The sequence below is a fragment of the Chroococcidiopsis sp. TS-821 genome (assembly GCF_002939305.1).
Taxonomy (GTDB): Bacteria; Cyanobacteriota; Cyanobacteriia; order Cyanobacteriales; family Chroococcidiopsidaceae; genus Chroogloeocystis.
The window spans coordinates 461,373-519,043 of the sequence record NZ_MVDI01000002.1 but is presented as its reverse complement, the minus strand read 5'-3'; the positions used below and the strand labels follow the sequence as shown (position 1 = coordinate 519,043).

Sequence of the window (57,671 nt, the reverse complement as noted above, 5' to 3'; positions counted from 1 at the left end):
GTTAGGTAATACCCAAACGATCGCACCATGTAAATACTCATCTTGTTTCCCTATGGCAGCTTTGGGACGATTAAACGCGATGCGATAAGCGCTGATACCCAAAACGGCGAGAAATTGCGGTTGATATTGCTTTACTTTAGCAATTAACTGTTGTTGACCTTGAATGAGTTCTTCTGGGTGTAATTGATCGGCTCTTGCGGTGGCGCGATCGACAATATTTGTTAAACCATAGCCAAATTGCAGCAAATCGCGATCTTCAAAAGGCGAGAGTAATCGGTTTGTAAAACCTGCGCTGTGTAGCGATCGCCAAAAGCGATTTCCTGGACGCGCAAAGTGATGCCCCACAGCGGCACTATAAACGCTAGGATTAATACCACAGAACAAAACGCGCAAATTTGGGGCAATAATATCTGGAACCGTCTTCCCCGTTGCGGCAATAATTTCTTCTGGAGTAGGTTTACGCTGCACAACTTGTCTACCCAATAGAGTTTTCTCGCGCTCAATCGCAGTGATACTATAAAGTCAATTGCCCTCTACTGACAATGCATCGTATCTTCATCCCTGGCATTGCCCCACCTGTACCCAATTCTGAACCCGCTTGGTGGTTTGCTTTTGTCGGCAATCGGTTGCTAGTTCGCCAGGAAGAAACAATTAGCCATATCCCTTATCTCGTTAGCTTAGAAGAAATTAACTTAACACCTGTACGCACGCAATTTCTGGGAACATTAGACAATCAACCGTGCTATTCAGCTGAATTACCTAAAGATGTACTCCTACCCGATGGCATGTCTTTGTGTGGACTGCGTGAATTGTATGGCACATTAGACGAAGACTTATTTATGCTCAGCGGTCGTGCGATTCAAATCGTTGAGTGGGATCGCACTCATTTGTATTGCGGACACTGCGCGACGCCGATGACACAACTACCGCACGAACGTGCTAAGCGTTGTCCTAGCTGTGGATTAGTCAATTATCCGCGTCTTTCACCTGCAATTATTGTCCTTGTCTCGCGTGGTGAAGAGTTATTGCTAGCCCGCGCGCATCGATTTCCTCCTGGGATGTACAGCATACTCGCTGGCTTTGTGGAACCAGGAGAATCTTTAGAAGAAACTGTAGTGCGGGAAGTGCGCGAAGAAGTTGGTATAGATATTACAGATATTCGCTATTTTGGATCGCAACCGTGGCCTTTTCCTAATTCATTAATGATTGGATTTACTGCGACTTATGCTCGTGGTGATATTACTATTGAACCGCAAGAGTTAGTCGATGCTGGTTGGTTTCACAAACACAATCTGCCAAAGCTTCCACCACCGTTAAGTATTGCTCGAAAACTGATCGACTGGTTTGTCGCAACACACTGAGGTACTTTAGAATGTGAGACTTCTCGATTAAGAAGTCGTTGGTACTTGACAATTAGTTGATTTTGTGAATAGACCGGTGATTTCATCCTTCACACTTTGGGAATATGTTATGGAAGCCGACTATTCACAGGAGGAACTTCTCCCTCCGTGAGTTTGAAGAGCGTTTGTTGCAACCAGATATACGAAATTCACCTAGGTATCGCAAGGATGCCCCCACCATAACGAAGTTTGGTGGTGGGAGGAATTGCAACCAATATATCAATTAAAAGTAGTGTAAAGCCTTGCACTACTTTTATCATTGTAGTGATATACTGAGTGCATGGAAACAATACTGACTATAAGTTGCAAGTTAATAGCCCAGGGTGACCAGGTTGCCAAACTAGATGCGACGCTGGTTAATTTCGCTGCTGCTTGCAACTGGATAAATCAGTCAGTAGACCCCAAGCTAACCAACAACGTCCGCATTCAATCCCTAGTCTACGAGCAGGTAAGGCAACAGTTCGACCTATCTGCAAACCTAGCCATTCGAGCCATTAATCGAGTAGCAGGAAATCGTAAGACGGCTAAACAAAAGGGCAAGTCTGTTAAAGACTTTAAACCGACTAGTGTTGATTACGATGCTCGAATATTTGCCTATAACGAGAAGAATCAAACAGTAAGTTTAAAGTTGGTAGGTGGTAGAGAGAAGTTTAAATTATCTTTAGGTAGCTATCAAATCGGTAAGCTTAAAGGGAAAAAGCCTACCTCTGCTACGTTGGTTAAAACAAAAAAGGGGGAATACTTCATCAACATTCAAGTTAAAGATGAAGCGCCCCAACCAATTGAATCGAAAGACGTTTTGGGTGTCGATTTAGGACGGACTGAGATATGTGTAACAACAAATGGGTTTAGAGCAAGTGGAAAACAAATAACTAAAATTAGAAACCATCATTCAAGACTGAGAGCGTCGTTGCAACAAAAAGCGTCTAAAGGCACAAGGAGTAGTCGGCGTAGATGTCGGCAACTCCTGAAACGGTTATCGGGCAAGGAACGACGCTTCCAAAAATATACTAATCATGTTGTCAGTAAAACTTTAGTCCAACAAGCTCTTGCCTCTAATTCTGTAATCGCATTAGAGAATTTAGAAGGCATTAGAGAAAGAACAAATCAGCTACCTCGCAGCAAGAAAGAACGAAGATTGTCTAACTCTTGGTCATTTTTTGAACTGAGACAATTTATAACTTATAAAAGCTTGGCTGCGGGAGTGGAGGTAGTATTAATTGATCCGCGATACACATCAAAAACCTGCCATTGTTGCAATGTAATTGGAGAACGTAACGGCAAGTCTTTTAAGTGTATTAATGTTGTTTGCAATTGGACTGGTGATGCTGACTACAATGGTGCAACTAATATTAAAAAACTTGGGGCTGTATTAGTAAACCAGCCTAGAGGTTCAGAACTATATTGTTCCTTGGAACAAGCGGAAACCCCCGTGCGCGGGTTCCCCGCGTTGAGGGGAGTTTCCAAGAGAGTGGTTCTAGGGCTACACAAAGCCCCCACTATAGTAACGAGCGGGTTCATCGTTGCTTAGTGGCGGGTAGTTTACCGCCAGATGTTGCAAACTTACTGGCTGATGAGTTCATTGAATTTGGAAGTTCAGGGCGCGTCTTTAATAAACAGCAAACTATTGCAAGTTTGCAACATAAATCTTTTGCTCGAATCTCTATTACCGAGTTCAATACGTCAGTTTTAGCAGTAGGTGTTATTATTGTTGACTTATTACGTAGCCAAGTACGATACTTCTACTGGACAATCAGTTAACTCGCTGCGAAGCTCTGTATGAAAGTTAACTAACGATCCGCTGGAAAATCGTCTTTCATCAAGGTACGCTAACAAGCGAACCATAGACGTAGTATCACAAATTAAATGTACTGGGAACATCCCCACCCGCCTGCGTTTTGAGCTATAAACCAAGCTCATAGAAAATTGATGCATTTTTTAACATGATTACTGATGACGCTACAATTCAAACCTCAGTACGCTAGATTTGAGAACTTGTAAAAATAATTAGGCTAAAGTCGCTATGCCAATGCGCAGAGCGGATCGTCGAACACCAAGTGATGACAACGCCCGCAACAATCCTGTCTCTAGAAGGGAGGAGCCTATTTCTTATCATGAGCTAAAACAGCAATTGATGACTGCTCGTTCCCAAAGAGATGAATTAAGAAAAGAAAACGAAAAAGCTATAACACAATTGAGTGTTATTGAGCAAAACCTCAAAACTTTTCAGTTGAAAGCTAATGAGTGGGAACAGCGTGCAACTCAAACGCATCAACTCTATGTAGCAGAGCAACAGAAGCATCAACAAACGCTTTGTCTTTATAATGCTGAAACTGCCAAAGTAACAGAATGGCTGACGAAGTATGAAGAGGCAAACGCTCAAAAGCAACAGTACCTGACTTTGTACAACGATGAGCAACAAAAGCATCAACAAACGCTCTGCCTTTATAACGAAGAAAAAGCACGAGCAACAGAATGGTTTACGAAGTATGAAGAGGCAAATGCTCAGAAACAGCAGTATCTAACTTTGTATAACGAGGTTAAAGAGCAACTTAAGTACGAACGCCGTTCAAAAGCAAGTATTAAAGGATGGGAAACGCGTCGTAAGCACGAAAATGAACGTTTAAAGCGAGAAATAGGTGAAATGAGCGTTTTATTACGCGAATCCCTTGTGAGAAAAGATGAAGCAGTGAACAACCTTTATATTCTTGCCGAGCGGATGGATCGAATTCAACAACTCGTTGATTCTGTTGAAGTTGAAGAAGCTACAAATACTCCGCTGAGTTTGCTACAGAAGCTCAAGCGCGTTTGGGTTGCTATCCAAGAAATTCTTGGTGAATAGAGAACTCATGAGTCAAGAACGACGACTATCCCCACAAACACGACGAAAACCAAAGCTGGGAGATCGAGTGCGTAGCATTGCCGATCAACTTAAGCAGGAAACTGAACTACAAATTAAAGCAACCTCGCGTATCCTTGGTGCAGCAGCGCAGATTGCCGAAAATCACGATCAACTCATTGATGAAGTTGTCAATATGGTTGAGGAGGATATCGAACAAAATCAAGCAAAATCAACTATTTATACAATTAATTCACTCAAGCAACAATTTAATACACTACGCGACGCTAAAGCTCACTTTGGACTGAAAGCCCATAGTTGGGTAGAGCTTGTCAATAAACTTAATAACTCATCTCCTTCAAGCTTAGTTTCTGGTAATTCGTTTAACTCTATTTCAGAACGTTTCGATGCTATTGAAAGCGAACTTAGAATGATGCGTGTTGAGATCGCTCAGATTTTGTCACTTTTAAAGCAGCTTGTGCATGAGCAAGAGTGATGCATCGATACTCCTTGACTCCAACGTTAGACTGGTTACTAGTGGATAAGCTGTGACCAATGACTATTTTTACGCTGCGATCGCTCAAAAAAGACTTTGGTATCAAAGAACTTTTTAAAGACGCCAGTTTTAGCCTTGAAGAGGGCGATAAAGTCGGGCTAATTGGAACTAATGGTTCTGGCAAATCAACGCTACTCAAAATAATTGCTGGCTTAGAACCAATCGACAGCGGCGAAATTTGGGTTAATTCAGGAGCTAAAATTGTCTATTTACCCCAACAGCCAGAGTTAGATGAAAGTCGCACCGTTTTAGAACAAGTCTTTGCTGATAGTGGCGAACGAATGGCATTGGTGCGAGAGTATGAGGAACTATCCGAACAACTCGCGCATCAGCAAGGCGACACCGAAAAGCTAATAGCGCGTCTTTCTAGCGTGTCGCAACAAATGGAAGCAGCAGGAGCGTGGGATCTCGAAACAAATGCCAAAATTATTCTGACAAAGCTGGGTATTCAAGATTTTGATGCCAAAATTGGCAATTTATCCGGTGGTTATCGCAAACGAATCGCGCTAGCGGCGGCGCTATTGTCAGAACCTGATGTATTACTGATGGATGAGCCGACAAACCACTTGGATGCATTATCTGTGGAGTGGTTACAAAGCTATTTAAATCGCTATCGCGGCGCGTTGCTACTCATTACGCACGATCGCTACTTTTTAGATCGCGTCACCAATCGCATCCTCGAAATTGATCGCGGCGATCTTTACGCTTATGCGGGTAATTACGCCTACTACTTAGAGAAAAAAGCTGAAGCCGAAGAAACCGCAGCGAGTAGCCAGCGCAAACACGCAGGAGTGTTGCGGCGCGAACTCGAATGGCTCAAACGAGGACCAAAAGCGCGTAGTACCAAGCAAAAAGCCCGCATCGATCGCATTCGAGAAATGCAAGCGCAGGAATTTAAACAAGCGCAAGGTAAAGTGGAGATTTCTACCGCAAGCCGTCGAATTGGTAAGAAAGTTATTGAGCTAGCAAATATCAGTAAATCCTACAACGGACGCACGATTATTAATAACTTTACTTACACTTTTAATCCTGAAGATCGCATTGGAATTATTGGTAGTAACGGAGCCGGAAAATCTACGCTGATGGATATTATCACCGGACGCGTGCAACCTGACGCGGGAACGGTAGATATTGGCTCGACAATCCACATTGGTTATTTCGATCAACACTCGGAAGATGTCTCTCTCAACGAGAATCAACGAGTCATTGAATACCTCAAAAGCGTTGCAGAGCTTGTCAAAACATCTGATGGTAGTGTTATCACTGCATCGCAAATGTTGGAACGATTTTTGTTTCCACCCAATCAGCAATATGCACCGATTCACAAACTTTCTGGTGGCGAAAAGCGGCGGTTATTTCTCTTACGCGTGCTGATGAGTGCGCCGAATGTCCTGATTTTGGATGAACCAACGAACGATCTCGACGTACAAACGCTGGCGGTTTTAGAAGAATATCTTGAAGATTTTAATGGTTGCGCGATCGTTGTCTCGCACGATCGCTATTTTCTCGATCGCACGGTTGATACGATTTTTGCCTTTGAGCCTGGCGGTAACTTACGCCAATATCCTGGTAACTATTCCGTTTATTTAGACTACAAAGCAGCAGAAGAGCAAAAAAGCAAGGAAGCCGAGGTAGCAGAGGAAGCACAAAAGCAGAGGAAGCACAAAAATAGAAAAGCAGAGGAAGCACAAAAGCCACGCAAGCTTTCGTTTAAAGAAAAGCGCGAGTATGAAGTGCTAGAAACTCAAATTCCGCAGATGGAAGCAGAAAAGGAAGAACTGGAGAAAATTCTCTACAACAATCCTCCGAGTAGCTTCACCGAAATGCAAGAACTGTCACAACGCTTAGCACAACTTATTCAAAAAATTGATACTGCAACCGAACGTTGGTTAGAACTTGCGGAACGCGAAAATTAGGTAGCCTAGCGAATAAATTCGCAGTTTAGAAATCTATTTCCCCACCATTCAAATTCTCAGGGAATTTTATCAAGAGCCTAGCGAATAAATTCGCGGCTAGATACACAAAGTCCACGTAGGTGGACTTTATAAAAATTGCCGCTATACTTCTATTGCTCTATCATGAACCGGCGCTATCTTGAAATCCTTTAACAATGCGTGACAACTCCGCTTTTTCATCAGTACTAACACGTGTCGGAGAACCACTGATGATCCGTTCGTAATTGCGAAAGGAGTCACTAATTTCAGGCCCATCAGCGCTAATATTATACTCGCGAATTCCTTTGTCGTGCCAAGAACCGCGCATTTTAAATACGTTGATTGCGCGTGACATTTCGCCGCGAATTTCTACATATTGCAGCATAATAATTGTGTCTGTAATTGTCGAAATATGCGAATCAGTAATTGAATGCGAACCCATAAATTGATCGGTGGTGTTCGTAAAGAATCCGGTAATTTCTTCTTGCTTGGCATATCCGGTGACCCCGATAACAAACTGACGAAACGCGTTATTGCTGACTCCCCGCGCTAGTGCTGAAAGCGAGTCAATCGCAATGCGCGATGGCTTGAATTGTGCAATTTCAGATTTGATATTTTGTAAGTGATCTTCTAAGCCGGCGGATTCAGGATAAGCACAAATTATTTTGAGTAATCCTTGACGTTCTAAATCTTCAAAATCAATTCCCCACGAGTAAGCATTCCGCGATAGCTGCGCGCGGGATTCTTCATAAGCAAATAAAATCGCGCGATCGCCATTCAGACACGCATTTTGTAAAAACTTACTGACTAACAAAGTCTTGCCAGTTCCTGTTGCACCGGTTGCCAAAATAATCGAATCTTTAAAGAAACCGCCGCCACACATTTCATCGAGGGTTTTGACTCCAGACGAAACCCGCGTATTCGACGAGCGTTGTGTTAAACGCATTGCGCCTAATGGGAAAATACTAATTCCGCTAGTGGTGATAGTAAAAGGATATTCGCCTTTCATGTGCGATGAACCGCGCATTTTTAAGATTTCAATTGTGCGTCGCCGCCTTTCTCCTTCTAAAACATTGCGGACAATGACTACATTATCAGAAACAAATTCTTCAACGCCAAAGCGGGCGATCGCGCCATATTCTTCGGTGCGCTCGGCTGTAATAATATTTGTAATACCAATTTGTTTCATGCGCGCGATCAGTCGAAAAATCTCGCGACGAACGACAGAAGCTGCTTCGTATTGCTGAAAGAGTGCCGTAATCGAATCGATGGAAACTCGTTTGGCTCGATATTTATTAATCGCGTATTGCAAGCGCTCAATTAAAGCCGAAAGATCGAAATTTCCAACAACTTCCTGCCCTTCTGGATCGGGTGTTGCATCTAAAATGAACAGTTTTCCTTGATCGATTAACTGCTGTAAATTCCAACCAAAACTACTTGCATTTTTGATAATATCAACGGGATCTTCTTCAAAAGTAACAAAAACCCCTGGTTCGTCAAAATAAACAATACCATTATAGAGAAAGTGCATTGATAGTAAAGTTTTCCCTGTTCCAGAAGTGCCACTCACTAGCGTCGTTCTCGCTAAAGGAAGTCCGCCGTGACTAATATCATCAAATCCTTCGATCATCGTGCGGATTTTTTGCACGCTTTCTGTAACTTTGGGACTTTTTGAAGTAACTTGATTATTAGTATCATCCATTTTTTACTGCTGTAATGCTTACGCAAACCAGGTTCTAAATGACTAATTTCTATTGATAACAGTACTTATTCAATAGTTTCTTCGCCTTCTTTTAACTCTTCGTATAGTAAGTCTAATCCAATGAGGACTTTTTCTCGATCAGATAGATCGCCAATAATTTTACGCACAGGTAATGGTAGTATTTTAGCTAAGGTTGGTGTCGCGAGAATTTTATCTTCTTCGGCTAACTGCGGATTTTTCAGTACATCAATGACTTTCAGCGCATAAATACCTTGAAACTCTTCTTCTAAAATCTTTTTGAGAGTTTTAATCGCTTGAACCGATCGATATGTATTTCCAGTTACATACAGTTTCAGCACATAAGTCTTTTTGAGTACGTTCATAACAGCAAGGTTCGAGTTATGTAAGATAATTAAGCACCACCGGCGTTACGACAGTCTAGCGAGTGCGCGAACAACGATACATTTCGCATAGATGTGCCAAAATATCGATGAGTGTCAAACGGTAGTCGAGTAAAATGTCATCACTCCGTCCTTCAACTTTTAGCTGCTTGGATAATTCATCAATCAACTCCATATGAATTTCTATAATTTGTGGTACAGGAAGGTTGTATTCAAACACTTTATTAATAAATTTATCAATTCTATCCCTAGATGCTTCATTACTGACAAAGTAATTTATGATAATTTGGCGGTAGTCTAACTTGAGTTGTTGTAATAGATCTTGTTCTAAAGACATTTGCCGATCGACTGGTGCTGCGGTATGGCGGTCATCCATAACTCCATAACAGATGTTTTACGATTCTGTAGATTTAAGCATGGCAAAGTAGTATGACTAAATTTAAATAAGTTATGTGATGCTCAGATAAAAAATTGCTTAAATATAAGCTCGGTAAAAATAGTTAAGCGTTACTATCTCAAAGTAAGGCTTTGCGTTATAAAAATAAAGCGCCCTTTCATCGAAGTGGTATCCGCAGTCATGCGCTCAGGGCTGTTGACGAACCTACTTCGTAAATATAAATTGAGGTGTGTCTGTTAGATAAATTAAGAAATTTGAACTAAGTTAAATCATTATCGCATTGTAATTCATTATAATTCCCCAAGGCTCAGATTCTCGATCTTGGCAGTCATAATAGTGGCAATTGCATTGCGGTACGAATCTGCAAGACGAAAAAAGCATCCTCAACAAAGATCGTCGAAAAACGGTTCACTGTGTCGTCAAGATAACCAGAATACCCCACTGCATAGAGTCAATGCCAAATCCAGAGCTATATGATTTCATTGCTAATATACCTAGCTGTCAGCAGACAACACAGCTAAAAACAGTGCTGGAAATTTTGCAACAGACGCAGGGCGATCGCGTGGTAGTCGTGAATGACGAGCAAATTCCTGTAGGCGTTTTATCCGCAGCACAACTTTTATTTTATTTATCTCACCAATTCCAGGCAGAGCGATATCAAGCAACGATACAGCAAGTTTTCAAAAACGTTGGGAGAAAACTAATCGAACCGATCGCAGTTTTACCTGCAAGTTTAAGTATTGCAGAACTGAGCGTACATTTGCAATCTTTACCCAACTGCCAAAATGCGCGTTGCGAATGGGTATTAGTTGATACCGAAGGGAAATTTTGCGGAGTCGTCGATCGCGTGCAGCTAACGGAATTTTTTTGCTTGAACTTAGCGCAAGTGAGTAGTGAAACGGTTAAACAGGTAAGCGATCGTCAAAATCAGTTAGCTTTAGATGTCCTCGTACAACTACTCGAAAAATTACCATGTCCGTTGATTCTGCAAAAAAGCACAGGCGAAGTAGTGATGCAAAATTCCGCCTGGAGTCGGCATTTTGGCGGACTCAGCGATCCCGAAGAAGTCCGACGTAAAGTTGAGTCGATTTTAGATTCAGCGACCCTAGCAACTCAAGTACAGTCAAGCGCTCGGACATCAAATTCTGAGGTACTGGCGACGTCAGCTTATCAACACCATAGTTTGGTAAGCAGCACCTTGCACGCGCAGCACGAGTATGATGCTGTGAGCGTCAGCGATCGCTCTGAAGAATTTGAGCCAGTGGAATTTATCGCAACCGCGAATCGCTGTCAGTTAGGTACACAAGCTAATACTTGTATTTGTATTTGGACGCTACCCAATGGTCAAGAGCGCGTGTGGGAATTCATCAAAATTCCTTTACAGGAAGATCGCCAGCAAACAAACGATCCCAAAATTTCTGAAGCACAAAGCGACGGCGCGCATCTATGGTTATTACTCGCAACAGATGTCACCGAACAACAGCAGCTAGCCCTCGAATTAGCGGCGAAGAACGCCGATTTGATTCAACTGAATCGATTAAAAGATGAATTTTTATCGTGTATTAGCCACGAACTGAAAACACCGTTAACCGCCGTTCTCGGTTTATCGACGCTCCTCAAAGATCAAGCATTAGGAGAACTCAACGAGCGACAAAGCCGTTATGCAAAATTGATTCATCAAAGCGGTCGTCATTTGATGAGTGTCGTCAATGACATTTTAGATTTAACGCGGATGGAAACGGGACAACTCAAGCTAAATTTTGAGCAAGTAAAGATTAGAAATGTTTGCGATCGCGCCCTCGAGCAAGTGCGAACGATGCAAGCGCAAGAGAATCAAGTTACAACAGAAGCGATCGCCCAAAACGAGCCAGAACATCACTTTAGCTTAGAGATTGAACCAGGCTTAGATACGATAATTGCTGATGAATTGCGACTGCGACAAATGCTCGTTCATCTTCTTGCCAACGCGTTTAAGTTTACCGAAACTGGTGGAGAAATTGGATTGCGCGTCAGTCGCTGGGCTGGTTGGATTGCCTTTACTGTTTGGGATACAGGAATTGGAATTCCTGAACAACAACAACACCTAATTTTTCAAAAATTCCAACAACTGGAAAATCCATTAACGCGTCGCTTCAAAGGCACCGGACTAGGTTTAGTCTTAACCCGAACATTAGCACGCTTGCACGCTGGCGATGTAAGTTTTTTGTCTAAAGAAGGTAAAGGCAGTGCTTTCACGCTGCTACTACCACCGCATCCACCGACAGATTTTCGGCTCGCAATTGCCGATCGCGAATTGCCAAGCACGAGTCCTAACTCACAAACGCTACACCACAACCCGAACTCGACGCAAAAGCCAAAATTAAGTCACCGCTTGGCGCTACTTGTCGAAGCGGCGCCGCGATACATCGCCGCTTTAACCGAACAACTCAGTAGTTTAGGTTATCGAGTTGTCAATGCACGTTCTGGAACCGAAGCGTTAGAAAAAGCACGCCGACTGCAACCGGAAATCATCTTTTTAAATCCTTTACTACCGTTGCTTTCTGGTTGGGACGTATTGACTCTGTTAAAGTCTGACCCTGCAACGCGTCAAATTCCAGTGATTGTAACTGCGACAAGAGCCGAAAAAGAGCAAGCGCTGGCAAATCGAGCCGATGAATTTATTAATTTGCCCGTGTCGTCAGAAATCTTACCACAAATTTTGGCGCGTTTTTGTCACGAGCCTGTTGCTTATCCGCAAGCACAAACCGAGATAGAAACGACAAAGGATCGCATGACGATTCTCCGGTTAGTACATGGTGATGCTACACCATTTGTTCCACAACCGTTACAGATTCACTACCGAATTTTAGAAGCTGATGACTTAGAACAAGCAGAAATTCTGGCAAGTATTTGGCAACCTGATGTTGTCTTACTCGATGGCGACATCGCTGAACCTGTGACTTATCTCGAAAGTCTCAGTCTGTGTTCTAAGTTAGCCGCACTGCCGATTGTCACCTTAGACGCGGCAACGACGCAAGCCGCCAATCAATTCGAAGGACTAGCAGTTTTTCCTTGCTTGCTTCCCCGCGAACAACGCGATCCAGAGACCTTGCTATCAGTGTTGCAATTTGCCGCAGGAAAGCAATGGAAACCGAAGATTTTAGTGGTTGATGTGGCGATGTTACCTGATTTGCAGACGAATAGTCCACTTTGTCAAGCAAGTCATTCTGCCGCGCGCGGTACTGAATGGTTTCAGGCGTTAATTCCCTATCTCGAAACTGCAGGTTTCAATGGCGCGATCAGCCACTCGTGGGCAGAAACATTAAACCAGATCCGCCAAGCGAGCGTTGATTTAATTTTAATTTGCCTAGCAGATGTCCAGCTAAACGCGGATGTTCTGCAAGCCTTGCAAAATTTAGAAAATGAGAACTTACCGCCAATTTTGGTACTGAATGGACAGTTACATCCACAACTTGATACACATCCAGCAAACTCGAACCGTAGCTTGGATTTACAAAGTCAACTCGATCGGGTTTTACAAGCGATCGCCACAGAAATCCTCCCGCCTTTATCCATCCAAGAATTATTAGACAAGATTGTTAAGACATTGGCACTCAGCGCCGCACGTTAACACGCCTTCTTATCCCTGCGTTGGATTTTTGATAATGCGCACGAGTTGATACGCACCAGCTTCCCCAAGGATGTGATACTGCGGTAACTGCGACTGGAGTTGTTGCAGTCTTGATGGATAAGACAACAGCATGACCGAAAAAGGCTCTAAGGCGTTAGCTTGGAGTTCTTGAAGATAAGCAACTGCCTTTTCAATTTCTCGAACGTAAGTGACTGGGCGCTGGCTGTAAAAGACAACACTCGGCTTTTTGAAACCGATCATAATTAATTCTTCGTTGGGTTCGACTTGACGGACAATTGCCGATAGTTGGCGTAGTGGTAGTTGTCGTGCTTGATCCACCCAAAAATAAGCAGGTGTGACAGCAAAGACAAGAAATACGACAAATCCGAGTAAGTTTACGGCTAATAAACCTCGCCAGCGTCGTCGCAGGATGAAGAATATGCCAGCGATCGCCGCGACTAACCAAATTATTCCCGCGAGTACTGGTAAGCCAGATTGTCGAATCGACTCTTGTAAGTTTGGAATTGCGGGATCGTAACCAACAAGGTGAGGAAGCGCAAATAATCCAGCCGACAAACTTAATAAAAACGCAATGTTTAGCCAATGACTCCACAGCAGAAAGCGCGAAGTTGGTTGAATGTTACCGACGCGACGATTGAGGCGATCGCTCCATACAAGTGCGACTAATATAGCTGCCGCAGGCATCAAAGGTAAAACGTAACTTGGTAGTTTCGTGACGGCGATAGTGAAAAAGCCAAAAATACTTGCAAACCAAAATAATGCAAATAAACCTAAGTGGGTCGAGCGATGAGTAGAACGCCAGTAGGAACGTTTCCAAAATCGAGTTTGGGCGATCGCCACTGGTAAATAAATCGACCAAGGGGCAAAACCAAGGAGGACAACCACAAAGTAAAAATACCAAGGTGCTGAGTGGTTATTCACAACACCTGTGAAGCGTTCGATATTGTGATAGCCGAAAAACGAGTTGATATAATCCCAGCCATTCGCACCGATTACGAGAATGTACCAAGGAACTGCGATCGCCAAAATCAACAAACTGCCCCAGATAATTCGCATTTCGCGCAGCACTTCGCGAAATTTACCAACGTAAAGAAGAAATAAGCCAATGATAATTGCTGGTAAAACAATGCCGACAGGTCCTTTAGCTAAAATTGCTAATCCTACAAGTACATACAACGCAAGATACCACCGTGTTTGAACTTGGGGTTTTGATGGTTGCGCGTATCCCACAAAGAAACACAACAAGGCACAACACATACACCCTGTCAACAACATATCCGAAACGCCAATTCTTGCCCAAGCAATTGTTTCAGGATTCAGGGCGATCAGTGCTGCACCCAAACCAGCACAAAAGAACGAGCGCGGAGTTAACGAGGAGGAACGCGTGTAAGAGTCGGAAGTACTGATACCGAAAAATAAGAGTGTATAGAAGCCCAAGCAAACTAACACGAAAGCACTTATTGCTGAAGGTAGGCGTACCGCCCATTCATTCACGCCAATTGTTGAGTAAGCGATCGCCATCAGCCAGTAAACTAAAGGCGGCTTATCAAAACGCGTTTCCTCGTTAAAGTACGGCGTGATGTAGTCTCCTGTAACCGTCATTTGCCGCGCCGCTTCCGCAAACAGTGGTTCTGTCTCATCCACCAAGCCAGTATTGCCCAAATTCCAGAAGAAGGCTAGCCAACCGATAACTAATAACCACAAAATTGACACAACCCAAACCCAAATTGGGCGGTCTACGGTGTTTCCCCAAGAATCTAAAGCACGGTCGAACCTAAGTTTCATGCAGCTAACTGTATATACTGGTGGGCAATTGCAAATTGTAATCTAAAGATAAATTAGATGACTTGCTTAAAGTTTGGCAGTTCCAGAAGAGGGCAGAGAGAGAGGAGCCAGTGCGGTGCAAAGCCAGTCGCATGCGGTGGTGTCCCCCGTTGAGCGAACTGGCGTGAGTTTTCCTCCGTTGTAGCAGCTGGCGCGAGCAGAGGAAGAATAGTGTTTTTTATATAACTCACCACTCATTACTCATCCCTAATTCAACGTGAGTTGCCATTCTTGGGTTTGACTGTTCCAAACTGGAGTAGGCGTTTCACCGACAACGTAGGGACCCCAATAACGCCCAGAACCATCTTGCGCGAAGGCGACGATAATATCTCCTTTAGTTAATGTGAGATTACCCTCTGGTAGAGATAAAATTAACCCTCCGCTACTGCCTTCATAAGGAGCAAAATCCCAATGCGCGGGTGCTTCGCGGTAGGCGTTGGGCGATCGCTTCGCAAGTAGTGCTACGCGCACGGGCTGATCGGTTTGGTTACTCATGCGCAAAGCCCCTGGACTCGTTTCGGTCAAATTCGGGGTGGGTGCAGTAGCTTGTTCTTCGGTTGAAGTTGTGGGAGTCGGAGTAGGCGATCGCGTTGCGGGAATTGTTCCAACGGGTGACGGTTCCGGTTCAATCTCAATTGTGACGCTAAACTGTAGCAAGAACCACACTAACCCCAAAATTCCCAATACTGAAGCAACAATAACCGCAGGATGCACCAACGATTTCATATTCATAATTTTTAAGGCTGAAAAGATTGACAGGCTGTATTCTGTATCTATACGCGGTAGATAATCCTCCTCCTATTACCATTGAAACAGGCTTAAAGCCCGCTAGCAGCTTATTTTGAGCATTTACTGAAGATGCAAAATACTCGTCTTAACGATCTGTTTAATTCTATTGCCGGACAACTAGGAAGATGGTTTTTCAATCCTTGGCGAAAGCTATCTCTACTAATTATTAGTTTATTGTTTGGCTTTTTTCTTGGCTCGGCAATTTCAACGATTGCAGGACAAGCAGCTGATTGGGACATTATTGGTGCAGGCGTTATAGTTGCGTGGAGTGAAATTGTTGACCGAATTTATTACAGTCGTACTTGGCGCAAACAGCGCGCACTGTGGCTAGAAGCACTCAATGCTGGCAAAATCGGTCTAACTTATAGTCTGTTCTTAGAAGCGTTTAAACTTGGTTCTTAAATAGGGCTGGTAATTGGTCATAAAAACGAAATTCACTTATCACCCATTACCTATTGCCCAACAAAAAATCGTTAAGTTATGCAAACAACGTGGTTAAGTCAAATTGTCGCGGGAGCATTACCCGACGAACGTTTAGTACTCGCAACGCTTGCCGATCCTTTACGCGCTCAAGCTTTTGATATTACTCCAGCGAACGTTGAGCAAGTTGTACAAAAGCGATCGCAATTACTCCGTGCGGTTTACCCAGCGTTTAGTGAATTTTGTCAAACGCGGTTGCATCTCGCACCAAATCAGCTACTCGACACGCTGTGGGATTTTTGGCTACCGTTAGCGATGCAGCTAGCATCATCTCGCCAACAATTACAAAGAACGCTGATTCAAGGCATTTTGGGCGGGCAAGGTACAGGAAAAACGACTCTAGGCGCAATGCTGACGCTCATTCTCGGACACTTGGGATACCGTACTATCAGCTTATCGTTGGATGACTTGTACAAAACTTATCACGAACGCCTAGCGTTAAAACAGCAAGATCCGCGCTTGATTTGGCGTGGTCCGCCAGGAACGCATGATGTTGATTTAGGTTTAACAGTACTGGAGACGCTACGTCAACCTGTTGGGCAACCGATCGCTATTCCTCGCTTTGATAAGTCTGCATATAATGGCGCTGGCGATCGCGCGCAACCCGAACTTGTCGATTCTGTCGATATTGTCCTATTTGAAGGCTGGTTTGTGGGCGTGCGACCAATTGACCCTATAAAGTTTGACACGGCTCCACCACCGATTGAAACTCATGACGATCGCAAATTTGCGCGCGATATGAATGCTCGACTGCACGAGTATCTGCCTTTGTGGGAACAACTCGACGCGTTAATCTTGCTTTATCCTGATGATTACCGCCGCAGCTTAGCATGGCGTAAAGACGCCGAACACAATATGATTGCTGTTGGTCAATCGGGAATGGAAGATGCAGAAATTGAGGAGTTTGTCAAGTATTTTTGGCGCTCGCTTCACCCAGAATTATTTATTAAGCCTTTATTAACTCCTCCTACCTGGGTCGATCTCGTAGTAGAAATTAGTCCAGACCATTCTCCTGGCAGAGTTTATCGTCCAAGAGATCTTGCTACCCACGGTAAAGGTCAGCGGTCAGAGCCATGATTCTGAACTTCTATAATGTCTGAACGATATCTACCATTGCTATAGAATTCAGTATAAATCGGTTCGCTACTTTGACGCGATGCTGAGTGTTATCTAGAAAACGCAAATAGTAGGAATTAACGATCGTGGCGCAGGTTGTTCTGGAAAACGTATATAAAAGCTTTCCCACTCGACATAACGAACGAGTTGCTCCGGTAGTCGCGCAGTCATCTCCCCTCGCGCCAATCGATGCGCCAACCTTAGTGGAAAAAGAGACTCAAGAACATAAGCAAACTGTGAGTGTACTGCGCAATATTAACTTGAGCATAGCTGATGGCGAGTTTATGGTCTTAGTAGGGCCTTCTGGTTGTGGTAAAAGTACGCTGCTGCGCTTAATTGCTGGGTTAGAGAAAATTTCTGGCGGAAATATTTGGGTAGGCGATCGCTTGGTGAACGAATTACCTCCCAAAGCTAGAGATATCGCGATGGTGTTTCAAAACTACGCGCTTTATCCTCACATGACCGTTTACGATAACCTCGCATTTGGACTGCGGCGGACAATGATGGGTCAGGGTAAGAGTGGTTCTAACTTGTTAGAAAATATGCTAGTTGGAGTGACGCGGGGATTGCCAAAGAATTTACGTTATACTACAGCACGCGAACGCGCAGTTGACGAACGAGTGCGCAATGTAGCCCAATTACTGCAAATCGAAGCACTGCTCAATCGACTACCAAAACAACTTTCTGGCGGACAAAAGCAACGCGTAGCCTTAGGACGCGCGATTGCCCGCAACCCGCAAGTTTTTTTGATGGATGAACCTCTTTCCAACCTCGATGCCAAACTCCGCGCCGAAACGCGGGCGCAAATTGTCAAGCTACAACGTCAACTGGGGACAACAACCATTTACGTTACCCACGACCAAACCGAAGCAATGACAATGGGCGATCGTATCGCGGTGATGAATCAAGGACAAATTCAGCAAGTTGCGCCCCCCCTGGAACTTTACAATCGTCCTGCAACGCGCTTTGTCGCCGAATTTATTGGTTCACCCCCAATGAATTTTCTTCCAGTCCAATTTCACGCGCCACTGTCAATTACGCACCCGCAGTTTCGCTGCACGCTCCCAGAACGCTGGGCAAATGTCTTGCAAAAATACGACCAGCAAACACTCATTCTCGGTATGCGACCCGAACACTTCCACCTTAGTACGCCTGCACCAGAAAATCTTTTAGTTCAAGTAGATTTAGTTGAGGCGTTGGGTAACGATACGTATCTCGCCGTCAGCTTTGTTAAACAAGGAATACAACCATCTGCGATCGCGACTACTGCGACAAATACTCTACAAGTACGAATTCCACCCGACCAAAAGGTCTCAATTGGCGAGCAACTGTGGCTATCGCTGTCACGAGACAAACTGCATTTCTTTGAATATGAAAGCGGTAAAGCAATTTGGGCTGAGTAGAGAGAAGACTGAAGGATAATATCTATAAGTAAATTGAGGGGATTTAATCAGGACGGACGCTGTATTTATCGGGTAGTCTGTCTCAAAAGACCTTTTTGGCTTTGTTCATCACTAAACTAAGAGACTTGCCAACTTGTTACATAAGAAGGAATTTTTTCTTAGACCTTATACATAAATGTCCTTTGTTTTCTACCTTCTGCCTTTCTTCGAGCAATTTAAGAAGGGGTTATGGAAAGAGGTTCACAGCCTGACTTCCTGAAAAAGACTTTCATACCTTAGAGAGAGATATTCTCAATTTTCTCGCGTTACATTTATTTACAGATTAAGCTACATTACTTAATAAATAATCTTTCTGGAGCCAAAACCATGCAAGACACAACAAAAATTACACCTCCTATCGTGGACGATCGCAACGCTTGGCGCTATGGCTTCACTCCCCAAGCAGAACTTTGGAATGGTCGTTTGGCAATGATTGGTTTCTTAGCCGCAATTTTAATTGAACTATTCTCTGGTCAAGGATTTCTTCACTACTGGGGCATCATGTAGTTTCTACCTTCTCTGTATAAGCACAAGCGCTCTCAAGGTTCTGCATGTACTTTCAGGGCGCTTTTTCATATGAGTTTGACCAAACGCTTGCTAAGAAATATAGTTCTGCCGCTCACTTTTGACTTTAGAAACTTCTTTGTTGCTTTTTCGTAAATCTTTGTTATATTAATTTACAGAGCGAAACAAACCGTTACTGAACTTGATTCTGGAGTACCAACTATGCAGAACACGACAAAGGTTACGACCCCCGTTATGGAAGACCGCAATGCTTGGCGTTGGGGATTTACTCCACAAGCAGAAATTTGGAATGGTCGTCTAGCAATGATTGGTTTCTTAGCCGCAGTCCTAATTGAACTATTCTCTGGTCAAGGCGTACTACACTTCTGGGGTCTTCTGTAAGCAGCACGTAGCAGATTATTTGACGTACAAAACTTTTAGTGGTGTGAGTTTTACTGTAGAGAAATTCTCTATGTTTTGACTGATAACAAGATAGATCAATTTAAATAGCCCAAGCAAAGCAGATCAATAGAGCAAATACCAAAAAACGCCACAGTTGCATGTGGCGTTTTTCATTGATGTACCAAGCTTTAGCTGAAGAATTAGTATAGCAATGTCAATATGGTTAGGACATGATTTAGCGCTCTGACCCTTGACCTCTGCTATATCTAGCGGATATACTCCTTCAGCACGCTATTCCGGTTAGGATGGAGCAGCTTGCGCAGTGCTTTCGCTTCGATTTGACGGATGCGTTCGCGAGTGACATTGAAAATTTGTCCAATTTCTTCTAACGTTTTCATCCGTCCATCATCTAATCCGTAGCGCAGTCTTAAAACATCTCTTTCGCGAGCGCTAAGACTATCTAAAACTTTTTCGAGATCTTCGCGTAGAAGGCTTTTGGAAACTTGATCTTCAGGCGTTTCACCGTCAGACTCAATAAAATCGCCCAATCGGGAATCTTCTTCTTTACCGATGGGCGTTTCTAAGGAAATGGGTAGCTGAGCCGATTTAGCGATAAAGCGTAGCTTCTCAATCGTCATTTCCATGCGGGTAGCAATTTCTTCTTCAGTAGGCTTGCGACCCATTTCTTGCGAAAGTAACTTAGTAGTTTTCTTAATGCGCGAGATTGTCTCGTAAAGGTGAACGGGCAAGCGAATTGTCCGCGACTGATCGGCGATCGCGCGTGTAATTGCCTGACGAATCCACCATGTTGCATACGTCGAGAATTTGTAACCTTTCTCGTGGTCAAACTTCTCAGCTGCGCGAATTAGCCCTAAACTTCCTTCCTGAATCAAGTCTTGGAAAGATAGACCCCGATTCATGTATTTCTTAGCGATGGAAACCACCAAACGCAAGTTTGACTGTACCATTTTGTCTTTTGCTCGCCGTCCTACATGGAGGCGATAGCGGAAAGTTGGTAAAGACAACTGCACAGCTTCTGCCCATTCGCTATCTTGTGGCTCGCGATCCAACTGCTCTAACAGTCGTTCGCGGACTCTTTCCATTTCCAACAACTCAGCGATTTTCCGCGCAAGCTCAATTTCTTCATCTGCCCGTAGTAGCCGAATCCGTCCAATCTCTTGTAAATAAAGGCGAATAGAATCTTCTGTGTAGTGCTTCTTCTTGGTTTGCGCCCGCCGACGAGATTTAGCGGCTTTACCAGACTTAGCGTCGTCCTCATCAGGCTGAGTTTCTAGAAAATCATCTGTGTCCTCCGAGTCAAGGATGACTAAATCCTCGTCATCTTCGAGTATGAGATCTAAATCGCCTTCGGGTTGATTGGTTGTTTCTTCGAGTTCAGGCTGATGAATGGTTTCGAGTACGTTGTTAGCCGGGTTCATGCCGCGTTCCTCATGCTCCTTAATGTCAACAATCAATTACTCATGATTTTGGTGTGTGTCTTTGTCAATAAGCTGCTGCTTACTGGAAAGCGCATTTGCTTAAAAAGGTTTTTGGCGATCGCAAGCATCAAGCAGTAAATAATATTCCTCACAACAAGTTGTTGACGGATTGGTTTCCTACGGGAAACTACTTGCTTGTATAGCTTAACGTCCAACTGATTGAGCTATGCCCGATACAACTCTTTAAAAGAGTCATAAAGATCGTTTTGATTGTAGCCTGTTTCACAAAAATTGCACGGATTTTGTGTGTTGAATCATCTAAATTTTTGCGGGAATAGTCTCATTTTTCATAAAATCACGTTACGCAAGATTGTTTTTTTATATTGTGACTCGTCTGAATCGCTCTAAAAATTAAACAATCTAGGCATGGTCTTCAACACACTTAACAAGTGTTTTGCTGAATCGCGATGTCTTTACTTTTCTTCATGTATCCTCGCTGAAAATTGACTTTGGCGAAATTAAGCGATGTTGCTGACTAAAACAATGGAGCTAGCTTTGATCGGCGCTCTTAATTTCAACACGCTGTCTTTACCTCAACTTAACCGAGGTGTTATGCAAATTTCAACCTAAATAACCTTGACAAATAAGTAAACATTTCCCTGATATTGTAGTGAATTCTGTATCCGAGTGACAGCCCACCCGCCAGAATTTTATTTAATCAAAGTCAGGACACAAAAGAGAAAAATCTCTAGGAATGTCTCCGAGTAAAGGCTTGGGCTTGTTGCCATAAAGTATCTACTGTTACAAATTGATAGCCTTGGTGCAGTAATTGGGGTACTAACTGTGCCGTCGTTGCGGCAACATCTTGCCCACCACAAACGCCATCATGTAAGACAATCATCGAGCCATTACTCACTTGCTGAAGTACGCGTTGTACAACGGTTGCAACTCCTGGACGTACCCAATCTTCTGGCACAACACTCCACATAACAGTGCGATATTGCCATTGATTTAAGGAATTTAAGATTTGTGGAGTAAATAATCCGTTAGGTGGTCTGACATCGCGAACCAAATTAGGATCGATGCGGCAAGCTTTGGCGATCGCATCTTGTGTAGCGCGTAAACTTTGCTTGAGTTCAACGGTAGTGAGGACTGGAAACGACCGATGATCGTAGCCGTGAAGTCCAATCCAGTGTCCGCGATTGTAAACTTGCTTGGCGGTAAAAGGAGCGCGATTGACGCACGCGCCTAACCAAAAAAAACTTGCTGGGATAGCATAATGATCCAACACTTCGAGCAATTCGGGGGTGTACGTTGGGTGCGGACCATCATCAAACGTCAGCGCGATGGTTTTTAAGTTGGGGTTGCCAGCCCAAAGGCAGTGCGGAAAGGTGGGTTGTAAAATTCGATAGAGGATTGGAAAAAAAGGAGCCAACTGCATTGCGATCGTTTGGGATTCTGTAGTGAGTGTGAGTAGGTTGACGGTGTGAAGAAAATTTTGGGAGTTGTGGTTGGAATGATAAGCGCGATCGCGCTTACGAGCTGCGCCACCCTGACGGTTAATCAGTATGAGGCAACAGCAGAAACGACATATACTTGGCAAGTGAGGTATTCTACGAGTCCGAACGATAAGCTACCACGCTTTGAAACGTTTGCTACCACTTCTTTACTCAATCGCAATGGTCAACAGCCCTCTGCCGCAGTGACAGGTCCTGATGACCAAGGTTTGTGGTGGCCTGCATTACCACCTCGACCAACGGTCGATCAAATTGAACAAAGACAAAGACCGCAAGAAAAACCGAGCACGCCTGAATTATTAAAATCTGTAAATTATCAGATCGCGTATTTCGAGGGTAGCAAACAAAGAACTCTACCAACTAACTATCAGGTCTATCGTCAGGTCGTAAAAGCCTACCCATCACAACGACCTTTACGGTTAACCTTGGGCGTTAACAATGCTTCAGTGGAAAAAGCTGAACCGCTGTAGAAATCGTACTGTGGTGTATGCGCGACGACCCGGTGGCTCAGGTTTGAGGCTTCTCGCTCTCTAAATTCTCCACGTATGGGGAACTTATCCCCGTTGTAGCACCGCGTGGCATCAAACTTGGCATGGGTTGTGGTGGGTAAATCCAGAATTTTGAAGTGGATACAACAACTATATATATAGAGTTGATATAAATGGCAGAGGATGTACAAAGATCTGCCCGCGTGACGAACAACGCTAGAAACACGCATCATAGAAGAAAGAGTCAACTGCGGGAGATAAAGTTATGTTTCTGCCACTCGGTTTTGAGCAGCGATCGGTGCTGACTTCACTTGGCAGAATGGTTTACTACACTGCAAGTGATACGCCTTGGCGTCAAACAGCTGAAGACGACAATCGAGAACGACTAGTGTTTTTGCATGGTTTTGGTGGAGGTTCTTCTGCCTATGAATGGTCCAAGGTTTATCCGGCATTTGCAGCAGAATATCAGGCGATCGCGCCCGATTTGATTGGTTGGGGTCGATCAGAGCATCCCCCGCGCAATTATACAATCGATGACTATCTGACAACGATTGCGGAATTTCTCGAAAAAACTTGCGATCGTCCAGTAACAGTAATTGCGTCTTCGTTAACTGCCGCTTTTACGATACGAGTGGCGATCGCGCGTCCAGAATTATTCAAATCATTGATTTTGACAACTCCTGCGGGGTTATCTGACTTTGGCGAAAACTACTCGCGGAGTTTCTTTGCGCAGTTAGTCAGCACCCCGATTTTAGATCGCTTGCTTTATAGTGCTGGAATTGCAACGAGTAATGGCATTCGTAGCTTTCTTGAGCAACGTCAATTTGCTCGTGCTAACCGGATCTACGAAGAGATTGTCGAGGCTTATTTAGAGTCTGCAAAGCAGCCGAATGCTGAGTACGCAGCGCTTTCGTTTGTTCGTGGCGATTTGTGCTTCGACTTATCGCTTTACGTGCCACAGTTGCGCGTTCCTACCGCAATTATCTGGGGGCAAAGGTCGCAATTTACAGGACCGGACATTGGACGTCGATTCGCGGCGATGAATCCCCAAGCAATTCGCGTGTTTCAACAGCTTGATGATGTCGGGCTGACACCACAATTAGAACTTCCAGCCGTGACCATTGGTCTGATTCGACGTTTTTTATCGATCCTCACGCAGGAGGAACCACAGGAGATAGAAGCTAGCGGTTAAGCTACTCTAATTTCCCCTCCCATAGCTCCTTTATCATGTCCGAACATCAATCACAGTAGCGTTGAAGTTGTAGTTAAAGCCTTCGAGTTCGACGGGCATCCCTATTTTCAGCTTACTGTTGCCTAGCACGGGTCCTGTACTGGTAATTTGCGCTCTACCTGCGAGCGTTAACAGCATATCGGTGCTAAATTGATTTGCTCTGGGGTCGGTCATCTCTCGAATTGAACCGTCAGGTTGTGGTACGAGGAGGGTTCTAGGTAATTGTTTAACTGACTTAACTTCAATCTGACCGTAAGGCTGGTTGCGAATAATAATGTTGGTTTTACCTCCTTCTTTCAATCCTTCATTGAATAGTTGTTGCGGATCGCGGACATTTAAGCCCCGAACAACTAAGTCAACTTCGATCGGTTTTGTTGTCACGCCAACTTGAGCAACCGAACCAGAAGTTCCTGGAAAGAAAAAGATGCCAACGATCACTAGGAGGATTACTAAAGCTGCCCCTAAGTCGAGAATACTAAGCTTGCCAAACAAGCGTCCTTTAGAATCCAAAATAGCCATGATTCTGAAAAGTTAACCACCGTCGCCCAGCTTATCACGTCTGTCGTCGAATGTCGGGTGTAGTTGCAAATTATGTTACTGGATAAAGTCGTTAATAGGTCATCAGTAAGACTCATGACTATTTTGTTTGATTTGCAACATATAGATTGATAAGAACGTCTGATAATTTAGTACTTTTTTTCAGCAGCGTTGTCCACTCAAAAAATCTTGACGCTGTTTACCTCGTTTTAGCTTCAGCAACGGAGTATGTTGAATTTTTCTTTTATCTTGCATCGTTTTCGACGTCGTTTAATTTATCCGCTATTGTCGCTGTTTATCGTGTTGGCGCTGTCGTTGGGCACGCCAGCCATATCGCAAGCCTTTTCAATTTTTGATTTGCTCATCCGTGGAGTTCAAATTATTCAGTTATCGAATATCTCTGATAGTCAGGAAGTTCAGCTCGGAAGACAAATTAACCAACAGCTGGTCAGTCGCGAAGTTCGTCTTTACCGCAATTCTGATATTAATCGCTATATCAATCAAATTGGTCAGCGGTTAGTTCCGGCGAGCGATCGCAGTGGTATTCCTTATACGTTCCAAGTCGTTGATGATAGGGGCATTAATGCTTTTGCGACAATGGGCGGTTTTGTTTATGTCAATACAGGCTTAATTCGACTGGCTGATAATGAAGCTCAACTCGCGAGCGTACTTGCGCACGAAATCGGTCACATTGCGAGTCGTCACGCGATTCAGCAGATGCGTCAAACGGCGATCGCCAGTGGCGTTGCTTCGGTTGCGGGCTTAGATCGTAACCGCGCGGTACAAATAGGTGTAGATTTGGCACTACGGCGTCCGAATAGTCGCGAAGATGAGTTTGAAGCCGATCGACGCGGGTTAGCAAACTCGATCCGGGCTGGTTATGCACCCTCGGCGACGATTGCTTTTATGGAAAAGCTGCTGCAACAAAACGGGCGATCAATTCCAACTTTCTTAAGCACTCACCCCGCAACGGGCGAGCGGATTACGCGGCTACGCAATGCGATTGACTCTCAAACGGCTAATGTCGGAGATGGCTTGGATACTGCGGCTTATCGCGCGCGGATTCGACCTTTGTTATAGCTTGACTGAAGAACGATTGGCGACGTCTATCGGATCGACTGCGGTGACAATTTCGGCTAATGGCAATGTCCGTAGAACGTTACGAAAGACGTTCACCTGATAGACTAGGTTATTCGTAATGTCTAATCCCGTCAACCACCCACTTTTACGATGATAAGCACCGGTGTCAATGTCTAACCAACCTCTACCTTGGGCGATTTCACCAGAATTTACTCCTGGTAAAGTAAAGGTGATGGTATGTCCAGTGATAATGAGTTTGTCAGGAAAGTAAGGCTCAAGCATACTGTGAAACTCATCGCGTACCCAGCAGAACTGTTCGGCGTTTTGTTTCTCTAGCGGAATTTTGGGATTTATCCCTGCGTGAACTAACCAAATGTCTCCCAAATCTAGGTAAGTTGGTAGACTTTGCATCCATTCTGTATGACTTTGAGGGATTGTAAAGTCTTTGTAGCTATTTAACGTCGCATTGCCGCCACTATACAGCCAAGCTTGCTTCATATGGTACGAAGCGCGATCGCTCAGGACGTTGAGCAACATTTGTTCGTGATTACCTAATAAGCAAGGATAAGAACTTTGCTGTACAAAGTCTACAACCAAGGCGCTTTGCGGTCCTCGGTCGATTAAATCCCCTAAAAAGTATACTTGGTCGCTGGTTCCAGGGGCGATCGCTTCTAATAGTTTAATTAAACCATCATAGTGACCGTGAATGTCGCCTATGACAATGCGACGGTGGCTTGTCTCGCTCATGCGATAACCCCGTAAAAAAGCTAACTTAAGTGTTTAAATATAATTGGCATAATGGGTGCTGCCTCGACTGAACAAATCGATGGGAAGCCGTTATGCACAAATATGCTTTCATTCTAGTAGTTCCTTGGAGTATAAATTTAAAGATTTGTCAGTATTTTATTAAAGTGTACGTATATTTTTTTACAGCTTTCTTGATAAGAACGTCCCTATTATCCGTTAATATAACTACAGATTAAATGAGGATAAACACTGAAATTTTCAGGTTTTATTGACCTGTCTACCTAAATCTACGGTTATCGCAGGGCAAAACCCAGAACAATTTTCTTGCGATCGCTGTTGCTTCCACCTCAAAGCCGTAGTGAGACGACTAGTAACAAAAACTGAACACTGCACCCAATCTAAAGAAAGATTAAATCAAGCTAAAGTTTGTTCTAAGAGTGCGGCTTCTTTCGGTTGCTAGCAAAGTGCAAAATTTGTTAAAAATTTTGAGATTTTAGAAATCTGGTGAAAAATTGCAGTACATTCGTTTTCAATCGTGACTCGATTTTCTTAGGATTAAATATGTTTTCAGCTTCTTTTCTTCCCTCGATTTTAGTTCCATTAACTGGCTTAGTATTTCCAGCTATCGCTATGGCATTGTTGCTCATTTACGTTGAGCGCGAAGATCCTTCTGGAATCTAGATACGCGTTAATAGCTAATCGTTAATTACTAGCAACAACAATTTAAAAAACCGCCTATCTTACTCGGATAAGCGGTTTTTCTTGTAAGATTGCCAAGTTTATTGGCAATTATTCGTTTACTTTATAAAGAAGAGCCTAGGTGAGTGTAAGAACCATAGAAGAAAGTTCCTACGATGGTGATGACACCCAAACCGGCAATAGTTGCAACGATCCACAAAGGAATTCGTCCACTTCCAGACACAGCTTAATTCTCCTTCAGCAATAACAACTTAAATTGACAAGGACACGGCATGCGTCTCAACTAGTTAAAGAAATAACTAGAAAACAAGATGCCGAGAACGAAAACTAGCAGTAAACCGAGGTAAAGTGAAGTGCGGTTTAGTTCAACAGGTTGGTTGTTAGGATTCGGTGTTCTTTGCGGGGGCATAAGTTCCTCCTAGCGTTGAATAAACTGCATAGCGGCGATCGCACCCAAAAAGAAGATTGTTGGTACAGCTAGGGTGTGAACTGCCAGCCATCTTACCGTAAAAATTGGATACTGAATCGGTTGATTGACGTTGCTTCTAGTATTACTTGTCATAACTTTGAATTAATCGTTAGTATTGATAAATTGTTTAATCTCTTGTTTGGCTTGATAGCGATCGCTAATGATCGGCAATTCTTGTCGCTCTTGAGGGTAGTACTCATTAGGTCGAGGTGTACCAAACACATCATACGCTAGACCTGTACTAACAAACAGCCAACCAGCAATAAACAAAGCTGGGATAGTAATACTGTGAATCACCCAGTAACGGACACTGGTAATAATATCCGAAAACGGACGTTCTCCTGTTGAGCCTGACATTGTGATTTCCTCCCTCTACGAACTCGTATGATTCAATTATCCTATGAAACCTTAAGAAAAAGTAACTAACGCCTTGTCTTTTCTCTTATTATGTACCAACGCTTATAGCATTGATAGTTCGCCGAAAACCGACACGAAAGATCGCCTTTATATGACTTAATCCTGCTGCATTCCTCTTTTTTGACTATCATCTAATTGACATGATGGCAAACTCTTTTATGCAGTTGCACTAGAGTCTTGATATTTAAGTAAAATTCCGCGTTGACCGATAATAAACCCTTTTTCTGGTGTCAGAAAAACTATTTTATAAAGGTTAGAGGGAACTCCTTCTACATCGCGGTCTTTTTGCCAAGTTTTACCGCCATCAAAGCTGCACAATAAATTACCACTGCCTCCTGCTATCCAGATTTCATCTGGAGTCCGATACGCTAAATCAAGCAACCCCCAACTTGTAGAAAATTCAGGATACTGAGCTTCTTCCCATTCGTCAGGGTTATCGGCTTTAGTAAATTGTACTTGACCGCCGCGCGCTAGCATCCACAAACGCCCATCAGGAGCAAAACCCATATTTTGTACGCGGCGCGAACTATTGCGGTTATGTCCTTCCCAAGCGTCTTTACCTGGTTCCCAAGTCGAATAAAAGTTGCCTTTGGCAGAAACCGCTAAATACCTACCATCTGGAGCGCGGGCAATATTACGGACGACGCCAACAGCTTCTTGCACCATTGCTTTCCAAGTTTTACCGCTGTCGGTTGTGCGATAGATTGCACCTACGTCCGTCGTCATTTCAGCTGCGTGCGATCCCAGAGCAACAATTGTATTGGGATTTCCAGGAAGTTTTTCACTTAAAGGAATTTGTTCCCAGGATTTTCCACCATCAGTAGTGTGTAATAAAAGAGATGGTTCTCCTACGATCCACCCTTCTTGTCCTGCAAAACTGATTGAAGAAAAAAGATAATTCTGCTCACCTAAATCCAAGGTTCTAGGCTGCCAAGTTTCCCCACCGTCAGTTGTTTCTAAGATTGTTGCCTTACTACCTACAAGCCAGCCATGATTGTCGTCACTGAAAGCAATATCTTGCAGGTTAGATTCTGTTGGTACAGTAATGACCTTCCACGGGTTATTGCTGATAGAAGGCGTGTTACTGCACCCAACACATAACAAAACAACTGCTAATAAAACAACAACTTGTTGCCAAACTTTGAATAATGAACGCATTAGTATCTGTTTATCTTGTAACAAAAAGAAACGATTAAGGGTCGGGGTTTAGCCGTCAAAGCAAGAGAGATATTTCTAGTTGTCGGTTTCAAGCTTACGTAGAACGAGCAAAATTTGGTTCAAGATAACAATACGTCCTACGCTCTGAACCCTGAACCTTATGATTCAAGAAGCGGACTTATTTTAGCCCATAAAGACTCATAAACAGCAAAAAACAAAGAGCCAGACCGCCAAAAATTAAAATATTTTTTTGGGCTGGGGTTAGCTTGTTGACGCCGATACCATAGCCCAGGTTTGATTCAAAGCCAGAGGCTTTTCCAGCTGGACCTATATTTTCAAATTGAGAAGTCCTCGCGCCACAAACAGGACACCGCCAAGAAGATGCTAGTTCTGTAAAAGGTGTGCCAGCAGGAACTTCTTCTTTGCTATCTCCCTTTGTCGGTTCATAAACGTAGCCACAGACGCGACACTCGTAGCGATCTAGTGCTTGGCTTTCTACAACTGATTCGCTCATAGCAAAAGACAAAGTGGATAATGTGAGGGCAATTCTTAAATATACGTTAAAAATTATGACACAATTTCACTTTGTTATTACCTGGAGCTATCAAGTTGAAAACTCAGTTTAATCAGTTGGTGTTAAGTTTTGCCAGGCTCTGTAACCATTAGGGATATATAATGTAAAAGTAAGTAACAAAATTATTTACATCAACAATCGTGTTTGTTCTTAGTGGTTACGAGTACCTTTTAGGCTTCCTGTTAGTCTGTAGTCTAGTGCCTGCACTTGCGCTTTCTGCATCTAAGCTATTACGACCTAGTGGTGGTGGTCCCGAACGACGCACTACCTACGAATCAGGCGTAGAACCTATCGGTGGAGCTTGGATACAATTCAATATTCGCTACTATATGTTTGCCCTCGTCTTTGTGATCTTTGATGTGGAAACAGTCTTTTTGTATCCCTGGGCGGTTGCTTTCCATCGACTAGGGCTTTTGGCGTTTATTGAAGCTCTCATTTTTATTGCAATTCTAGTTGTTGCCCTTGTCTATGCCTGGCGCAAAGGAGCCTTAGAATGGTCATGAATCCAACTAATATCACGAACCAAGCAAATGATGGATGGGATCCACGAAAAGAGAAGATCCTCAATCCGATCGAGCGCCCTACAGTGACACAAGATCTGTCAGAAAACGTTATTCTGACAACAGTTGATGACCTCTACAACTGGGCAAAGCTATCGAGCTTATATCCATTATTGTTTGGTACTGCTTGCTGCTTTATTGAGTTTGCGGCACTCATCGGCTCAAGATTTGATTTTGACCGTTTTGGCTTAGTTCCTCGTTCGAGTCCGCGACAAGCCGACTTGATTATCACCGCGGGAACGATCACGATGAAAATGGCACCTCAGCTTGTTCGTCTTTACGAGCAGATGCCCGATCCGAAGTATGTAATCGCGATGGGTGCTTGTACGATTACAGGAGGTATGTTTAGTGTTGATTCGCCAACGGCAGTGCGGGGCGTTGATAAACTAATTCCTGTAGACGTTTATCTTCCTGGTTGTCCACCTCGTCCAGAGGCAATTATGGACGCAATTATTAAGTTACGTAAAAAAATCGCCAACGAATCAATTCAAGAGCGGGGTCAAGTCAAGCAAACGCATCGCTACTACAGTACAACGCATAGCATGAAGAGTGTCGCCCCAGTGCTTACAGGTAAGTACTTACTTTCAGAGACTCGCACCGCAGCACCGAAAGAATTAACTGAAGCGATAGGAATGCCTGTACCACCTGCACTTCAAGCAGTAGAAAAGGAGGAAGCAAACCGTGGCTGAAGAACCCGAAAAACCAGAGGCAGTTGAAAGCAGTGAAGCATCGCAAATAGTCGAAGCGGGTAAGATTTCACGATGGTTGACTGACAACGGCTTCGAGCATGAAGTGATGGAGCCCGATCATTTAGGCGTAGAAATTATTAAGGTAGAAAGCGATTATCTTTTACCAATTGCTACGGCATTGTATGCTTACGGGTTTAATTATTTGCAGTGCCAGTGCGCCTATGATTTGGGACCTGGACAAGATTTGGTGAGTGTTTATCACTTAATTAAGGTGAGTGACAATGCTGACCGCCCCGAAGAAGTACGGCTGAAAGTCTTCTTACCAAGAGAAAATCCGAAAGTACCGTCGGTGTACTGGATATGGAAAACTGCTGACTGGCAAGAGCGGGAGTCTTACGATATGTTCGGGATCGTTTACGAAGGACATCCAAATTTAAAGCGTATCCTCATGCCAGAAGACTGGGTAGGTTGGCCGTTAAGAAAAGACTATATTTCACCCGAATTCTACGAACTGCAGGATGCTTACTAGTCGTTAGGGTTTCTAAGCAACTGTTTGACATAAATGCGATCGCAGCGTGGAGTTTCTACTCCGCTAGCAGGTTGGTAACCGTAACTTTCATAGAGCTTGACCGCTGTAGTTAAAACGCTTGCCGTTTCAACCCAGATCTGTTTAAAACCACGTGCCGCGATCGCTTTCTCTAACTGTTGCAACAAGTACTTACCTAATCCTAAGCCTCGCACGTGAGGCAACAAATACATTTTGCGAATTTCTACTGCTTTTTCACCACGCTTCACAGGGTAGTATCCGCCCGTACCAACTAATTGATTGTCTTGTTGAATTACCCAAAACTCGCCGCCAGTTGCAAGATAATAGTTTTCAACATCGACAACATCGCAATCTGCGCCACGAGGCTCAAAATCAAGATGATATTCAGCAAGGACCGAGCGAATAATTTGAGTAACAGGAGTGCGATCGCTTGGTTGCCAATCGCGAATCAAAAAGTTTTGATATTCAGCTTCCACTCACACTCCCTCAACGACAAATTTTCACGCGTAAAGAATTAGCTGCAAGCCTATTGCTCCTAGACTGCGATCGTCAGACATCTCGCGATTATATTCTAATACTAGAATCTGAGCGCTCCTAAGTTAACTGGGCTACCAGCAGCAACACCAATCGCACTGGCGATATCTGCAGGCAGTGGCTCGCCGCGCCCCAGGGCTGGACTTCCTGATTTCAGTCGAAAGTCATCGGCTGCAGCATTGACAAAAAAGGGATCGCTCGTACTAACAATATCAAGACTGTTTGCTTCTAATCCTGTTGCTGAACGGAAGCTTGCCAAGGAACTAAAACTTTGAGAGCATTGATTGCCATTGAGTCCCCAAATGAAATTAATAGGTCGGCTAGCAGAAGTACGGTAGTGCGCATTATTGTTTGTTATTGGAACCATTAAATTTGATGGTTCTTTAACTGCACAGCCAGGAGCAAAAAACATCGTACCAGTTGAGTTCCAAAAGATGTTATTTTTGACAACGGTGTTGCGCGTAATCCAAGTTATTCCTTTGGCGATTTCGTTCGATTTTGTATTATTGCGCGAGGTTTCTTGAACTAAAAGATTAGCTTGGTTGCGGGCAAGCGTGTTGTTGTAGATGCGCGCGCTCGAGGAGTTGAGGATGATAATGCCTGCGGGCGCGTTGCCTGTCACCACATTGGACGCAATGATTGCTTTGTGCGATATCTCCATCGAAATACCATTGCTGCTGTTGTTGCGCACCGTGTTGTTCACAACCGTCGAGTTGGTGGAGGATTCATCAATCCACAGACCAATCGATCTGTTATTGTGAACGGTGTTGCCGCGCATCACTGCCCCATCAGTCCAAATTACTTTTGCTCCACCCGCACTCCACGATTGCGAGAAGTTTTCTGTGTTGTTGTGACTAATTGTGTTGTTCTCCAATAACAACCGATGTGCGCGGATGCCACTCACGCCCATGCGACCGTTGTAGCTGATGACGTTGCCTTGTAGCTTCGCGCCACCAGACATCACAGATATGCCATTGAGACCATTCCACGCCAAGGTATTGTTTTCCACAGTGACATTCGCCGCGCCAATCTTGATGCCTTCATTGGCATAATGTGCTAACCCTAGCCCGCGAATGACTGAACCTGCGCTCGCGCTATTCCAAACGACAATTCCTTCTTCTTGTGTCGTTGCTTCCACCGTTTTGCCACTGGGGTTGCTGCCGATGTACAGTTTCTTGTTGCGTGCATCTACATAGAACGTTCCAGGCGCAACTCGGGCTTTGCTACCTACTTGCTTGAGGGCAACGCCATTGATGTAAACCATGTCGCGATGACCGGCCATCGGAAACTTTGGGTCAATTGCTCGCGGTTGTTGATTGGGTGGAAACGAGTGATTCCAACCGTCTTTGCGCCAGATGTTGCCTTCTTGCACCCAACCCTCGACGACGATGCTGCCTTTGAGCCAGGGTTGCTCGTTCGGGTAAGCTTGCAGTGTCAGGCGCTTGTTTAATGGCAGTCTTAAATTGCGATACGTGCCGCCACGGAAGACAATCGTTGCACCATTTGGTGCTGCTGAAAGTGCTTTGGCAACTGGCCACGGCGAATTTGCTGACCTTCCTGTATTACTCTCACTGCCTGTAGGTGATACAAAGAAAGATCCACTAGGAATGGAGTAGCTAGTGCTTTTAATATTCAGCGTAGCAGATGTTGCTATACGCGGTACTGAAGCTATAGCTAATGATACTGTCACTAGGTTTACTAGGAATACAAAAGAAGTGTGCTTGTGTTTATTACTTTGATTGCTCATCATTGCTCTCCATAGTGTCAGGTAGTAAAAAATGGCTGTTGTTCTTAACCTTTGTGTTAAGTCAGTTTCTTTGCTGAAAATTGCTCTTATGTTGGTTGTGATGACTAATCAAAACGTGATTGGAGCTTACCAGAATATTCACAATCTACTTTTGATTTAGGCATAAAAATACTTACTTTCTATAACTAATAGCCATTGCACAGAATGCTAAAGTGTAGAAAGATTTTTCAGTATTATTTGCAAATTGTTACCTTAGCCAAGGCACTTTTTAGAGATGACGATTCTCATAAAATTTTTAGAAATAATAACTTTATGTTTTAGTTTGAACTTAAACCTCCAAACGGCAAATGGCTTATGTTTGAAAGCTTGCACGTTGAAAAACAACCTCCTCACCTAACAACAGGATTGATGGTAAAGCATCGCTTTACAAAAAGATATAGTCGGAAAAAGAATACACTTTTTTGTGTCAAAATTCAAGTGGATTTTTTTGAAAAGTTGAATATATGAAAGTTATGCTTTTGCGAGCTTTAAAAAATCTCTTAAAATTGAATTGCTGCCTCAAAAAATATGCTGTATGTTACAGAATAAATGGAAATGTTATGCGATTGAGATGCAACAGTTTTATTGCATAAGATTTACTCGAACAGTTGGTAAAAGTAAATTTAGTTTATGACTATTCTCAATTCACTAATGTGAATAACTCAGACGAAAATAAAGGCGATCGCTCCTCATTAAGTAAAAAAATAACTACTGAGTGCAGAAGTAAAAATTGTAGCTCCTCACATGCGATCGCCTATAAGTCTCAAAAATATTAGTTTTTGAGAATACTCGTTATCGCAACGCACCAAGGTTAACCCTTCTCCCCGCAGCAACACCAATCGCACTGGCGATATCTGCAGGCAGTGGCTCGCCGCGCCCCAGGGCTGGACTTCCTGATTTGAGTCGAAAGTCATTGGCTGCGGCATTGACAAAAAATGGGTCGCTGGAATTGACTATATCTAAACTATTTGCTTCTAATCCTGTTGCTGAGCGGAAGCTGGCTAGCGAGGTAAATGGTCGCGAACATTGACTGCCATTTAGTCCCCACACCAGATTTGCTGGTCGGTTAGCATTCGTTCGATAGTAAGCATTGTTATTTGTTGTTGGAACCATCAACCTTGATGCTTGTTTAACTGCACAACCAGGAGCATGAAACATCGTACCAGTTGAGTTCCAAAAGATGTTATTTTTGACAACGGTGTTGCGCGTAATCCAAGTTATTCCTTTGGCGATTTCATGACCTTTAGTGTTTCTACGTGAAGTATCTTGAACTAAAAGATTAGCTTGGTTGCGGGCAAGCGTGTTGTTGTAGATGCGCGCGCTCGAGGAGTTGAGGATGATAATGCCTGCGGGCGCGTTGCCTGTCACCACATTGGACGCAATGATTGCTTTGTGCGATATCTCCATCGAAATACCATTGCTGCTGTTGTTGCGCACCGTGTTGTTCACAACCGTCGAGTTGGTGGAGGATTCATCAATCCACAGACCAATTGACCTGTTATTGTGAACGGTGTTGCCGCGCATCACTGCCCCATCAGTCCAAATTATTTTTGCTCCACCCGCACTCCACGATTGCGAGAAGTTTTCTGTGTTGTTGTGACTAATTGTGTTATTTGCTAGCAATAAGCGATGTGCGCGGATGCCACTCACGCCCATGCGACCGTTGTAGCTGATGACGTTGCCTTGTAGCTTCGCGCCACCAGACATCACAGATATGCCATTGAGACCATTCCACGCCAAGGTATTGTTTTCCACAGTGACATTCGCCGCGCCAATCTTGATGCCTTCATTGGCATAATGTGCTAACCCTAGCCCGCGAATGACTGAACCTGCGCTCGCGCTATTCCAAACGACAATTCCTTCTTCTTGTGTCGTTGCTTCCACCGTTTTGCCACTGGGGTTGCTGCCGATGTACAGTTTCTTGTTGCGTGCATCTACATAGAACGTTCCAGGCGCAACTCGGGCTTTGCTACCTACTTGCTTGAGGGCAACGCCATTGATGTAAACCATGTCGCGATGACCGGCCATCGGAAACTTTGGGTCAATTGCTCGCGGTTGTTGATTGGGTGGAAACGAGTGATTCCAACCGTCTTTGCGCCAGATGTTGCCTTCTCGCACCCAACCCTCGACGACGATGCTGCCTTTGAGCCAGGGTTGCTCGTTCGGGTAAGCTTGCAGTGTCAGGCGCTTGTTTAATGGCAGTCTTAAATTGCGATACGTGCCGCCACGGAAGACAATCGTTGCACCATTTGGTGCTGCTGAAAGTGCTTTGGCAACTGGCCACGGCGAATTTGCTGACCTTCCTGTATTTCCGGCCTTACCAGTAGGTGACACAAAAAACGCCCCATTGGGAATACCATAATTTGTCCTTTTGATGCTGAGTGTAGCGGCTATTGCTATCTGAGATGGTGTTAATGGAATTGAAACTAGAAATCCCAAAGAAAGTTTAGCTAGCAACAGCCAAGTAAAATATTTGTTGTATGGACTATGCATTTTTATTCTCCATATCGTCAGGTGTTGTCAGTGTTCTAAGTGGTGCGTGAATTGTTGGTTTTGCTTTTCTAAATTGCTGGTGATTTTAATGAAGAGAAGAGATATGATGAAGCTACACCAGCAAAAAATCCTTAGCTATTGCTGCACGAACATGACAGTTTAAGTTTGCAACACCCTTACAAAGAGCTATAGCTAGAGCTTTTTGGGGAGTGATTTTGATTTGCTCTTTTCTAAAGGTGCGAAAAGTTATGTGTTCGTTAGTTCAATAGCTGCCAAGTATAAAGATACAAACTAGAATGAGGTTTTTGGCAATGTTACCCAGCATTGCAGATTGCTGGTATTGGTTCAGAGACTTACGCCCTCAAAAAACTTTCTATCCATGCAAGATTTTGCCGTATGTTCCAATGTGACTTGCAGTGCTAGTTTGCTCAGCGCTTCAAGATGTAAGCAGTAAATAGTAGCTTTTCCTCCTTCCAAAATGACACTTCAAAATTTTGAGATATAACAGAATTACACATCGAACTAACGAGAAAAAAGATTACGCTTCTTTAAGGTGCAGGTTCAAGCGTAATATTACTGAAAATTTATAGGTAAAATTAAGAATAAAATAAAATAAATTTAAGTAAAAATACTGAAATTGCTTCTATTTGATATGTTTAATAATTGCTTAATTTTCCTCATAAAGACATAAGAAAAATGTTGACCAGTATAATTGCAATAGTCAAAAAAAATACAAAAAGAAATTTTTACTTGAGTTGAGAACTTAAATTTTATGAGAATCTAATGTTCTTTACTTACTAAGTAGGTAAAAGTCACGCAAATCCTCTTGAGAAAGTTGTAGCAAGTTTATAATTATTTCGTTAATCACGAATATCGCAAGCGATTAGTCGCCTGCGATGAATCTGAGTGTTCTGTATTGTTATTCTGTATAGGTGGTCAATCAATTAACCTAGTCTAATTACCTAACTACTGAGCGAGTCGCAGATACCTGAGACTGTAGTGCACCAAGATCCACTGGTCGATTAGAGACTGCTCCAATAGCTTCAGCAATATCTGCAGGTAGCGCCTCTCCGCGCCCAATTGCAGGGCTCCCTACTTTTAGACGAAAATCGTCAAGTTGTGCATTTACGAAAAATGGATCGTTAGTACTAACAATTTCTAATCCATTAGACTCCAAGCCTGTGGCTGACACAAAGGCACCAAGGGTTCTGAAAGGATTGGAGCATTGATTGCCACCTAATCCCCAGACAAAAACATTTCGTGGTTGATTTGCCAGCGAGCGGTAATAAGCGTTGTAGTCAGTCACAGGAATCATTTGTGTTGATGCCTCTTTTAGTTCACAACTTGGAGCATGAAACATCGTGCCATTGGAGTTCCACAAGATATTATTCTTGACAATTGTATTCCGCGTAATCCAGGTAATTCCTTGTGCAATCTCGTCTAATTTTGTATTGTTGCGTGGTGTTTCTTTGATTAAGAGGTTTGCATGATTACGTGCAAGAGTGTTGTTATAGACTCTGGCACTTGAAGAATTGAGTACAATAATACCAGCAGGTGCGTTGTCATGGATAACATTTGAGGCAATAATAGCTCGATGTGAAATTTCCATCGAAATTCCATTACCGTCATTGTTGCGAACAACATTATTGACAAGGGTAGAGTTTGTGGTAGATTCATCTAACCACAGTCCGATAGAGTTGTTATTTTCTACAACGTTGCCCCGCCAAACAACACCATCAGTCCAGATAGTTTTAGCTCCTGCTGCTGCCCAGTGTTTATTGAAATTTTCAATGTTGTTGTGGCTCAGAACATTGTTTTCTAGAAGCATGCGGTGAGCATAGACACCAGATACTCCTTGATGTCCGTTATAACTGATGACGTTACCTTTTAATACTGCATCAGAATGAGTTACCAAAGTACCGTGAAGACCATTCCACGTAAGTGTATTGTTTTCTAACGTAACATTTGGTCTGCGAATATAAACTCCTTGATCTGCATAGTGCGTGATTCCGAGTCCTCTTATGACTGTTCCTGCTCCATTGTTGAGAATCATAAAAGCGAACTCTCTTGCTGTAGATTCGACAATTTTACCAGCAGGATTGTTACCAATATAGAGTCTGTTATTGGTACTATCTACATAAAATGTTCCAGGAACGACCTGCGATTTGCTTGCTACTTGCTTAAGTCCAATATTATTGATGAAAACCATGTCCCGTTCACCGGCTAACGGGTGTTTAGGATCGATAGCTGAACGAGTTACTTTTGTGGGAAAAGAAAAGTTCCAGCCATCCTTGCGCCAAATATTACCTTCTTTTATCCAATCACTAATAATAACACTGCCCTTGATCCAAGGCTTTTCATTTGGATAAGCTTGTAGAGTAAGTTGTTTATTAATATTTGCTTGTACATCTCGATACACGCCACCACGGAAAACAATGGTTGCACCACTTGGTGCTGAGGCGATCGCTTTATCTACTGACCATGGCGAATCAGGAGTTCTACCAGTGTTTGTGTCTTTTCCATTGGGCGATACAAAATATGCATCATTTGGAATTGCGTAATTCGTTGTCTTAATGTCAGGAACAGAGATATTACTATTTGCAGAAGCTACGCTAGGAGCTGCTAACAAAATTGTTAGTAAACTTTTAGTAAATAGAAGAGCTTTGATTTGCTGCCAGTTGAACTTATTATTCATCTTGATACTATATAAACTATTTGTATTCAAAAGACTATCTAAGCTACATCGAATAGAGATTATTTAATTAGACTTCATGCCTGCCCAGCACCTTTTCAAACTATATTTTTTAAATCAAAATAAAATTTGAAAGGAGTAAGTATAATGAAAATCTTTTTAAAGATTTTCTGAAATCTTATTGATTGCTTATTAAGCAGGAAGAAGATTAATTGAATAACTTCATCGATGCGTATATCCTATTCACTCAAGTCCCAATTCATCATTAGTGTAAATACGAATTTTAGACTTTAAATAATTAAAAATAAATTCGGTGTATCTGCGACTATTTGCGGGATTTCTACTATTTATTTTTTGGTGTAATACTGAATGATATTTCTACTGAAATATAGAAGCCCGTATATTTATCAATGTGCTGAGCTATAAAACTAATCAAAATCTCGTAAAAATAGTTAAACTCGTCTCATAATGCAAACTTGGCAAGGAATGCTGCTGCTTTTCCGTATTTTTAACATTACGGTTACGCTCTTTTCAAGAATTAACTTTTATTTTTTAATCCTAAGAATTCAGTATTATTCCGCGGCTTACGCTTTTTTATAAAAACTATTTAAATCTTGTTTATTTGCCTATAAAAAAACTATCGTAAGCAAAGCAGTGTGAAGGTCTGAAGCCTTAAGGAGAGCGTGAAATTGCCAGAAAGTAGTCTAACTCAGCAAAACCTGGTGAAACAATAACATCCACCTTCTGTCCCTAACTGCAAGATTAGCTGAACCTGGAGTATCTTCTGGTCGAACTGAGTCATACGATCGATTGAAACTCAAAACCGGGTTTGGCAAGTAAATAATCAAGTGAAGGGAGATAGGCGCTTGATGCTGGACCTGTACAATGTGAGTTGGATAGTGGAAAGCGCAAGCGTTACCGAGAAAATAACTGTGGTGAAGCCTCCGCGAACGAGGTAGATAAAGAGTTATTGCGGCAAGATTGTCGCACGTCAACACAGCAGTTCATTGAAGCGTCTACTACAATGTCGAAATGCGATTGAACCTGTGATTGGGCGTAATCAATAAGATTATCTGCGCCTTCAAGGTTGATTATTTATGTTGTAAAATGGAATGCTGATAAATGCATTGCTTTTTAGATATAGCTTCAACTGCTATAAATTGTTTCGTTTGTCTTTGCTGTGCTTCTGATACAGGCGAACCCTTAAGCTTTGTTTTTCAAGGATGACTAATTAAGTACTAATAAGTTCTTGTGCTGTTTATAAAAAACTTACTTATTGGCTTTTATTATTTATTACAAATGACATACGGTACTGCTAGTTTGAGCTCAAGCGCTTAGTTGGCAGCAACACAACTGAAAATGGCTCGGGCTAGCTTAAGTAAAACTTCGTAGGTTAAGCAGTCAAGTTTGGCTTGTGTAATTATTAAATTTTTAGTAAATTTGAAGTCTGTGCGTACTAGCCTGGCTCAGCTTTATTTTAGCCAACCTGAAAGATCTCGTCCTAGTAGTTCTTGCATTTGCAGAATATCTTCACGGTATTCTTCTACGAGCTGTTTGCGCAACTCAGGTGAAATCGGGGGTGGTGTATCGAAAACTTTGCTTCTTATATAGTGGCGTACTCCATCTGGTAGGAGATTTTTCATTATGGGTTTCACTGACTTAAAATTCTTTATTAAAGATCCAAGAAGTGGATTTTTAGGAACAACAGATACATTATACTTACGGGATACGTCTGCTTCAAAGGATGAATCAACTGCTAAAAATTCAAACAGATCTTTAAGTACACCTGCAGGATTGGTATTCAAATCCTCATACAAACAAATTTTAATCTGAGAGCGATCGAATAGATCGAGGTAGCGCTTCAGTTGCTTGTAGTAGAATCCCTTAGATTTATAGTGCCATAGAAGAACAGAGCGATCGCGAATCCGAGTTTCTTCTTCTCGAAGTGCTTGTCTAAAGTCTTTAAGTGGTTCTTGGTCATTTCGGATAGCATGCAAAAAGTTGGAATATGCTCTTTCTGCTGGATGACGAAGAATAGCTATAAGTTTAGCTTCAGGTATATAATGTTTAATTCGCTCTGCAGCCTTAGGAGCATAAATGTATGAAGGAGATGCTTCTCCCTTCATCATTGATTTGGGTGCATCTTGAAAAAGTTTTTGGTAGTCTTCTATATTATTGACGACAGAAAAGGATTCATTGACTTTCTCACCTTCATATGTAAAGAAATGAGGCTCCTTAATGGGACTCATGTATATTTGTGGGTGTTGTTTCAGATAGTAGTAAAGCGAAGAGGTTCCAGCTTTCTGTGCTCCTATAATCAGGAAATTAGGCATTGACATATGTTCTGATATCCTTATTATCTTATGTTGCCTGGTTTGTACTGAGTAATCAGTAAGAAATAGAGTGCTATTAAGGTAACTAACAGTTAATTGCAACCGGATTTTCGTAACTTAAATAGAAGCATTACAGCAAAACTACTTAATGACACAAAAATCTCTTGTTTCATAACAATTTATACTTAAGTCAGTGTTCAGTGCTAGCAGTGGAGCAGATATGACTTTGCAGTAACTGGCGATCTCACTGTATCTATGACAACTATTGTGCTTAAACTAATAAAAATCAGTTTTCCTTTCAGAGTTTGCTTTTTAGCTACAACCTATTCAACTGTAACGACCGCATTATGATGTTTTCTCTGATAGTGATTGGCTTAGCCATTGTCTGAAGACTAACCAGACAAAATGTGGATTTCCGAGTATATAACGCTTCCAGAGACGACGTGGTTCAGCCAGTAAGCGGAAAAACCATTCCAAACCTGTTTTCTGCATCCATATTGGTGCTCTAGGTACTAAACCGGACACTAATTCAAAGCTGCCACCTATACCGATTGAAATGGGGACACCGATTTTTTGATAATTATGATACATCCAGTACTCTTGTTTAGGTGCTCCAAGCCCTACAAATAATAAATGAGGTGCTGCTGCTCGAATTTTTGCATTGATCGCTACAAGCTCTTCTTGGTCTGTTTCAAAACCGTACGGCGGACAATAAGTACCCACAACATTTAAGTCAGGATGCCTTTGTTGTAAAAGCTTTGCTGCATGTTCTGCAGCTTGAGGGCGACCACCCAGCAAAAATACTCTTAATCCTTTTTCTGCAGCTACCTTGCAGAGTTGCTCAAATAAGTCTGTACCGTTGACGCGTCCTGGGAGGGACTTTCCTAATAACTGCGATGCCCATACAAGTGGCACTCCATCGGCTACCACTAAGAAGGCATTGGCATAAATTTCGCTAAAATGAGAGTCATCTTGTAATAAGAGAATATGTTGGGCATTTGGTGTAACTACATATTCTGGCTCGTTATTGAGAACAGCATGATTTACAATTAAATCTACTGCTTCATCCAGCGTAATTCTATCTATTTTGACTCCACAGAGGTTTATTCTCATAAAGACTGTTCCCTTTTCATAATACGGCGATCTGTGTATCGAATTTACATTTGCTCAAGAGCCAGAACTAACAATAGTTTGCGACTTTCGTCTGAACTGATCTTTAAGAATACGCCGTTGCTGACTAGTGCTAATAACTTTCAATCCTAGCTTTTTGATTCCAAGATAAAAAGGCTGAGGTAAGAGACAAAGTAAGTAAGCAGCAGTTAAGGTAACGAGTGTCCTGCGAGGTTCTTCTAACAAAATTCGCCAGTGTGTAGATATAGCTTTATGACTCAGACTCACTGCCATTGAGCCATCGCTCATTGATACTGCTTTACGTGCTAAATACCTTAAAGTGTAAGCCATGGCCGGCTGTTCCCACTCGGCTATTTCTTGTGGAGCGTAAAGTCGTGCTTTCTCGGTCATCTGATTCCAAGAGTCTAGGGTGTTTAGGAGATTAGCTGAATTACCTACTGAGTGCAATCTGTATGTTGCCAAAAGTTCGGGAATTGCTTCGAATTTCCAGTTTGTCTTTACGCAAATGCGGAACCAGCATTCAGCATCCTCTGATTGGCGCAGGCTTTCGTCAAAGTAGCAATCTTCGACAATTCCATTCCTTTCTTGCTGAAATTTAATTTCTTCGAGTACTTGTCGTCGCGTTACTAAACAGGAGGGATTTGCGATCGGATTGCGACACAGTATGGCTCCTGGAGTAATGACTTTATATTCAGTAGCATTATAAAGACCTAGTGATTTGCCATCTTCATCAACAAAGGTGCAATAACTGAAACTCACACCTACATCAGGTGAAGTTTCTAAATGGTTGATATGCTTTTCTAGTTTCTCCGGTACCCAAGTATCATCGGCATCTAGAAAAGCTATATACTCGCCTTGTGCATGGCGAATTCCATTGTTTCTTGCTGCTGAAGCACCTCGATTATTTTGACGAACAATTTTGATACGAGGATCTGTAAACTGCTTGCAAATCTCAATACTTGCGTCAGGACTTCCATCATCAACAAGGATAATTTCAAAATTCTGATAGGATTGTCCTAGAGCAGATTGCACAGCATCTGCAATATATTTTTCAGCCGCATAAACTGGAATAACTACAGAAACTTTTTTCATATTGTTGTTTCCATCTCATCAACTAAGTCTTAAGAAATATTTTTACAAAATATATTTTTCTAAAAACAACTTTTTTAGCTCAATAGAAATCAATTCTTCAAATTTTCAGTTTTTATGTTACTTTTTAATCTTTTAGAGATACCTCTTTGTCCTCTGAATTACAGAACTTAAATTAGGACGATAGCGCAGCTATACTTAAGTTTTTATTTTTGTTTTTCAATACTTGTTGATAAATATCCTCGAGCAAACGTGCTTGCTTTCGCACATCAAATAAATTACGAACGCGTTGAGGACCATACGTATGGAAACGATGCCATAAATCTTCATTTTGAGCTAGTAACAGAAGATAATTCGCGAGTTCTTCCCAATTGCGCTCAGTTGCTAAAAATCCAACTTCGCCATGAGCAACAGCTTCAGGAATTGCACCGCTTGCAAAGCTAACCACTGGAAGCCCCATTGCTTGTGCTTCTGCAAATACCATTCCAAAACCTTCAGCTTCGCCTGTTGTGGCCGTGATACTAGGAACGCAAAATATCTTAGCTCGATTCATCCAATCCTTGACAACTTCTGGAGGCTGTACGCCAAGAAAACGATATTTGTGTAGGCTGGCTTTTGCCATAGCCTCTAGAGAAGAACGCAGTTTTCCATCACCAATTAGCACTAATTCCAATTCAGGCTGTAATGCCTGTACTTTGCTCATAGCTCGAATTAAGTACTCACAGCCTTTTTTTTCGACTAAACGGGCTACAAATAAAACAATAGGTTCGCGTTGTATTGATGGATCTGCTTGAAATACTTCTGTATCTATACCAGTGTAGTGAACCACAATTTTATCTGATGGAAATCCTTGCCGTAAAAGATATTCTTTTGATTGCTGCGATACAGTTAGAAATAAACTAACTTCCTGCTTGAGGATTTCTCTACGCTGCATATATTGCCGATAGCTAAAATATGATTTTTGCGCAATTTCATCAGCAATCATTTCTTCATAACCGTGGTAGGTCACTATCATTGGAATTTGAAGATAGCGTTTTAGCGGTAAGGCTAAGCTACCACCTATACCAAAATGAGCATGAATAAGTAGTGGATTTAGTCTTTTAGCAGGAGCCACTAAAGTAGGAGCGAAGCCAGCAATCTTGAAGCAAGCTTCGCGCATCCAACCAAGCGGACTTCTTTCATTTAACAGTAATGTTCTTTCTGAAGGAGTGCGCAAACCATCTTTGATTAAGCGGGAACCTATATAGTAAGGAGTAAAGCGCTCTAGAGCTTCTGCCTGTGCTAAAACAAATGTTTCCGAAGGCGGTAACAACCAATCTCGGTAAATCAGCACAGTGGGCTTTTCGCTAGACATTCGTTAGTCTTTCCCTTTTACGTAAAATTTTTGCATAGAGTAGTAATAACTTATTCATGACTCAGCTATTTGTATAATCCTATATAGCTTCAAGAAACTCTAATGTAGCCGTAGAGGTTGAAGCTAGCATTAATAATTGTGTCGGTGGCAAGCTCACATCATATTTTACATGCCTAATCTTATACATCTACTACACTTACTGCAACCAATGGGATAGATCCCTTTGCAAGAAATTTTGCAGGTTCAAAACATCCTGCCGATAAACTTCAATAAGGTTTTGACGAATATCTTGTGGAAGTGCTGGCGGTTTTTCAAAGATTTTGCTTCTGACATAATGACGCACTTTATCTGGAAGCAAAAAATTTATTGCAGGCTTAACAGCATTAAAATTTTTTATAGCTGCTTTTATTGTTTCATTTTTAGGCACGCCAGCTACATTATATTTTAATGAAGTATCAGGTAAAAATGTGTCATCAATACCAAGAAATCTGAAAATATCTTGTACTAAATTAATCGGGTTTGCTTTTAAATCTTCATAGAGATATACTCTAATTTGTTCTCTATCAAAAAGCTCTAAATAACGCTTGAGTTGAGTGTAGTAAAATCCTACATTAATGTAATGCCCCCATCCCCAGTTATTCTGTATCCTAGTTTCTTCTTGCTGTAAAGCTTCAGCAAAGTTTTTTGCTGTTTCTCTTCCCTCTCGTACATGCATAATATACCCAGAGTAAGCTCGCTCTATTGGATTTCTCAGAATAGCTATTAGCTTGGCGTTTGGTATATATTTTTTAATACATTGGGCAGCTTTAGGACTATAAAGATATAATGGAGAAGCTTCACCAATAGCAATTTCGTTTGTTACTCCCTTAAATAGCTGACGATATGCTTCAATAGTGGTGATGGCACTTTTACAGATGTTCTCGCGATCGCCTGGTCCTCGAAAATCTAACTTATCTCCTTCTAGTGCAAAAAACTTTGGTTCTTTTTCAGGACTCATATATATTTGAGGGTGTTGCTTAAGATAGTAATATAGTGCAGTTGTTCCTGCTTTAGCTGCTCCAATAACAAGAAAGTTTGGCATTGTCATGTTGTTATTTATCTCCTTTAAAGACTTAATTTCCTTATAAATATAGTTATTTTTGAGTTATTGTTAAAAAGTTAAGTTAAGGTTATCAAGTAAACTGCTCAACCTTTCTTATCAACTAACCAACTCGATAAATCTCTCTGTAAAAGGTCTTGTAATTTTAAAATATCTTCTCTGTACATATCGGTTAGTTGTTGACGAATTTCTCGTGCAAGAGGAGGTGCTTTCTCTAAATTATTATTGTGTAGTTTGAGCATGACATCGCGGCGTATTTTTTTTGGTATGAGTGGCTTGAGAACAGTTTTAACTGGATGATTTTCTGCTCTTAGAAATTCATGCAATGCCTTGCTTTTAGGAATTCCTGAAACATTATGTCTAGTTGACGTATTAGGTATAAAAGTATCGTCTACATTTAAAAATCGAAATGCATCTTGTAATATTTGTGTAGGATTTGCAGTAAAATCATCATAAAGATAAACTCTAATTTGCTCTTGAGGAAACAAGTCGAAATAGCGTTTAATTTGATGATAATAAAAGCCCATATCTTGATAGTAATAAATCGGTACCCAGTTATTTTCGATTCTTGATTTTTCTGCTTTGAGTGCTTGAGCAAAGTCGAAATCAGGTTCAAGCCCATCTCGTTTTTGAAAAATAAATGCGGAGTAAGCTCTTTCGACTGGATTGCGTAAGATTATAATTAGCTTTACCTTTGGTATGTGATACTGAATTCGGATTGCGGCTTTAGGAATATATAAATACAAAGCAGAAGCTTCTCCAATAGCTATTTCTTTCGATACCTCACGAAATTGCTGTTGATAAATATTAATATCTGTAATGGCTGTACGGTTCAACCACTCTTTTGCACCTGCTGTTCCATTAAAGTTTACTTTTTCACCTTCAAAAGCAAAAAAATGTGGTTCTTTTTCTGGACTCATGAATACCTGCGGATGCTGATTGAGATAGCTATAAAGAGCAGTTGTTCCTGCTTTAGCTGCACCTATAACTAAAAAATTAGGCATTACCATATATTTGATAGCTCCATCATTTTGTAATAAGCATTAGGAATGAGTACTGAAAGCAACATTAACATTAAGTAGATAAGAATTTGACAATGATTTTCTCTATCTAGCTAATGTAGTTACTGGCTTGCTGTATCTAGGTTTTACAGATTGCTTATAACTAGCAGGTCTTGCAAAAACTGTAACCACATAGAGTATCCATAAAATATGATTACGCTCTAGCAAAGTGCTTTCTGCTACGTTATATAGCAGCGTAGCAGAGAGAGAAAGTAAAGGCCAAAGATCTTCAACTTTTTTTGTCAAGCGCAACCATCTGAGTGCTCGAATAGTACTCATTAAAAATGAGAGAATAAAGATAGATAATCCAACAATACCTAAATTAAGCGTTAAATCTAAAAAACCATTGTGTGCGTGCGGAACTGCCCAGTTAACAGCGTCTAAAACAAATGCCGAAGGACCATCTAATCCTCTCCAAAATCCTTGATACCCATATCCTAAGATTGGACGTTGCTGAATCATTTGTAAGACGTACTCCCATAGGATAGTACGCCCAGTAAATGTCAAATCCTTACCCAAAATATCAACAACTATAGTTTCTAAGTTTCCTATAATAAGTAGAGCTAAAACTGCACCTATTAATACTGCAATGATAAAAAAAGGTATAGCAACAGTGTATCTCCACTGTAATGATTTATATAAATAATACAAAATTAGTAATGCAAAGAATGTTACTAATGCTCCTTTAGACGTTGAAAGAAAAACCAGCAAACTACAAAGTATGACACCAGCCCACATGAACCGACGGTGCTTTTTTGAGTTGGTCGAAGGAATGAGAAGCAGCAAAAAGATTGCGTTCAAACCCATAAGACGACCCATGAGGTTTTTATGCATATAAAAACCTTGCCAGCCGCCTTCCGGAGAGATTCCTATGCTAGGAAATCCTAAAGATACTATAGGGCTAAGTATTGCACCTATGCTCAGTGTCCATACAAAAAGTTTAAGAATTTGGCTAGAATTGTATCTTGTAACTAGGTATATGCCAAAAAAAGTTGTTCCAACTAAAGCAAAAGCGCGACGAATTGTAATTGCAGGAAGTGCAGACCAGTAATATGAGAATAGGGCAAGTCCTACTAAGAGAAGCAGAAGTTTCTCTCTTTGAAGTACAACAATTAGTTCGCGGGGTCTTGCTAGGACTAGACTCACTGAAATGACGTAAATACACAACCAAATTGCTTGCATTATGGGATGGTCTGTTGCAAGCCCTGCTGTGCGGTCTTGAACGTTATTTAGGAATACATTTCTAATTAAACTCCCTGAAGCTAATTGCAGAACAAAGAAAGCAAATAACCACTCTAATCTTTCTAAAAACTTGGCTGTTTCAATTCTCAAAATCCACCTCCTGATTTTACGAACAGATGATTTATGAATCAGGTCTCATGCATCGGTATCATTTCTATCAACTAATATTTCCATATTTGATTTTTTTGAGAATTGCTATGCTCTGATAAAATGATAAATAGCTCGTGCATTTATATTAACTTTGTCCTTTAATGAAACGTTAGAAATATAGTTTTTTATTACTTGTTGGAGGTCTGCCTCTAATTTTCCTGTTCTCCAGATGATGCCAAGACCGCGCGAGAAAAGTTTATTTGTATACTTTGCTAAAAATGGCCACTCGTTACGTAAATTGTATGCTGTCAGAATGGCAACTTTTGATACTAAGTGTTGTTTATTAGGTTTTTCAGTATAGTTGTTACTACCATGCAATCGCAATAAAGCAAGCTGTTCATCAAGAAAATATCCTTTACTGAGGGCGGCTGCTGCTATTTTTAAATAGTTATCACTGGTAATTCTGATAACTTCAGGCATAGGTAGGATTTGCTGCAACAGCGATCGCCCGAAACACAAACCAGAAGTGGCTGGACTATAAAATGAAAGACGTCCATCATTTCTTAGCTGCGCTCTAAAGTCACATTGGCGCGTACCACTCTCACGACTAAGCTTGATATACTCCCCAGTCTTTGCGTCTACAAATCTTAAGCGATGAAAGCACCAACCAATATCTGGAAATTGGTGAAATATATTGACAATTTTTGTAACTTTCTCTGGAATAAATACATCATCAGCATCAAGCATGCAGATAATCTCACCTCTGCTCGCTTTAAATCCTGCGTTGAAAGCTGATGCTTGTCCGCCATTCTTTTTCAGAACAGGAATGATTTTATTTTGATAACGTGCAATAACTTCAGGTGAACCATCTGTTGAGCCGTCATCGACCACGATAACTTCAATGTTAGGATATGTTTGAGCTAAAACACTATCTATTGCTTCAGGTAGAAAGCGACCGTAGTTATAGTTGTTAATAATTACACTAACTAGTGGATAAGAATTAGCCTCGTTCATGTTCTTGTACCTTTCTTGAAGCTGAAGTTAATCGCTAATAAAAGTGTCTTCAACCCAAACTTAATTGTTGTTTTATTAATTCCCCAAGTAGGAATCTTTCTTATTAACATCAATAAATCTTTCCTCGAACCATTCATTAAATAATAGTTTCTGGCATCCATTGAATCAAAATAAGAGACGACTGGTCTTTTGTTATTCTCCTTTAGTTTTGTATTTAAAAAAGATTCTATTTGAGTGATAAAATCTTTGTTTTTAACTTTTGGTTTTCCGTACCAATTGTTTGCATCGTGAAGACGGTACTTAGCTAATACTTGCTCAACTCCATAGACTTCTCCTATTAGCAGTGCTGGTCTTACAATAAATTCATCAGCAGAAGTTAGTATTCCTTGTTCAGGGATTGGAAATATTTTTAATGCTAGTGCCCTACTCATAGCAATTCCACTTGTAGGAGAAGCTGCATAGGGGAAAAATCGGTATTTACAAGTATAGTTGTATAAATTTGCTGGTACCTTATGAAGTGCATTAGGTAGTTTGCGCCCCAAAGAAACTCCGTCAGTATCAATACATTCCAGCAAGTGGTAGATCATTACATAAGGGTTTTTTAATGTCTTTTTGAATAGCAAGTTGCCAATCTCTTGAACTTTATTTGCATAAAAGGCATCATCAGAGTCAAGAAAAAAAATAATATCTCGGCGCGAGGCTGCAAACCCTGCGTTAAACGCTGAAGCTTGTCCGCCATTTTTCTTTAAAATGGGAATGATTTGATTACCATATTGGGTAATAACTTGTGGCGATTCATCTGTGGAACCATCATCAACAACAATGACTTCAATGCGAGGATAAGTTTGATTGAGCGCGCTGTCGATTGCTTCTTTTAAGTAACGACTATAGTTATAGTTGTTAATGATGATACTTGCTAGCGGAAGCTGGCTGTCAGCATTCATGGGATATTTAGCTATCCTAAGGTATTTAAGATGTTCGAATTCCTAATCTCTTGCCAATGCGCGGTAAAATTTCGTTAGGATTTTTAGAAAAGTATTCTATTCGCTTTTCTGCTTTATAGTACTCGCGTTTAACCGCGACGAGCCATTGTTTATGTACCGGAAGCTGTTGGTGATATTTTTGCATGAGTTGTCTTAAACGGATTGCGTTTTGACCGCTGTTAATATCATTTACAGTTTTTGTTCCGGCGATTTGACGATAATTACCCCAAGTCTCGTTAATGTACTTAACATTCGCTACTTGTACAGCTTTCAATAAGAAGTCTACATCCATAGCGTAATGTTCATCGACTTCGTATAGTCCTACTTTTTCATGCAGTTGTTTGTGGTAGAAGTATGCTGATGGATTAAAAGGAAATGGATTAATATTGTAGCCAACTAAGAGATCGGTAATTTTGAGTCTTTTTGGTTTATTGACCCGCTTTAAGTTGTCGTCATCATCTAGAATATTGCAATTGCCCACAAGCAAACTTGGTTCAGGTAAATTCTTAAAGATAGCAGATACGCGATTTAAAACATTAGGCTCATAAAAATCATCAACGTTTAAAATCGCGATGATGTTTCCTTTTGCCATGTGAATTCCTTTATTCATCGCATCCGATTGTCCGCGATCTTTTTCTGATAGCCAACGAATGTGCGAATACTCTTGAGCGTATTTTTTGATAATATCTACTGTTGCATCAGTTGAACCACCATCGACAATAATATGCTCTAAATCTGAGCAATTTTGCTCGATAACAACCTTAAGGCAATTCTCAATATATTTTGCGCCATTGTATACCGGCGTAATTACACTGATCATGAGTATTTTTTGTTGCTTTCCTTTTGTTATTCGTGCTTTTGTGGGCGATACTACTGATACTGCACAACACTTATACCACAATCAGGTTATCAATAGTTAAAAAAATATTAAAGCCATACACAAAATTTAAGTGCCATGGCTTTAACAAGTACTAACGTGGAGTTGTTACGGTTGGATTTTCTTCAATGGGGAAGTTCTTTTCGTTGGCGTATTCCTTAGCGTAGTAGAAGTAACTATCTGATTCATTTTCTGGGATGACACCATTAGCAACTAAACCGAGTACATTTTGTCCAGAACGCTCTAAGGATTCTTTAGCAGCAGCGGCGCTGGAAGAGTCTAACACACCTGGACGCGCTACTAATAAAATGCCATCAGTCATTTTTCCGAGGGTCACCGCGTCAGCTGCGAGAACTAATGGCGGTGCATCAATAATGACAAAGTCATAGCGATCGCTGAAGTATTGCACCAACGAAGCCATCCGTTTGGAATCGAGGAGTGCCATTGGGTTGGGTGGAATTACGCCTGCACTTAATACATCAAGCTTGGGAATGACTTCTGTGACAACTGACTCAAACTCAGCTTGCGAAACAATAACATCGCTTAACCCAGCAGCGTTTGTTAATTCCCAAATATGGTGTTGCAATGGGTGACGCATATCCGCATCCACGAGTAAGACTTTACGCCCCAGCTGTGCCATCGCAGCTGCTAAATTTGCTGATACCGTGGATTTGCCTTCTTTGGGAACTGCACTTGTGACAACAATAACTTTCAGTGGCTTATCCGAACTGAGGAATTTTAAATTTGCTTGCAGCATCCGATAAGCTTCGCTAATGGGCGATCGCGGTAGATTAATTACTGGTAACTCAGGAATCGACCATTCTTGATTGCGCCGGTTCGCAAATCTTTTACCACCAAAGTAAGGAATGGTACCCAGCAGCGTGTAATCCAGTCTTTCACGAGCTTCGCGCAGCGTTTTCACTGAGCGATCGCTGAGTTCTAAAATACAAATTGTGAGAATTGCAAGAATCAGTGCTAATACATTACCCAGCGCAAGAATCATTGCTTTTTTGCGCACAGATGCATTCTCTGGCACTGTTGCAAATTCAATGATGCGGGCATTACCCATATTTTGGTTTTCAGCTACCCTAACTTCTTGCAATCTCCTTAATAAGGTTTCGTAGGTAGATTGAGCAGCTTCTAGACGTCGCTCTAATTCTCTTTGCGTTTGTTCTAAACGAGGTAGAACATTGGCTCTTTGGCGGTAGGCATTGTATGTATTATTGAGCGAATTGAGGCGGCTGACCAAACCTAATCGTTGGATTTCTGAGTTGACATAATTTTGTGTTAGTTCCTGGCGAATTTGACCCATTTGCAAGTTGCCTGGTGAAACTTCTGTGGCTGCTGCATTACCGATGGCACCTTGCACGCGTTCCTCTAGTAAAGCTCTGAGTGCATCTCTGCGTTCAGTTAAACTTAAGATGGTAGGATGATCGCCGACAAAGCGAGTTTGCTGTACAGCTAGTTCCGCTTCTACTTGTTGATATTCTTGTAAAACTTTCTGTATTCCTGGTGATTGATTCAGCGCAGTCAGCGTAATTCCTTCTTGGGGATTCATTCCTACTTGTTGTTGCAGCGTTGCGCTTCTGGTTGTGGTGTCTGCTAGTTGCGCTTGAGTTTCGGTAATTTGATTTTCTAGTTGCTTAATCGCCGCTACTGCAGTTTTAGCTTCTTCATCTAAAGCGACAACTTGGTTTTGTTCTTTGAACTGACGTAGTGCCTGTTCTGCTTGTCGAACAGTTGCTTCCATTTGCGGCAATTGCTTGGCGATAAATTCTCCCGCCGCCGATGCTTCAGCACGATTGGTGATGATGTTGTTTTCGATGTACAAATTCATCACTTTATTGACAACTGCTGCCGCTTCTTCTGGATCTTCACTTTGGTAAGAAATCTGCAAGACATCTGTTAGTGGAATATTTCTGGCATTCACCCTGCTTGCCAGGACTTGTGGTTTTAATAACGAACCGTTATCGTTCCTTAAATTCAGCGCTGTAATTGTTTTTTCAAGAAAAGGTACAGAACGAATAATCTCTATTTCTGTATTGAGGGGGTTAGCTTTTGCTGCTAGTGCTTCTAGCTCGCCGACGTTGATATCTTTTAATCCAGAAATTGCAGCTGTTCTATCTGCTTTTCTAAAAAGTAGCTTTCCCTGCGCTTCGTATACGGGTCTTTGCATTGATGCCAATGCGGTTGCTGCAGCTACAACAACGCCGAATACACCTGCCGCAGGCAACCAGCGCCGTTTTAAAATCAACCAAACTCTTTTAAGGTCTATGTCAATAGTTTCGTTAGATTCCATAGCCGACTTATCCATGTGTAAAGGGCGGACAGGTGTGCTTTGCCAATCAGCGTATCGTAGCTTTTAGAAATTGTCCACGTTCGACTGCGATCGGCTATACACTAACAATTCAAAATATTTTCCCGTAGATCTACGTAGGTAATTGTACTACCGTGCGTGAAAACACGGGAAACATTAAATGATCATTATAGTTAATTTATCGCGTTCGTTTTTCTTGTACCTGTTATCAATTTACTCAAAATAAAGTAGAGAATGACTGCCGCAACAATACCGTTAATCGGTTTAATTCCAGGTGCAGCCCACGCGATCGCCGAGGCAATAATATAAGCAATAATTCCTGCCCAGTTAAACGCTGGCTGTCTTTGCTCTAGGGTCGGAAATTGTCCTCGGCGCAGCAACCAATAATCTGCCATGACAACACCACCGATCGGAGGAATAAATGTTCCCAGCAAAATCAAGTAAGGAACAAGCAAGTTATAAATTCCTCCCCAAGCTAATACTAACGCCACGGTAGCACCACCTAGAACAAAGGCAGTACGTTTATTTGTGCGAAACATGTGCGCGCCAGCGACTGAAAAAGCATAGATAGTATTATCTTGCGTTGTCCACATATTCAAGAACAATAGTATCAATCCCCAAAAGAGTAATCCTTGCTGTGCCATTACTTGTACAATGTCTTCATTGCCATAAACTAAGGCACCGAACGCACCACTAAAAATTAATAAGCCATTTGCAAGAAAAAAAGCAGCCAAGGTACTCCAAAATGCTGTCTGTCCATCCTTAGCAAAACGACTCCAATTTGTTGCTTGAGTTCCACCAGAAACAAAAGTTCCAACGATGATAGTAATCGCTTCACCAAGTCCAAGTTGTTGTTGCGGTACGATCGCTTGTAAACCCGCAAAGCCACCAACATCGCGTGTGGCGATGGTTAAGCTCCAAACGATTAAAATCAGCATCGCTGGAACTGCAATGCGACTGAGCCAATCCATCGCGCGATAGCCGATATAAGCAGTTGAGCAGAAAAAATACGTAAAGAAAAGAATCACTAACCAATTAAACGAACTTGGAACTCCAGCTAATTGATTGAGCACCTCTGCCATTAAAGCCGAACCCCAAGCATACCAACCAATTTGCGTAAAGCCAAGCAGAAAGTCAACCCAACGCGAGCCAACGCTACCAAAACTAAAGCGTGCCATTAATACTGTACTTAAACCACTACGCGCTGCGATATAGCTCAGTAGTGCCGCATAGATACCTAAAAGCAGATTACCTGCCACAATCAGACCGACTAGATCGGTAAAGCGGAAAGCTGGACCTACTCTACCTCCGGCGAAAAAAGTTCCAGAATATAAAGTAAAGCCTATCAACAAAGGAGCCAGCGACCAAAGTGACTTACGCGCTTCGGGTGGGACAGCATTCAGTGGGTAGTCTTCACTTACTGGCGATCGCGTTGCTAAGTTTTGTTCCGACGTGCTACTCATGCCAAACCATCAACTATTGTTGCAGATATCTTGACGCTGAGCGACATCTCAGAACCGTATTGTAGTTGACCAGATGGCAGTAATCTTAAATGTAGTGAGCGGTTAGTGATGAGAAACACACTTAGCAAGACACAATAGATATCTATCTATAGCCCAAGTCAATAGAGTTAGGACATTATCGAAGCTCGTAGTGACTTCCCTGAAGGGATTTTAACCCTGACCGCTGACCCCTGCTATAACTAGTCACAAGACAATTTCCCACTCTAGATTTGCTTGCTGCCGAAAATTATAAGTGTCGTGGTCGTTGATGTTGGTGTCACTCAGCTCCAGATTATAAAAATCGACAAACTCGTGTTCAAAGTAAGGTCCGGCGTGCCAAGTACCGACTTCTAGCTTAATAAAGCGATCGCCAGGAATGCGGAATGCGGCAATTTTGTCAAGTTCCGGCTGCGGTGCAGAACTTGGGGGTGCGACAGCAAGCAACCATTCTTTACCCGCCAGCGAACCTAAACACTGAGTACATTTGAGGTGACGGGTAATTGTGTGGAATTTCCGCCCGCGTCGGTGCAAGCGCATAATGTAGAAGCGAGGAATGCCGTTATTTAATACCAGCTGCGCATCGCTGTGGTCGTAAGCCTTACCATCAGTACTAGCAGCAATCACTTGACCATAAGGTTGAAAGTTTTCTGGTGTAACCAACTGTGCAGTGAGTTGATAGATTGATTTAGCTACAGCCATAATTAAGAGAGGTTGGGGAGATTTTTTTGGTGCTTTAGGTTGGGACTTTAACTTTCTGGCTTAGGGAAAATAGTGACTCAGCGCGTACCGAATAAGCGATCGCCTGCATCGCCTAATCCTGGCACAATGTACCCGTGCTCGTCCAACTGCTGGTCGATCGCCGCCGTGTAGATCGGAACGTCAGGGTGTAGTTCGTGAAAATGCGCGATTCCTTCGGGTGCAGCCAGTAAGCAGACAAACTTCATAGAAACAGGATTTGTTAACTTCAAGCGCGTCACCGCTGCTGCTGCTGAGTTTCCTGTCGCTAGCATTGGATCGACTACTAGCATATCGCGCTTCTCAACGTCGTGAGGTACTTTGAAATAGTATTCAACGGCAATCAGTGTTTTGGGGTCGCGGTATAAACCAATATGCCCTACTCTAGCTGAAGGCATCAGTTCCAACATGCCATCTAAAATTCCTTGTCCCGCTCTTAAAATGGAAACAATCACTAACTTTTTATCGGGAGCGAGCACTGGTGCTTCCATCGTGGCTAAAGGGGTTTTGATCGTTTCCGTTTTTAACGGAAGATCTCGCGTCACTTCATATGCTAGCAGCAAGCTGATTTCCTTCAACAACGTGCGAAATTTGGCTGTACTCGTTTCGGCTTTACGCATCAGCGTCAGCTTGTGCTGAATCAAGGGATGGTCGATAACGGTTACTTCAGCTTGCATAGTCGGTATTTGTATTAGGTTTTGTCTACTGGAAACTTCTCTAATTGCTAGCCGCTAAAATACGGTGCCATCGCTTTCGATCTGAAGCGGTGGAACGCCATGTCTTCTCAACTGTGCGGCAATTTTACGTCCTGCACTCCACGTTCCCCCTTGGAGGACTTTCACGAGCGGTAACTCTTGCGCATCCATTGCCAATTTTTCGCGAATCGTCGCAGCAATGTAGTCTAATAGAATCACTGTTAAAGCTCGCCACTCGACAATCACTTCCGAATCGACTCGATGTGCTTGCTGTAATAAATTTGGGTATTTGGGCTGCAAGAGTCCTAGATCGAGACATAAACCACCGTTGCGATACTCAGGTAATCCAGTCAAAGCATCTAGTCCCGTAATTTCTAAACCAAGTTCTTGGAGTGGTTCGAGTAACGAATAAGTTAGCCACTGCGAAAGTTTGTGAAAAGGCACTAGCCCATTTTCTGTACTATTATTAAGTGCTGAGTGATACCAAACGTCACCTAGATTTACACCATCAATTTGTAATCTTCCTGTCCAAATATTTCCTAGTCCTTCTAAAACTGCACTGAAAACCTTTTCAGCCGCGAGTTGTCCGCGAGTCACTTTTGCTAGTAAGTAATTGACTAGTCCTCCAGGACGAGGACGATCGCGACCAAACAGTTGTGGATGACTAACGATTGTTTGTCCTAATCGGCGCAACAGGTGCAATCTTCCAGGTAAACCTACAAGCGGATTGTCAGGACTTACTTGCAAGCCAGCTGCCAGAACATCTTCTGTTAGGTTTTGCAAGCCCAAGGCATCTGCTTGCAGCTTGTCAGCATGACTCGAAAAAGTTCCCTGACAAAACATGTGAAAACTCGCGATCGCGAGTCCTTCTGAGCGATGAAATACTAAATTAGTATCAGGGTCACAATACTGCCAAGTTGCGCCGGCGCCAGCATCGAGCAATACACTGACGATCGCTAAATCGAACTTAGCTTGGGCTTTGGCAAGCGGTGTTAATTCTGCTAACTTGCGTTCTAGCTGTGTTAAACGCGATCTTGCTGCTGCAAAATGACGCCAGCGGCTATGAAAGGGAATT

The 57,671-nt window shown here is 42.3% G+C and carries 54 protein-coding genes (2 of these 54 cut by a window edge); 19 read left to right on the top strand and 35 right to left on the bottom strand.

The features are described 5' to 3' along the window. Positions 1-468 carry the 5' portion of a G/U mismatch-specific DNA glycosylase gene (gene mug / locus B1A85_RS09995; protein ID WP_104546851.1) on the bottom strand. 81 nt of this gene lie to the left of the window's left edge, so the window shows 468 of its 549 coding nt (coding positions 1-468); the start codon lies at positions 466-468; the stop codon falls past the left edge of the window. A gap of 74 nt (positions 469-542) precedes the next feature. On the opposite strand from mug, the gene nudC reads away from it, so the two are divergent. The 6 genes from nudC (at position 543) to B1A85_RS09965 (ending at position 6,711) form a co-directional block, all read left to right on the top strand. Beyond that, positions 543-1,361, top strand: coding sequence for an NAD(+) diphosphatase (nudC, locus tag B1A85_RS09990; protein ID WP_104546743.1), 819 nt, complete (start codon positions 543-545; stop codon positions 1,359-1,361). A gap of 319 nt (positions 1,362-1,680) precedes the next feature. Continuing rightward, on the top strand, positions 1,681-2,931 hold the full coding sequence (locus B1A85_RS09985) for an RNA-guided endonuclease TnpB family protein (protein ID WP_210404342.1): 1,251 nt from the start codon (positions 1,681-1,683) through the stop codon (positions 2,929-2,931). Continuing rightward, entirely contained in the window at positions 2,931-3,161 is a 231-nt protein-coding gene (locus B1A85_RS23895; RefSeq protein WP_104546742.1) for a nuclear transport factor 2 family protein, read from the top strand. The genes B1A85_RS09985 and B1A85_RS23895 overlap by 1 nt, the downstream gene beginning before the upstream one ends. 268 nt (positions 3,162-3,429) lie before the next feature. Beyond that, positions 3,430-4,242 (top strand): hypothetical protein, encoded by an 813-nt coding sequence (locus B1A85_RS09975; RefSeq protein WP_371681650.1) that lies wholly within the window; start codon positions 3,430-3,432, stop codon positions 4,240-4,242. Positions 4,243-4,249: 7 nt separating this feature from the next. Further along, entirely contained in the window at positions 4,250-4,735 is a 486-nt protein-coding gene (locus B1A85_RS09970) for a hypothetical protein (protein ID WP_104546740.1), read from the top strand. A 59-nt stretch (positions 4,736-4,794) separates the two neighbouring features. Beyond that, positions 4,795-6,711, top strand: coding sequence for an ABC-F family ATP-binding cassette domain-containing protein (locus tag B1A85_RS09965; RefSeq protein ID WP_104546739.1), 1,917 nt, complete (start codon positions 4,795-4,797; stop codon positions 6,709-6,711). Between the two features lie 160 nt (positions 6,712-6,871). Here B1A85_RS09965 and kaiC read toward each other — a convergent pair whose 3' ends face one another. From kaiC to B1A85_RS09950, 3 genes are all read right to left on the bottom strand, one after another. Next, on the bottom strand, positions 6,872-8,431 hold the full coding sequence (kaiC, locus tag B1A85_RS09960) for a circadian clock protein KaiC (RefSeq protein ID WP_104546738.1): 1,560 nt from the start codon (positions 8,429-8,431) through the stop codon (positions 6,872-6,874). 65 nt (positions 8,432-8,496) lie between these two features. After that, positions 8,497-8,814 carry a circadian clock protein KaiB gene (gene kaiB, locus B1A85_RS09955; protein WP_104546737.1) on the bottom strand — a complete coding sequence of 106 codons (318 nt, stop codon included), beginning with the start codon at positions 8,812-8,814 and terminating at the stop codon, positions 8,497-8,499. A 55-nt stretch (positions 8,815-8,869) separates the two neighbouring features. Further along, a complete protein-coding gene (locus B1A85_RS09950; protein WP_210404341.1) occupies positions 8,870-9,208 on the bottom strand; it encodes a hypothetical protein in 339 nt (112 codons plus the stop codon). A gap of 475 nt (positions 9,209-9,683) precedes the next feature. On the opposite strand from B1A85_RS09950, the gene B1A85_RS09945 reads away from it, so the two are divergent. Then, the gene (locus B1A85_RS09945) at positions 9,684-12,839 is read left to right on the top strand and encodes an ATP-binding protein (protein WP_104546736.1); all 3,156 of its coding nucleotides are present in this window, start codon (positions 9,684-9,686) and stop codon (positions 12,837-12,839) included. 9 nt (positions 12,840-12,848) lie between these two features. Here the strand turns inward: B1A85_RS09945 and B1A85_RS09940 are convergent, their stop codons facing one another. Together B1A85_RS09940 and B1A85_RS09935 are read right to left on the bottom strand one after the other, a co-directional pair. Then, on the bottom strand, positions 12,849-14,645 hold the full coding sequence (locus B1A85_RS09940) for a glycosyltransferase family 39 protein (protein WP_104546735.1): 1,797 nt from the start codon (positions 14,643-14,645) through the stop codon (positions 12,849-12,851). 246 nt (positions 14,646-14,891) lie between these two features. Continuing rightward, a complete protein-coding gene (locus tag B1A85_RS09935; RefSeq protein ID WP_210404340.1) occupies positions 14,892-15,416 on the bottom strand; it encodes a hypothetical protein in 525 nt (174 codons plus the stop codon). A gap of 126 nt (positions 15,417-15,542) precedes the next feature. Here B1A85_RS09935 and B1A85_RS09930 point away from each other — a divergent pair, with 126 nt between their 5' ends. The 5 genes from B1A85_RS09930 to B1A85_RS09910 all read left to right on the top strand — a co-directional run bounded on the left by B1A85_RS09930 (position 15,543) and on the right by B1A85_RS09910 (position 19,417). Beyond that, the gene (locus tag B1A85_RS09930; protein ID WP_104546734.1) at positions 15,543-15,875 is read left to right on the top strand and encodes a DUF565 domain-containing protein; all 333 of its coding nucleotides are present in this window, start codon (positions 15,543-15,545) and stop codon (positions 15,873-15,875) included. A 78-nt stretch (positions 15,876-15,953) separates the two neighbouring features. After that, positions 15,954-17,030: a glycerate kinase gene (locus B1A85_RS09925; RefSeq protein ID WP_104546733.1), complete on the top strand. Its 1,077-nt coding sequence runs from the start codon at positions 15,954-15,956 to the stop codon at positions 17,028-17,030. Positions 17,031-17,155: 125 nt separating this feature from the next. Further along, complete coding sequence (locus B1A85_RS09920; protein ID WP_104546732.1) at positions 17,156-18,472, top strand: ABC transporter ATP-binding protein; 1,317 nt, start codon at positions 17,156-17,158, stop codon at positions 18,470-18,472. Between the two features lie 366 nt (positions 18,473-18,838). After that, entirely contained in the window at positions 18,839-19,018 is a 180-nt protein-coding gene (locus B1A85_RS09915) for a chlorophyll a/b-binding protein (RefSeq protein ID WP_104546731.1), read from the top strand. A gap of 219 nt (positions 19,019-19,237) precedes the next feature. After that, positions 19,238-19,417, top strand: a complete 180-nt coding sequence (locus B1A85_RS09910) for a chlorophyll a/b-binding protein (protein WP_015188895.1) — start codon at positions 19,238-19,240, stop codon at positions 19,415-19,417. 266 nt (positions 19,418-19,683) lie between these two features. On the opposite strand, the gene rpoD is transcribed toward B1A85_RS09910, so the two are convergent. After that, positions 19,684-20,856 carry an RNA polymerase sigma factor RpoD gene (rpoD, locus tag B1A85_RS09905; protein WP_104546730.1) on the bottom strand — a complete coding sequence of 391 codons (1,173 nt, stop codon included), beginning with the start codon at positions 20,854-20,856 and terminating at the stop codon, positions 19,684-19,686. 748 nt (positions 20,857-21,604) lie between these two features. Next, positions 21,605-22,297: a polysaccharide deacetylase family protein gene (locus tag B1A85_RS09900; RefSeq protein ID WP_104546729.1), complete on the bottom strand. Its 693-nt coding sequence runs from the start codon at positions 22,295-22,297 to the stop codon at positions 21,605-21,607. A 75-nt stretch (positions 22,298-22,372) separates the two neighbouring features. Between B1A85_RS09900 and B1A85_RS09895 the strand changes: the two genes are divergently transcribed. Both B1A85_RS09895 and B1A85_RS09890 read left to right on the top strand, forming a co-directional pair. Next, positions 22,373-22,843: a hypothetical protein gene (locus B1A85_RS09895; RefSeq protein WP_210404372.1), complete on the top strand. Its 471-nt coding sequence runs from the start codon at positions 22,373-22,375 to the stop codon at positions 22,841-22,843. A 283-nt stretch (positions 22,844-23,126) separates the two neighbouring features. Then, the gene (locus B1A85_RS09890; protein WP_104546727.1) at positions 23,127-24,053 is read left to right on the top strand and encodes an alpha/beta fold hydrolase; all 927 of its coding nucleotides are present in this window, start codon (positions 23,127-23,129) and stop codon (positions 24,051-24,053) included. A 33-nt stretch (positions 24,054-24,086) separates the two neighbouring features. Here the strand turns inward: B1A85_RS09890 and B1A85_RS09885 are convergent, their stop codons facing one another. After that, a complete protein-coding gene (locus B1A85_RS09885; protein WP_104546726.1) occupies positions 24,087-24,611 on the bottom strand; it encodes a DUF4330 domain-containing protein in 525 nt (174 codons plus the stop codon). A 246-nt stretch (positions 24,612-24,857) separates the two neighbouring features. Here B1A85_RS09885 and B1A85_RS09880 point away from each other — a divergent pair, with 246 nt between their 5' ends. After that, on the top strand, positions 24,858-25,709 hold the full coding sequence (locus B1A85_RS09880) for a M48 family metallopeptidase (protein WP_104546725.1): 852 nt from the start codon (positions 24,858-24,860) through the stop codon (positions 25,707-25,709). Here the strand turns inward: B1A85_RS09880 and B1A85_RS09875 are convergent. Further along, positions 25,704-26,456 carry a metallophosphoesterase family protein gene (locus tag B1A85_RS09875; RefSeq protein ID WP_104546724.1) on the bottom strand — a complete coding sequence of 251 codons (753 nt, stop codon included), beginning with the start codon at positions 26,454-26,456 and terminating at the stop codon, positions 25,704-25,706. The genes B1A85_RS09880 and B1A85_RS09875 overlap by 6 nt on opposite strands. Before the next feature lie 561 nt (positions 26,457-27,017). Here B1A85_RS09875 and psaI point away from each other — a divergent pair. Then, positions 27,018-27,137: a photosystem I reaction center subunit VIII gene (gene psaI / locus B1A85_RS09870; RefSeq protein ID WP_104546723.1), complete on the top strand. Its 120-nt coding sequence runs from the start codon at positions 27,018-27,020 to the stop codon at positions 27,135-27,137. Between the two features lie 121 nt (positions 27,138-27,258). On the opposite strand, the gene B1A85_RS09865 is transcribed toward psaI, so the two are convergent. From B1A85_RS09865 to B1A85_RS09840, 6 genes are all read right to left on the bottom strand, one after another. Then, positions 27,259-27,378 carry a photosystem II reaction center protein J gene (locus tag B1A85_RS09865; RefSeq protein ID WP_104546722.1) on the bottom strand — a complete coding sequence of 40 codons (120 nt, stop codon included), beginning with the start codon at positions 27,376-27,378 and terminating at the stop codon, positions 27,259-27,261. A 60-nt stretch (positions 27,379-27,438) separates the two neighbouring features. Beyond that, positions 27,439-27,564 (bottom strand): photosystem II reaction center protein L, encoded by a 126-nt coding sequence (locus tag B1A85_RS09860; RefSeq protein WP_015188885.1) that lies wholly within the window; start codon positions 27,562-27,564, stop codon positions 27,439-27,441. A gap of 9 nt (positions 27,565-27,573) precedes the next feature. Continuing rightward, complete coding sequence (gene psbF, locus B1A85_RS09855; protein WP_104546721.1) at positions 27,574-27,717, bottom strand: cytochrome b559 subunit beta; 144 nt, start codon at positions 27,715-27,717, stop codon at positions 27,574-27,576. A gap of 9 nt (positions 27,718-27,726) precedes the next feature. Then, positions 27,727-27,981, bottom strand: a complete 255-nt coding sequence (gene psbE / locus B1A85_RS09850; protein WP_104546720.1) for a cytochrome b559 subunit alpha — start codon at positions 27,979-27,981, stop codon at positions 27,727-27,729. Between the two features lie 216 nt (positions 27,982-28,197). Next, positions 28,198-29,199: a photosynthesis system II assembly factor Ycf48 gene (locus tag B1A85_RS09845; protein WP_104546719.1), complete on the bottom strand. Its 1,002-nt coding sequence runs from the start codon at positions 29,197-29,199 to the stop codon at positions 28,198-28,200. A 178-nt stretch (positions 29,200-29,377) separates the two neighbouring features. Further along, complete coding sequence (locus B1A85_RS09840; RefSeq protein WP_104546718.1) at positions 29,378-29,713, bottom strand: rubredoxin; 336 nt, start codon at positions 29,711-29,713, stop codon at positions 29,378-29,380. Positions 29,714-29,913: 200 nt separating this feature from the next. Between B1A85_RS09840 and ndhC the strand changes: the two genes are divergently transcribed. The 3 genes from ndhC to B1A85_RS09825 are packed head-to-tail and all read left to right on the top strand — an operon-like array spanning position 29,914 to position 31,551. Continuing rightward, positions 29,914-30,276, top strand: coding sequence for a photosynthetic/respiratory NAD(P)H-quinone oxidoreductase subunit C (gene ndhC, locus B1A85_RS09835; protein WP_015188880.1), 363 nt, complete (start codon positions 29,914-29,916; stop codon positions 30,274-30,276). Further along, positions 30,273-31,022 (top strand): NADH dehydrogenase subunit K, encoded by a 750-nt coding sequence (locus B1A85_RS09830; protein WP_210404339.1) that lies wholly within the window; start codon positions 30,273-30,275, stop codon positions 31,020-31,022. The genes ndhC and B1A85_RS09830 overlap by 4 nt, the downstream gene beginning before the upstream one ends. Continuing rightward, entirely contained in the window at positions 31,015-31,551 is a 537-nt protein-coding gene (locus B1A85_RS09825; protein WP_104546716.1) for an NAD(P)H-quinone oxidoreductase subunit J, read from the top strand. The genes B1A85_RS09830 and B1A85_RS09825 overlap by 8 nt, the downstream gene beginning before the upstream one ends. Here B1A85_RS09825 and B1A85_RS09820 read toward each other — a convergent pair. The 19 genes from B1A85_RS09820 to B1A85_RS09730 all read right to left on the bottom strand — a co-directional run. Beyond that, a complete protein-coding gene (locus tag B1A85_RS09820; protein WP_104546715.1) occupies positions 31,548-32,045 on the bottom strand; it encodes a GNAT family N-acetyltransferase in 498 nt (165 codons plus the stop codon). The genes B1A85_RS09825 and B1A85_RS09820 overlap by 4 nt on opposite strands. A gap of 101 nt (positions 32,046-32,146) precedes the next feature. After that, the gene (locus tag B1A85_RS09815) at positions 32,147-33,793 is read right to left on the bottom strand and encodes a nitrous oxide reductase family maturation protein NosD (protein WP_210404338.1); all 1,647 of its coding nucleotides are present in this window, start codon (positions 33,791-33,793) and stop codon (positions 32,147-32,149) included. A gap of 888 nt (positions 33,794-34,681) precedes the next feature. After that, positions 34,682-36,382, bottom strand: coding sequence for a nitrous oxide reductase family maturation protein NosD (locus tag B1A85_RS09810; RefSeq protein WP_104546713.1), 1,701 nt, complete (start codon positions 36,380-36,382; stop codon positions 34,682-34,684). A 958-nt stretch (positions 36,383-37,340) separates the two neighbouring features. After that, positions 37,341-39,077: a right-handed parallel beta-helix repeat-containing protein gene (locus tag B1A85_RS09805; protein WP_104546712.1), complete on the bottom strand. Its 1,737-nt coding sequence runs from the start codon at positions 39,075-39,077 to the stop codon at positions 37,341-37,343. 1,469 nt (positions 39,078-40,546) lie between these two features. Then, complete coding sequence (locus B1A85_RS09800; RefSeq protein ID WP_104546711.1) at positions 40,547-41,413, bottom strand: sulfotransferase; 867 nt, start codon at positions 41,411-41,413, stop codon at positions 40,547-40,549. 339 nt (positions 41,414-41,752) lie between these two features. Beyond that, a complete protein-coding gene (locus tag B1A85_RS09795) occupies positions 41,753-42,520 on the bottom strand; it encodes a WecB/TagA/CpsF family glycosyltransferase (protein WP_104546710.1) in 768 nt (255 codons plus the stop codon). A 54-nt stretch (positions 42,521-42,574) separates the two neighbouring features. Continuing rightward, on the bottom strand, positions 42,575-43,630 hold the full coding sequence (locus B1A85_RS09790; protein WP_104546709.1) for a glycosyltransferase family 2 protein: 1,056 nt from the start codon (positions 43,628-43,630) through the stop codon (positions 42,575-42,577). Positions 43,631-43,802: 172 nt separating this feature from the next. Further along, entirely contained in the window at positions 43,803-44,981 is a 1,179-nt protein-coding gene (locus tag B1A85_RS09785) for a glycosyltransferase (RefSeq protein ID WP_104546708.1), read from the bottom strand. Positions 44,982-45,177: 196 nt separating this feature from the next. Continuing rightward, positions 45,178-46,068, bottom strand: a complete 891-nt coding sequence (locus B1A85_RS09780) for a sulfotransferase (protein ID WP_104546707.1) — start codon at positions 46,066-46,068, stop codon at positions 45,178-45,180. Between the two features lie 98 nt (positions 46,069-46,166). Continuing rightward, the gene (locus B1A85_RS09775) at positions 46,167-47,090 is read right to left on the bottom strand and encodes a sulfotransferase domain-containing protein (protein ID WP_104546706.1); all 924 of its coding nucleotides are present in this window, start codon (positions 47,088-47,090) and stop codon (positions 46,167-46,169) included. 96 nt (positions 47,091-47,186) lie between these two features. Next, positions 47,187-48,473 (bottom strand): O-antigen ligase, encoded by a 1,287-nt coding sequence (locus B1A85_RS09770; RefSeq protein ID WP_104546705.1) that lies wholly within the window; start codon positions 48,471-48,473, stop codon positions 47,187-47,189. Between the two features lie 105 nt (positions 48,474-48,578). Next, positions 48,579-49,487: a glycosyltransferase gene (locus tag B1A85_RS09765; protein WP_104546704.1), complete on the bottom strand. Its 909-nt coding sequence runs from the start codon at positions 49,485-49,487 to the stop codon at positions 48,579-48,581. Further along, the gene (locus tag B1A85_RS09760) at positions 49,484-50,431 is read right to left on the bottom strand and encodes a glycosyltransferase (protein WP_104546703.1); all 948 of its coding nucleotides are present in this window, start codon (positions 50,429-50,431) and stop codon (positions 49,484-49,486) included. Before B1A85_RS09760 ends, B1A85_RS09765 begins: the two co-directional genes overlap by 4 nt. Positions 50,432-50,456: 25 nt before the next feature. After that, positions 50,457-51,290 (bottom strand): glycosyltransferase family 2 protein, encoded by an 834-nt coding sequence (locus B1A85_RS09755; RefSeq protein WP_104546702.1) that lies wholly within the window; start codon positions 51,288-51,290, stop codon positions 50,457-50,459. Between the two features lie 151 nt (positions 51,291-51,441). Continuing rightward, positions 51,442-53,646 (bottom strand): GumC family protein, encoded by a 2,205-nt coding sequence (locus B1A85_RS09750; RefSeq protein ID WP_104546848.1) that lies wholly within the window; start codon positions 53,644-53,646, stop codon positions 51,442-51,444. A gap of 191 nt (positions 53,647-53,837) precedes the next feature. Beyond that, positions 53,838-55,127: a cytosine permease gene (gene codB / locus B1A85_RS09745; RefSeq protein ID WP_104546701.1), complete on the bottom strand. Its 1,290-nt coding sequence runs from the start codon at positions 55,125-55,127 to the stop codon at positions 53,838-53,840. Between the two features lie 243 nt (positions 55,128-55,370). After that, positions 55,371-55,865, bottom strand: a complete 495-nt coding sequence (locus B1A85_RS09740) for an ureidoglycolate lyase (protein ID WP_104546700.1) — start codon at positions 55,863-55,865, stop codon at positions 55,371-55,373. 77 nt (positions 55,866-55,942) lie between these two features. Then, entirely contained in the window at positions 55,943-56,578 is a 636-nt protein-coding gene (gene upp / locus B1A85_RS09735) for a uracil phosphoribosyltransferase (RefSeq protein ID WP_104546699.1), read from the bottom strand. A gap of 54 nt (positions 56,579-56,632) precedes the next feature. Next, positions 56,633-57,671, bottom strand: the 3' portion of a protein-coding gene (locus B1A85_RS09730; protein ID WP_104546847.1) for a URC4/urg3 family protein. It continues 182 nt past the right edge of the window; the window shows 1,039 of its 1,221 coding nt (coding positions 183-1,221); its start codon lies beyond the right edge, outside the window — the gene reads right to left on this strand; its stop codon occupies positions 56,633-56,635.

Excerpts from the sequence above, each read along its gene's own strand:
- B1A85_RS09845 (WP_104546719.1), bottom strand. The coding sequence starts at position 29,199 with ATGCGTTCATTATTCAAAGTTTGGCAACAAGTTGTTGTTTTATTAGCA.
- B1A85_RS09805 (WP_104546712.1), bottom strand. The coding sequence starts at position 39,077 with ATGAATAATAAGTTCAACTGGCAGCAAATCAAAGCTCTTCTATTTACT.
- B1A85_RS09950 (WP_210404341.1), bottom strand. The coding sequence starts at position 9,208 with ATGGATGACCGCCATACCGCAGCACCAGTCGATCGGCAAATGTCTTTA.
- nudC (WP_104546743.1), top strand. The coding sequence starts at position 543 with ATGCATCGTATCTTCATCCCTGGCATTGCCCCACCTGTACCCAATTCT.
- B1A85_RS09915 (WP_104546731.1), top strand. The coding sequence starts at position 18,839 with ATGCAAGACACAACAAAAATTACACCTCCTATCGTGGACGATCGCAAC.
- B1A85_RS09910 (WP_015188895.1), top strand. The coding sequence starts at position 19,238 with ATGCAGAACACGACAAAGGTTACGACCCCCGTTATGGAAGACCGCAAT.
- B1A85_RS09875 (WP_104546724.1), bottom strand. The coding sequence starts at position 26,456 with ATGAGCGAGACAAGCCACCGTCGCATTGTCATAGGCGACATTCACGGT.
- B1A85_RS09840 (WP_104546718.1), bottom strand. The coding sequence starts at position 29,713 with ATGAGCGAATCAGTTGTAGAAAGCCAAGCACTAGATCGCTACGAGTGT.
- B1A85_RS09925 (WP_104546733.1), top strand. The coding sequence starts at position 15,954 with ATGCAAACAACGTGGTTAAGTCAAATTGTCGCGGGAGCATTACCCGAC.
- psaI (WP_104546723.1), top strand. The coding sequence starts at position 27,018 with ATGTTTTCAGCTTCTTTTCTTCCCTCGATTTTAGTTCCATTAACTGGC.
- B1A85_RS09970 (WP_104546740.1), top strand. The coding sequence starts at position 4,250 with ATGAGTCAAGAACGACGACTATCCCCACAAACACGACGAAAACCAAAG.
- psbF (WP_104546721.1), bottom strand. The coding sequence starts at position 27,717 with ATGACAAGTAATACTAGAAGCAACGTCAATCAACCGATTCAGTATCCA.
- B1A85_RS09880 (WP_104546725.1), top strand. The coding sequence starts at position 24,858 with ATGTTGAATTTTTCTTTTATCTTGCATCGTTTTCGACGTCGTTTAATT.
- B1A85_RS09900 (WP_104546729.1), bottom strand. The coding sequence starts at position 22,297 with ATGCAGTTGGCTCCTTTTTTTCCAATCCTCTATCGAATTTTACAACCC.
- B1A85_RS09775 (WP_104546706.1), bottom strand. The coding sequence starts at position 47,090 with ATGGTAATGCCTAATTTTTTAGTTATAGGTGCAGCTAAAGCAGGAACA.
- kaiB (WP_104546737.1), bottom strand. The coding sequence starts at position 8,814 with ATGAACGTACTCAAAAAGACTTATGTGCTGAAACTGTATGTAACTGGA.
- B1A85_RS09940 (WP_104546735.1), bottom strand. The coding sequence starts at position 14,645 with ATGAAACTTAGGTTCGACCGTGCTTTAGATTCTTGGGGAAACACCGTA.
- kaiC (WP_104546738.1), bottom strand. The coding sequence starts at position 8,431 with ATGGATGATACTAATAATCAAGTTACTTCAAAAAGTCCCAAAGTTACA.
- B1A85_RS09935 (WP_210404340.1), bottom strand. The coding sequence starts at position 15,416 with ATGAATATGAAATCGTTGGTGCATCCTGCGGTTATTGTTGCTTCAGTA.
- B1A85_RS09830 (WP_210404339.1), top strand. The coding sequence starts at position 30,273 with ATGAATCCAACTAATATCACGAACCAAGCAAATGATGGATGGGATCCA.
- B1A85_RS09755 (WP_104546702.1), bottom strand. The coding sequence starts at position 51,290 with ATGATCAGTGTAATTACGCCGGTATACAATGGCGCAAAATATATTGAG.
- rpoD (WP_104546730.1), bottom strand. The coding sequence starts at position 20,856 with ATGAACCCGGCTAACAACGTACTCGAAACCATTCATCAGCCTGAACTC.
- B1A85_RS09795 (WP_104546710.1), bottom strand. The coding sequence starts at position 42,520 with ATGAGAATAAACCTCTGTGGAGTCAAAATAGATAGAATTACGCTGGAT.
- B1A85_RS09765 (WP_104546704.1), bottom strand. The coding sequence starts at position 49,487 with ATGAACGAGGCTAATTCTTATCCACTAGTTAGTGTAATTATTAACAAC.
- B1A85_RS09895 (WP_210404372.1), top strand. The coding sequence starts at position 22,373 with ATGATAAGCGCGATCGCGCTTACGAGCTGCGCCACCCTGACGGTTAAT.
- B1A85_RS09750 (WP_104546848.1), bottom strand. The coding sequence starts at position 53,646 with ATGGAATCTAACGAAACTATTGACATAGACCTTAAAAGAGTTTGGTTG.
- B1A85_RS09860 (WP_015188885.1), bottom strand. The coding sequence starts at position 27,564 with ATGCCCCCGCAAAGAACACCGAATCCTAACAACCAACCTGTTGAACTA.
- B1A85_RS09975 (WP_371681650.1), top strand. The coding sequence starts at position 3,430 with ATGCGCAGAGCGGATCGTCGAACACCAAGTGATGACAACGCCCGCAAC.
- B1A85_RS09885 (WP_104546726.1), bottom strand. The coding sequence starts at position 24,611 with ATGGCTATTTTGGATTCTAAAGGACGCTTGTTTGGCAAGCTTAGTATT.
- B1A85_RS09930 (WP_104546734.1), top strand. The coding sequence starts at position 15,543 with ATGCAAAATACTCGTCTTAACGATCTGTTTAATTCTATTGCCGGACAA.
- B1A85_RS09800 (WP_104546711.1), bottom strand. The coding sequence starts at position 41,413 with ATGTCAATGCCTAATTTCCTGATTATAGGAGCACAGAAAGCTGGAACC.
- B1A85_RS09985 (WP_210404342.1), top strand. The coding sequence starts at position 1,681 with ATGGAAACAATACTGACTATAAGTTGCAAGTTAATAGCCCAGGGTGAC.
- B1A85_RS09810 (WP_104546713.1), bottom strand. The coding sequence starts at position 36,382 with ATGCATAGTCCATACAACAAATATTTTACTTGGCTGTTGCTAGCTAAA.
- B1A85_RS09760 (WP_104546703.1), bottom strand. The coding sequence starts at position 50,431 with ATGAATGCTGACAGCCAGCTTCCGCTAGCAAGTATCATCATTAACAAC.
- codB (WP_104546701.1), bottom strand. The coding sequence starts at position 55,127 with ATGAGTAGCACGTCGGAACAAAACTTAGCAACGCGATCGCCAGTAAGT.
- B1A85_RS09965 (WP_104546739.1), top strand. The coding sequence starts at position 4,795 with ATGACTATTTTTACGCTGCGATCGCTCAAAAAAGACTTTGGTATCAAA.
- psbE (WP_104546720.1), bottom strand. The coding sequence starts at position 27,981 with ATGTCAGGCTCAACAGGAGAACGTCCGTTTTCGGATATTATTACCAGT.
- B1A85_RS09785 (WP_104546708.1), bottom strand. The coding sequence starts at position 44,981 with ATGTCTAGCGAAAAGCCCACTGTGCTGATTTACCGAGATTGGTTGTTA.
- upp (WP_104546699.1), bottom strand. The coding sequence starts at position 56,578 with ATGCAAGCTGAAGTAACCGTTATCGACCATCCCTTGATTCAGCACAAG.
- B1A85_RS09780 (WP_104546707.1), bottom strand. The coding sequence starts at position 46,068 with ATGACAATGCCAAACTTTCTTGTTATTGGAGCAGCTAAAGCAGGAACA.
- B1A85_RS09890 (WP_104546727.1), top strand. The coding sequence starts at position 23,127 with ATGTTTCTGCCACTCGGTTTTGAGCAGCGATCGGTGCTGACTTCACTT.
- B1A85_RS09945 (WP_104546736.1), top strand. The coding sequence starts at position 9,684 with ATGCCAAATCCAGAGCTATATGATTTCATTGCTAATATACCTAGCTGT.
- B1A85_RS09790 (WP_104546709.1), bottom strand. The coding sequence starts at position 43,630 with ATGAAAAAAGTTTCTGTAGTTATTCCAGTTTATGCGGCTGAAAAATAT.
- B1A85_RS09740 (WP_104546700.1), bottom strand. The coding sequence starts at position 55,865 with ATGGCTGTAGCTAAATCAATCTATCAACTCACTGCACAGTTGGTTACA.